We start from the raw sequence: 56,503 nt of genomic DNA on the forward strand, positions 1-56,503 counted from the left end.
CTCCGGCCGGCGCCGGCCGGAGACGCGGAGCACCGCCGATGATCGTCGCGGCGGTGCCGGCGCTGGGCGGTTTCACGGTGCTTCTGGACGGCACCGTGCTGGGGACGGCCCTGCCCACGCTCTCCATGGATCTCGGCGCGTCGTACGCGGACGCGCAGTGGGTGATCACCGCCTACCTGCTGGCCGCGACGATGATCATTCCTGTGACGGGATGGTTGGCCCAGCGGTTCGGGGCGGCGGCGGTGTGGATCACCGCGCTCGTCCTGTCGCTGGCCGGCTCGGCCCTGTGCGGGCTGGCCTGGTCGTTCGGCGCCCTCATCGCCTTCCGGGTGATGCAGGGACTCGGCGCAGGGATGGTCTTCCCGCTGAGCCGCATCCTCGTCGAGGTCGCCGGCCGGGAGCGGCGCGGCCGGGCGATGGCCCTGATCGCGGTGGCCGTACAGGCGGCCTTCATCGCCGGGCCCGTCGTCGCGGGCGTGGTCGTCGACGCGCTGTCCTGGCGGTGGATCTTCTTCCTCGCCGTCCCCCTGCTGCTGCTGACGAGCATTCTGTCCGCCGTGCTCCTGCCCTTGGCGCCCGACCCGAGGGCCGCCGGCCGGCTCGACGTGGGCGGGCTGATCTGCCTGAGCGGCGGGCTGACCGCGGTCGTCTTCGCGCTCAGCCAGGTTGGCGGGCCCGCCTCGGTCGTCACGCTCCAGGTCGCACTCCCCCTGACGGCAGGGGTGGGGCTGCTCGCGGCCTACGCCGGGTGGGCGGCCAGATCCACCAGGCCGCGGGTGGTGGACGTGCGCCTGTTCCGCGACCGCGCGTTCGCCGCCTCGGCCTCCGCGTCGTTGCTCCACCACTTCACGATCTTCGCCGCGGTGTTCCTGGTGCCGCTCTACTTCCAGACCGTCGGCGGCCTGTCGGCCTCGCAGGCCGGGTTGTTCTTCGCCGCGCAGGGGGTGGGCGCGCTCGTCGCGGTGCTCCCGGCCGGCCGGCTCGTCGACCTCTCGCGCAACGCGCGCCTGCCGGTCCTCGCCGGCCTCGCCCTGGTCGCGGCCGGTACGCTTCCCTTCGCCCTCGCCCCGGCGCCCTCGGATCTGACGCTGATGCTGGTCGCGGCCCTGTTCGTCCGGGGCGTCGGGCTCGCGTTCGTCGGCACGCCCCTGATGACGAGTCTCTATCACTCGCTGCCGGATGCGCAGGTTCCGGCGGCGACGACGGCGAACGCCATGGGCGTGCAGTCCGGCGGGGCCGCCGGGACGGCGATGACGGCGGTGGTGCTGGGATGGTTCGCCGTCTCCGGCACCTGGAGTTCGGGATATCGCCCGGCGTTCTGGATGACGCTGGCTGTCGTCGCGCTCACCGTGGTCCCCGCCCTGTTCCTGCCCGCGGGCGGGGCCCGCCGGACGGGCTCCTGACCTCGGCCCCATCCGAGAGGGTGCTGTCGAGGGGGTGCTGTGAAACAAATGTTGCATATGAGGAATACTTAGTCGTTGGGGGGGCAGGGGGGTCTTTCTTAGCGGAGGTCCCTCCGCGACAAGAGAGGTGTGCAATGACCGCGACCGCTACCGAGCGCCGCACTACTGACGGGCTTCCTCACCCATGGCCGGATGACCGCTACGAGGTCAGATGCGACAGGGAGAGCCCGTTCACCGGTAGCCGTGACCGTTACCACTACGCCAAGAACGCCGTGGAGTCGGCGAAAGCGCTGGAGAGAGCGGGGCTCGCCCGCCGCGTTGTGGTCGTCAGGCTGGCGGACGAGACCGTCATCTACGACCGGGTCGGCGACGTGAACCTGCCTCCGGAGTCGTGGTGATCCAGCGTGACATGGTGTGACATGTCCGGTCGCGTCCAGCTCGTATAACGCACGACGACGATCCCCCGGGAGTGTGTCCCGGGGGATCGTCTGTGTAGGCGTGGCCGGTTGCCGCCGCGCGGGGCGTCAGGCGGGCGTGCAGGTGATGCTGGGAGCCCTGTCGCCGCCCCCGCTGGTCATGAGGCCGAACGCGGTCGAGCCGCCCATCGGGATGTCGCCGTTGTAGCTCTCGTTGCCGAACGCGTAGATGCCCGGCAGGCCGATCACAGGAAGCGACACGGCTCCCCCTACCTGCGTGACGACGGTGCCGTCGGTGTATCGCAACGACACGCGCCAGCCTTTGATCGCCGACGACCCGCTGTTGCGCACGGTCACCTGTGCGATCGCGCCGTGGCTCTGCGAACCGCCCCACACGGTGGTGATCGTGTAGGTCGCCGTGCAGCCGATCGAGTCCGCGGCCGCCGGGACGGCCGTGATCCCCGCGGTCGCCAGGACCAGGGCTGCCGTGGCGATCGTCTTTCCGATCATGGATTTCTCCCTTTCTCGGCGCTGACGTGGATGCCCGCCTCCCCCAGAGAGGGGTCCGTCTGGGGAAGGCGGGCGACTGGGGCGAGCCCGGGAGCGCGGGCTACGCGGGGGTGCAGGTGACGGGCGAGGGGACGGTGCCCGAACCGGTGCCGGTGAAGCCGAAGCTCGTGCTGGCGCCGGGGTTCAGGCTGCCGTTCCAGGACAGGTTCTTCACCGTGACGTTCGAGCCGCTCTGGCTGACGGTGCCGCTCCACAGCTGGGAGACGGTCTGGCCGTTCGGGAACGACCAGGCCACCGTCCAGCCCGAGACGGCCGAGGTGCCGGAGTTGCTCACGGTGACGTCCGCCTGGAAGCCGCCCTGCCACGAGTTGGTGACCTTGTACGTCGCGGTGCAGGCCTTGCCCGTCACCGGCGACGGGCTGGGCGACGGCGAGGCCGACGGGCTGGGCGAAGGCGAAGGCGACGGTGACGGTGACGGGGAGGGCGAGGCCGACGGGCTGGCCGAGGGCGACGGGGACGGGGACGCGGACGGCGAGACCGAGGGGCTGGGCGAGGGGGACGGCTCGGTCCCGGGCGCGTTGCCCCAGATCTTCGTCGATCCCGAGTACAGCGTCATGTTCTGCACCGTCACGGGGGTGGACGGCGTGGTGGACACCCCGGTGTACGACCAGTCGTTCGACGGGTCCCACGACCCCGAGCTGGCGATGCGGAACTGCACCTCACGCCGCGACTCCGACTGTCCCTGCGGGGCGATGACCTGGCCGGAGCAGTCGATCGTGACGTAGTAGACCTTGCCGGAGAACTGCGTGGGCCCGGTCGGCGGCTTGCACTGGTTGTAGTTGGCCGTCAGCGTGATCTGGCTCGGCGTGGTGTCGCCGTCGAGGGTGAAGTAGTAGCGGAACGACCCGTCGGTCAGCGCGCGGGCGGGCCAGGCCGAGTGGTTGTAGACCAGCGTCTTGATCTCGGTGAAGTTCTGGCCGGTGGCGTTGAGTGCCGCCTGGAGGTAGATCTCCGGGCCGTCGGGGGTCTCCGCGACCGGGAAGTTCGCCAGCGGCGTGCCGCCGTACTCCTTGTACAGCCGCACGAGCGCGCTGGTGAAGCCGGCGTTGTAGTCGGTGGCGACCTCGTTCATCGTGTAGTCGGCACGGCTGTCGGTGTAGGCGTCGTCGGCCGACTTGGGGCCGCCGACGAGCGCGCCGTACAGGATGTGCCGGCTCTGCTCCGGCTCCCCGTTGAGGTTGTTGGTCCAGGTGCCGTGCGCGGTCCGATGGTGCGGGTTGCGCGGCGGGTTGGTCCCGAAGCCGATCTCGTACGACGACTTGCGCGGGTTGTCGCCGAGCGCGTAGTTGATCTGCCGCACGGCGAAGTCGTGGTAGCGGGCCTTGCGGGTGGCGTCGGTCAGCCCGTCGCTGTAGTAGAGCGCGACGAACGCGGTGTTGGCGGCGTAGCGGAGCGAGCCCCACGAGTCGAGCACGGCCTGGCCGCCGGGGGAGTAGTTCACCCTCTGCCCGTTCACGCCGACCGTCCACCAGTCGAGCCACCGGTTCGCGTCGTCGGCGTACTGCTGCTTACCGGTCAGCCTGGCCAGCAGCGCGTAGGAGCCGTACGACTTGTCGTCCCAGGCGATCGTCCACTTGTACGACTTGGTGGTCGACTGCGGCTCGGTGCCGAGGTTGGCGTAGTACGACTCGGCCTTGGCGAGGTAGGAGGAGTCCTGGGTGGCGCGGTAGAGCCAGATGGCGCCCCACACCAGCTCGTCGTTGTAGCCGCTCCAGGACTTGTAGAAGTTGGCCGCGTCGGTGATGCAGTCGCTGTACTTGCCCCGCACGGTGTCGGCGAACGTGTACAGCTGCTTGGCGTGGGTGAGGAGCTTGTCGGCGTACGACGGGTCGGTGGGCCGGAAGACGATCGAGGAGGCCGCCATCGCGGCCGCCGTCTCACCGGCGAGGTCGGATCCGCCGCACGAAGAGTCGATCTTGTACGAAGGCCTGCTCATCGGCAGCACCTCGGCCGCCCCCCACCAGGCGTGGTCGGCGTTGCCGCTGCCGACCTGGCCGTACAGGACGTTGGGGGAGGGGTGCGCCTTGACGAAGTAGTCGTTGACGAAGCGCAGGCTGTTGAGCAGGTAGGTGAGCTGCCCGGACGAGGCGTAGGCGTCGCGGTAGTCCACCGCGCCCCACGCGAGCATCGTCGCGCTGAACGCCATCGGCAGGCCGAACTTGACGTGGTCGCCGGCGTCGTACCAGCCGCCGGTCAGGTCCAGACCGGCGTCCTTGCCGTCGTTCAGCGCCGAGTTGCCGCGCCAGGTGACGCGGTTGGTGGACGGCAGCGTGCCGGACTGCTGGGCCTCGTAGAAGAAGAGCGACTTCTGCAACGCCTCGCCGTAGTTGAACGCCGGGGCCGCGGAAGCCGACTGGGGGACGGCGGCCGGGACGACCGCCGTGGAGATGATCAGCGCCGCCAGTGCAGGGAACGTACGCCGCATGAAGGTGTGCCTCACATAGGTGGGGGGTCGGGGGCGCGGCGGCGGGTCAGGCGCCGCCGCGCCCCGGCTTACTCGGTCGTGTCCTGCCGGGACACTTCCTGGGGGTGCGGTGAAGGGTCAGGCGACACCGCACCCCGGCTTACGGGGCGTGCTCAGCCGTTGGGGAAGAGCAGGCCGTACTGTCCGAGCGCGGTGGCCACGTCGGTCTGCGCCCAGAAGCGGTGGTAGCGGAAGACCGGCGCCGAGCCGCCGTTCAGGTACGACTGGACCTTCGGCCAGTCCGGGTCGTTCTTGTACCAGGACCGGATGGAGATGAAGGTCGAGTTGCTGTTGATCGGGTCGCCGTTCGGCATCTTGCCGCTCCAGCCGGACGGGACGTAGATCGGGTCGTCGAGGCGGTTGTAGTCGGCCTTGGTCTCGTTGACCGACACGCCCTTGGCGTCCTGGTTGTTCTTCCAGATGCCGTCGAGCAGCGCCTTGGCCGTGCTCTTGGCCTGGGCGTTGCCCGACTTGGCCGCGTAGAACATCAGCGTCTTGGCGTACGAACCGGCCACACCGATGTCGTCGGTGTAGTCGGCGATGGTCACGTGCAGGCCGGTGTTGGCCGGCGGCATGCCCGTGCCGCTGAAGCTGGCGTCCGGCTGGCCGGTCCACCGCAGCGTCGACGGGATCTGGAAGCTGCCGTCGGAGTTGACCGTGGTGCCCGCCAGCGCCCAGGCGACCCACTTGTCGAGGATGCTCTTGGCGTCGGCGTTGCCCGTCGCGTAGTAGTACTCGGCCACGCGCTCCATGGACCACGCCTGGAAGCCGAACCACTGGTTGGACGGCGGGTCGTGGTAGACCGGCTGCCAGTCGTAGGCCATGCCGAAGAACTTCGGCAGGCTCGACGGCGGGGCGGCGTAGTGGCCCTCCCAGCTGTTGGTCGCGCCGCCGGCGATGCCGCCCTCGGCCGACTGCAGCCACTTGTAGAACTGCAGCTGGCGGGTGAGGCTGGTCGACCAGTCGGTGACCGCGGTCGAGCCCTTGGGCTTCAGCGCGCTGACGTTCGACAGCGCCCAGGCCGCCATCGGGTTCTGGTAGCCCGAGTGGTTGTGGCTGGAACCGATGCGCCAGGCCCAGCCGGCCGACGTGTCGTACGCGCCGCCCCAGGCGTAGTACCAGGACAGCAGGTAGTTCGACGCGTTCTTGCCGGTGCCCGCCGGGCAGGAGGTGCTGGTGCAGTTCGGCTGCTTGAAGTACTTGTCGTACATCGAGTAGCGCAGGTAGTCACCCATCTTCGCGGCGTTGGCCACCGCGGTGGAGATCTGCGACTGCTTGCCCTGCTCGGTCGCCCAGGTCAGCGCCCAGTAGGCGGCCTGGACGGCGCGGGCGTCGGCGTCCGGCGCGTTGGTGTACTTCCACTGCTTGGCGTAGCTGCTGTCGCCGGTGAACAGGTCGAGGTACCCGTTCGGGCCGCCGAACTTGAAGGTGTCGCACGACGGCTGCGGGATGGTCTCGAAGACCGACTCCTCGGGCCCGCGCTGGTAGGTGTTGATGTACGCCGGCTTGGTGGTGCCGTCGCCGCAGCGGCCGTAGCCGTAGACGTTGTCGACGTCCAGCAGCCAGTGCATGCCGTAGATGTCGGAGGTGCCGTAGGCGGACTTCAGCTCGCCCGCGATCGGGTCGCTGCCGACGCTGACGCTGTTGTCCAGCTTCGACGGGTACTGGCTGATGTCGTTCCACTCACCCGCGTACGTCGCCGGCTTGCTGGCGTCGTACTTGTCGTTGGTGGGCTGGTCGGCGTGCGACGGGATGATGTACTTCTCCATCGTCGTCCACGCGGTGTTGAACTTCGTCCAGTCACCGGTGATCTTGCCGTACATCGCCTCCAGCCACAGGTAGTAGCTGAACGCCTCGGACGTCGTCTCGTGGCCCTGGTCGGGAGCCTCCACGAGCAGCGTCTCGACCGAGTGGTACGGCACGCCCTGGGGCGAGAAGTACCCGTTGGCCGGGTCGTGGATCTTGTTGTACATCGTCATGAAGTTGTTGATGTACTGGTTGTTCCCCGGCGAGGGGCTCGCCGACGGCGACGCGGACGGCGACACCGAGGGAGAGGCGGAGGGCGAGGCCGACGGCGACGCGGACGGCGACGCCGACGGGCTGGCCGAGGGGCTCGGGGACGGGCTCGGAGAGGGGCTGACGGTCGCCCCGCAGGTCACGCCGTTGATGGAGAACGAGGCGGGCTTGCCGTTGCTGCCCGACCACGTTCCCTGGAACCCGACGTTGGTCGTGGCGCCGGTGCCGAGATTCCCGTTCCACGACATGTTCGTGGCGGTGACGGTGGCGCCGCTCTGGCTCCAGTTCGCCGACCAGCCGTTCGACAGCTTCTGGCCGTTGGGGAAGTCGAACTTGAGGGTCCAGTTGCTGATCGGGTCGCCCAGGTTCTTGATGTCCAGGCTGGCCGTGAAGCCGCCCGATCCGGAACCCCAGGAGTTGAGCGCGTATTGGACGTCGCAGGACACGGCGGCGGACGCGGGAGTCTGCGCCAGCCCGACGAGGAGGCCGCCCGACACGGAGGCGGCCGCCAGCAGGGCGAGCCGTTTCCGCGATCGTGGGAGCGCTCCCGTACTCAGAGCTCTCGTTCGCATTTGAGGAGGGTCTCCAAAAGTGGGTTGGGGGTGGGAGCATCGGGTGAAGAAATGCCAGGTAGCGGATTTCGTGGCCGATGCGGGCAAGGGTGGATCTGAACCGATACGATGGGAGCGCTCCCACCACAGGATTGTGGATTGGGCCCCCGGTATGTCAATGACGGGTTGCCGAGACCTCACGCGGTGACGCCCTCGGGCGGTGAGCCGGGGCCCCTTGCTGGCCTTTTGCCCGCCTCTGGCGGATGTGGCACTGATTCATAACTGAAACTTTCATCTGTAACAGCCTGGCCGTTCACCCCGGCGAGGCCCGTGGTTAGGGCTCTCGGCTGCGGGTAGGCGCTTCCCAACCCTGGAAGGGAGGCAGGCCATGACCATCCAGAAGGAGTCGCCGTCCACGGGCGAACTCGTCCGCCGGCTGTCCGAGGACGTCTCCCGGCTGATCCGCGACGAACTGCGGCTGGCGCGGCTGGAAATGACTCGCAAGGGCAAACGCGCGGGCATGGGCGCGGGCCTGCTGGGCGCCGCGGGGGTCATCGCGTTCTACGGCGGAGGAGCCCTCGTGGCCACGGCGATCCTGGCGCTCGCGCTCGTGCTGCCGGCCTGGGCCAGCGCCCTGATCATAGGCGTCGCGCTGCTGGCGCTCGCCGGGCTGCTCGCCCTGGTGGGCAAGGAGCAGGTGTCCCGGGCGGCACCGCCCACTCCCGACGAGGCGATGCGCAGCCTCAAAGCAGACATCGACGTCATGAAGGAGAGTGCGCGCAGATGACCGAGACCGATCCCGGAGCGGCCCGGCCGAACGCCGGGACCGTGGGTGTGCACAGACAGGACGTGTCCGAGCCGGTCACCGAGCCGGAGTCGCTGAACGCCGTACGGCAGTCGCGGCCCGGTCCCGAGCCCGTCGCCGCGGCCCGCGACACCGAGACCAAGGGCGAGGGCGAGGAGCGGAAGGGCCACGACGAGATCGCCGAGGTCCGCCAGGAGATCGAGCGGACCCGCGACCACCTCGGCGACACGATCGAGGCTCTGGCCGCCAAGGCCGACGTGAAGGCGCGGGCGCAGGAGCGTGTGCACGCGACCACCGCGGCCGCGCGGGCCAGGGTGGCCGGCGTCACCGGGCGCGTGCGCGAGGCCACGCCGCAGCCGCTGCGCGGAGCCGCGGGCAGGGTCGGCGAGCAGGCGAAGCGCCGTCCCGGCCTGATCGCCGCCGCCGGAGCCGCGGGCACCGCGCTGCTGCTGCTGCGCCGGATCACCCGGAGTCAGGGCCGGATGGGGAGGCCCGGCGTGTCCGGCATGTTCCAGAAGACGGGGATCTCCGGCAAGACGGGCATGCCGCGGATGCGCGGCTTCCGCGGAGCCCGCACGGGCAAGGGGATGTTCGGCGCCTTCGGCAAGACCGGCATGACGCGCGGCGGATCGCGGCCGTTCGGCTCCCGGATGTTCGGCGCCAAGAGCAGGTTCGGCGGCATGGGCCCGCTCGGCGGCAAGGGCGCGTTCGGCGGGAAGGGCGCGTTCGGCGGGAAGAGGACGCCCGGCGGCATGAGCGTGTTCGGCCGGAAGAGCGGCATGTTCGGCGGGACGGGCATGCGCGGCATGCTCGGCCGGAAGAGCGGCATGTTCGGCCGGAGGAGCATGTTCGGCGGGACGGGCATGTCCGCCGGTCGCCGGTTGCTTCCGCAGTCACGCCGCACGCTCATGCGGAGGTTCGCTCACCGATGACCGACCCCGAGGACGAGCAGGGGCCGCTGGAGAGGCTGTCGCGCCGCGACTGGATCGCAGTCGTCAAGCGCACGGCCAAGGAGTTCAAGGAGGACAACGTCCCCGATTGGGCGGCCTCGCTGACGTACTACGCCGTCCTCTCGATCTTCCCCGGGCTCATCGTGCTGGTGTCGATACTCGGCCTGCTGGGGCAGGGCGCCACCGACCCGCTGCTCGGGAACATCAAGTCGCTGACGCCGGGGCCGGTCCAGCAGATGCTGCAGACCGGCCTCGCCAACGTCCAGCAGAACCAGGGCACCGCCGGGGTGTTCGCGATCACGGGTCTGCTGCTCGCGCTGTGGGCGGCCTCCGGCTACATGGGGGCGTTCATCCGGGCGACCAACGCGATCTTCGACATCCGCGAGGGCCGTCCGTTCTGGAAGGTGACCCCGCTCCGGGTCGGGCTGACGCTGCTGCTGGTGATCCTGATGGCGGTCTCCGTGCTCGCCGTCACCTTCACCGGCCGCCTCGCCGAGATCGCGGGGAACCTGCTCGGCCTCGGGCCCGCCGCGGTCACCGTCTGGGGCATCGTGAAGTGGCCGGTCCTCGTGCTGCTCGCGGCGGGCATGATCACCCTGCTCTACTACGCCGCGCCCAACGTCCGCCACCCCGGCGTGCGGTGGCTCAGCCCCGGCAGCCTGTTCGCCGTCGTGGCCTGGGTCGTGGTGTCCGCGGGCTTCGGGCTGTACGTCGCGCGGTTCGGCTCCTACAACAAGACATACGGCACGCTCGCGGCCGTGGTCGTCTTCCTCGTCTGGCTGTGGCTGTCGAACATCGTCATCCTCAGCGGCGCGGAACTCGACGCCGAGCTCCAGCGCGGCCGCAAGATCGCCGAAGGCGAGTCCCCCGCGGAGCCGTACGTCGACCCCCGTGACCCCCCGAAGAACCCCGAGCCCGAGGAAGGCCTGAGCGAGGCTCCAGAGACACGGAGTGAAGCGCGCCAGGAAGCCGACGCGCCGTGAGGCCGCACCCGGCATCGACGGACCGATAGGCATAGGGAAAGGCCCGGCCCGGCGCCGGGCCTTTCTCACGACTGTGCGGGCGGGGCGGCGCTGCGGCGGGCGCGGAGCGCGCGGACCCTGCCCCGGCTCGCGCACGCGGGGGACGGGCACCAGCGCCGGCGCCCCGGCGGGTCGACGAAGACGCCCCTGCAGTCGGGCTCGGGGCAGCTCTTCAGGGCCAGCCGGTCGGCGCCGGTCATCTGGTCCACCGCCTGGCGGGCGATCCGGGCGAGCGCGTGCGCCGTGGTCGCCGGGGGCTCGCGCCGCAGCCGGTCCTCGGCGCTCAGCCGGACGGGATCGTCGTGCTCGCCGAGGAACGCGGCCAGGTCGGCCACGGCGCCCACCGGCGGTGGCCGCTCCTCGACCGTGGCCAGCGCGAGCGTGCGCAGCGTCTCCCGCAGCGCCCACGTGCGGCGCAGGTCGTCCTGGCCGGGTGGCCGGACCGGGGACATCTCGCATCGCTCCAGCCAGTCCGCCAGGCGGCCGGGCGTGGCCAGCCGTTCCACCGGCGCCGCGCCGAACGTGCGGCCTCTGGTGGCGAGCAGGTTCAACCAGACGGCGCCGCAGTCGAAGCGGAAGGCGAGCGTGTCGTCTCTGGTCACGAAGCCAGGGTAACGCTTCAGCCGTTACATCCATTACAGTCCTCCTCGTAACGCTCGAAGCGTTACATCGCGAGGAGGAGTCACATGACGACGAGACAGGCGCCGCGGGAGCGGGAGGCCGGACGATGACGGCGGCCGTCCGGACCGTGCTCGGGGACGTGCCGCCCGAGGACCTGGGGGTCTGCGACGCCCACGACCACCTGTTCTTCGCCTCGCCGGCTTTGCCGGGTCAGGAGCTGGACGACGCCGGGGCCGCGCTCGCCGAGCTCGACGCCTTCGCCGCTCTCGGCGGGCGGGCGGTGGTGCAGTGGACCCCCTGGGGGCTGGGGGCGCGGGCGGGAGAACTGCCGGGCCTGTCCCGGCGGTCCGGCGTGCACATCGTCTCCGCCACCGGGCTGCACCAGGCCAGGCACTACGACCCGGACGAGCTGCGGCGCGTCCGCGGCGGGCTGGCCGATCTGTTCGTCCACGAGCTCACCGCCGCTCCCGTGAGGGCGGGCCTGATCAAGGTCGCCGGCGCCTTTCACCGGCTCGACGACCACGCGCGGCACGTCATGACCGCCGCCGCCGAGGCGCACCACGCCACCGGCGCGCCCATCGGCGTCCACCTGGAGGCCGGAACCGCGGCCATGGACGTACTCGACCTGCTGTGCCGTACGCACGGGGTCCCTCCGCACCGCGTGATCCTCGGGCACCTGCACCGCTTCCCGGACACGCGCATCCACCGGGAGGCCGCCGAGGCCGGTGCGTTCCTGGCGTTCGACGGGCCGTCGCGGGCGCACCACGGCGGCGACTGGCGCCTGCTCGACTGCCTGGAGGCGCTGGCCGGCGCGGGACACTCCGGCCGGATCCTGCTCGGCGGCGACACGGTCACCGCGGCGGCCCGGTCCGGCGCCGACGGTCCGGGCATGCCGTTCCTGCTCGGAGGCCTGCGCCCGCGGATCGAGCGGGAGCTCGGCCCCGGCGTCGCGTCGGCGATCTTCGTCGAGAACCCGGCCCGGGCGTTCGCGGCCCAGTGGCGGCGGCCGTGAAACCGGGAAAGGGGCGGCGGCGCAGGCCGGGCTCATCCCGCCGGGAGCTGATCCAGAATAGTCTTCTGGTGTGACGGTCCATGAAGCCCGCATCGGGCGCTACTACGAGGACTTCGTGGTCGGCGACGTCTACCAGCACCCGCTCGGCCGGACGATCAGCGAGGCCGACAACACCTGGTTCACGCTGCTGACGATGAACACCAACCAGAACCACTTCAACGCGCACTTCGCCGCTCGGGCTCCGGTCGGGAAGATCATCGTGAACTCGGGGCTCTCGGTGGCGATCGTGCTCGGGTTGTCGGTCATCGACGTCAGCCAGACGGCCATGATGAACCTCGGCTGGGACGAGATCCGGCTGACCCATCCGGTCTTCGTGGGCGACACGCTGTACGCCGAGTCGGTCGTGGTGGACAAGCGCGAGTCGAAGTCCCGGCCGTACGCCGGCATCGTCACCTGCCGCACGCGGGGCCTGAACCAGGACGGGGACGAGGTGATGTCGTGGCGGCGCGCGGTGATGGTCTACAAGCGCGACGCGCCGCACGACAAGGGGTACTTCCCACGTGCCAAGACCGGTCCGATGGAGGCGTAGTGGACTTCGAGCTGAACGAGGAGCAGCGGCTGTTCCGGCGGACGCTGCGGGAGTTCGTGGACAAGGAGATCGTCCCCGTCGCGTCCGAGTGGGAGCGCACCGGCCGCTATCCGGAGGAGATCGTCCGGCGGTTCGCGCAACTGGGACTGTTCGGCATCACCGTCCCGGAGGAGTACGGCGGGCTCGGCCTCGACCGGGTGTCGTTCGCCCTCGTCTTCGAGGAGATCGCCCGGGGCTGGATGGGCGTGGCGGGAGTGCTCGGCTCCCACTCGCTGTCGACCTGGATGATCGCGAAATACGGCACGGACGAGCAGCGCCGCCGTTACCTGCCCGACCTGGCCGTCGGCGCCCGCCGCACCGGGATCGCGCTGACCGAGCCGGGCGCGGGCACCGACCTGCAGGGCATCGCCACCCGGGCGGTCCGCGACGGCGACCACTACGTCGTCACCGGGACCAAGACGTGGATCACCAACGCGCGGCACGCCGACCCGCTGCCCGTCCTGGTGAAGACCTCGATCGAGACGCCCGCCCACCGCGGGATGTCGGTGCTGCTGGTGGACGCCGGCAGCGAGGGCCTGACCGTCAGCCGCGACCTGCCCAAGCTGGGCTACAAAGGCACCGAGACGTGCGAGGTCGTTCTCGACGGCGTGCGCGTGCCGGCGTCGCTGCTGCTCGGCGGCACGGAGGGGCGCGGCATGCAGCAGGTGCTGTCGGCGCTCGAACTCGGCCGTCTCAACATCGCCGCCCGGGCCGTCGGCGTCGCCCAGTGCGCCTACGACGCGGCCCTGGGCTACGCCCGCGAACGGCACGCGTTCGGGCAGCCGATCGCCGGCTTCCAGGCGATCCAGCTCAAGCTGGCCGACATGGCGACCGATATCCAGGCGGCCAGGCTCATGACCTACTGGGCCGCCGTGCGGTCGGAGGCGGGCCCGGTGCGCAGCGAGGCCGCGATGGCGAAGTACTTCGCCTCTGAGGTGGCGCTCAGGGCGACGCTGGAGGCGATGCGGATCCACGGCGGGTACGGCTACTCCCAGGAGTTCGTGGTCGAGCGTCTCTATCGGGACGCGCCGCTCATGGCGATCGGGGAGGGCACCAACGACGTGCAGCGGCTGATCATCGCCAAGGCCCTCGTCGAGGGCGACGCCACGCTCGGCTGGTGACCGTGGACGGCTGCGTGTTCTGCGAGATCACGGCGGGGGAGCGGCCCGCCCACGTGGTGCTGGACGACGAGGTCGCGGCGGCCTTCCTCGACACCCGGCCGGTGTTCAAGGGGCACGTGCTCGTCGTGCCGCGCGGCCACGTCGAGACCCTTCCGGACCTTCCGGCGGAGGAGGTCGGCCCCTTCTTCGCCCGGGTCCAGGCCGTCGCGCGGGCGGTCGAGGCGGGCACCGGCGCGGCCGGCACCTTCGTCGCGATGAACAACCGGATCAGCCAGAGCGTGCCCCACCTGCACGTCCACGTGGTGCCGCGCAACCGCAAGGACGGCCTGCGCGGCTTCTTCTGGCCCCGGGTCAAGTACGACGGCGACGCGGAGATCGAGGAGTACGCCGCCCGCATCCGCGCCGCGCTGAACGAACCTCCCCGCCTGTGAATCTACAACGTAAAGGCAACCGCATGGACTTCCTCCGCACCCCCGGCGAACGCTTCGCCGACCTGCCCGGCTTCCCCTATGAACCCCGCTACGCCGAGGTGACCGGTGGCGCCCGGATGGCGTACGTCGAGGCGGGCCCGGCGGACGGCCCGCCGGTGCTGCTGCTGCACGGGGAGCCGAGCTGGTCGTTCCTCTACCGGCACGTGATGGCCGTGCTGGCCGAGGCGGGCTGCCGGGCCGTCGCCCCCGACCTGGTGGGCTTCGGCCGGTCGGACAAGCCGTCCCGCCCGCAGGACCACACGTACGCCCGGCACGTGGAGTGGGTGCGGTCGCTCGCCTTCGACGCGCTCGACCTGCGCGGCGTGACGCTGGTCGGCCAGGACTGGGGCGGGCTGATCGGACTGCGGCTCGTCGCCGAGCACCCGGATCGCTTCGCCGGGGTCGTCGCCGCCAACACCGGTCTGCCGACCGGCGACATCCCGATGCCCGAGGTGTGGCACCGCTTCCGGGAGGCCGTCGAGAAGGCGCCCGTGCTCGACATCGCCCGGTTCGTCCAGTCGGGCTGCGTCACCGAGCTGCCCGAGCCCGTACGGCGGGCCTATGACGCGCCGTTCCCGTCGGAGGAGTTCAAGGCGGGACCGCGGGCGATGCCGGGCCTGGTGCCGATCACGCCGGACGACCCGGCGGCCCCCGCCAATCGGGCGGCCTGGCAGACCCTCGTCGCCCTCGACCTGCCGTTCCTCGTCGCGTTCTCCGACCGTGACCCGATCACCGGGGGCATGGCGCCGATCCTGAAGAAGTCCATGCGCGGCGCGGCCGGGCTCGACCACCCTGTCATCGCGAACGCCGGCCATTTCCTGCAGGAGGACGCGGGCCGCGCGCTGGGCGAGGCCGTCGCCGCCTTCGTCCACAAGACGGCCGCCCGGTAGGTCCTGGGACCGGAGTGCCCACCGGTCGGGAGTAGGCTGCGGCGGCGTGGAACCGGTCGTCACCGCGCTCGTCGTCGCCGTCCTCGTCGCCGTGCCGGCCGTCGTGCTGTGGCGGGTGCTGCGAGGCCGGCGCGACCTCGGCAGCAGCCCCGCCGAGCGGGCGACGTTCGAGACGCTGCACACCGCGTCGCTGGCCGCGCCGCCGCTGCGCGCCGGGCTGACCCAGGCCGGAGCGCTCAAGGCGTCGCGGCACCTGCGTGAACTGCTCGGTTCCCCGGCCATCGCCATCACCAACGGCGAGGAGCTGCTCGTCTACGACGGCGCGGGCGACCACCACGCGGCCGAGGCGTTCGAGCACGCCGGGGAGACGCTGAAGGACGGCCGCACCCAGGTGCTCGCGCTCGACTGCACACGGCCCGAGTGCCCCGTCAGGCACGCCGTCGTCGTCCCTCTGACCACCGACGACCGCGTCGTCGGCTCGCTCGCGGCGTACGGCGACCACGCCTCGGCGGGGCTCGTGCGGGCGGCGCAGGAGGTCGCGCGGTGGGTCGACTCCCAGCTGGAGCTGGCCGAGCTCGACCGCTCCCGGACGATGCTGATGGAGGCGGAGGTCCGCGCACTGCGGGCGCAGATCTCGCCCCACTTCATCTACAACTCGCTGACCACCATCGCGTCGTTTGTCCGGACCGACCCCGAGCAGGCCAGGGAACTGCTGCTGGAGTTCGCCGACTTCACCCGCTACTCCTTCCGGCGGCACGGCGACTTCACCACCCTCGCCGAGGAACTGCGCTCGATCGACCGCTACCTCACGCTCGAGCGGGCCAGGTTCGGCGACCAGCTCCAGGTCACGCTGCGGATCGCGCCGGAGGTGCTGCCCGTGGCCGTGCCGTTCCTGTGCCTGCAGCCGCTGGTGGAGAACGCCGTACGGCACGGCCTGGAGGCCAAGCCGGACGTGGGCCGCATCACGATCGTCGCCGAGGACGCGGGCGCGGAGTGCGGCATCACGGTCGAGGACGACGGCGTCGGCATGGACCCCGAACGGCTGCGGCGGGTGCTCGCCGGAGAGGACCGTTCGGGCGCGGGCGGCATCGGCGTCGCCAACGTGGACGAGCGGCTGCGCCAGGTCTACGGCGACGAGTACGGGCTCGTGGTGGAGACCGGTGAGGGCGCCGGCACCAAGGTCACCGTGCGGATCCCCAAGTATCACCCCGGAGTCCAGGCGTGAACGGCGGCATGCGCCGAGAGGACCGTCGCCTGGCCTTTCGAAAGGCTGTGCGTATCCATGTCATTACCGTTGGTGTCCGTACTGGTCAGGCCGCCCATTGCCCGGAGGATCTAAGCTGATGAGCGTGACGATCGAGTTCGACCAGCACGGGACGATGTATCCGTGGACCCGGGACGACACGCGCGACCTGCCAGAAGGATTCCGGTACGAGATCGAGGACGGGAACCTCCTGGTCATGAACTCCCCCGCACCCGAGCACCAGTACGTCGCCAACCGGCTCATGCGCATCCTCGATGACGCGGCCGAGGACGCCGGGCTGGGACCTGATCACCATCGGGCCGGTCGACGTCAACGTTCCAGGCTCGCTGCCCGGCTACCGCAGCCCCGATCCCGTCACCGTGCCGGGCAAGCTGGCCGAGGGCGGCTACGACCTGCTCAAGGGGCAGGACGTCCTGATCGTCACCGAGATCACCGGCAAGGACGCGATCACCCGTGACATGATCACCAAGCGTCAGGTCTACGCGAGCATCGGCATTCCCTTCTACTGGGTGGTCCGCCTCGATCAGCAGGAGCCGCGCCTCATCGTCTTCGAGCTCGCCGCGGGGGAATATCGCGAGCGTCACGACGTGCGGGTGGGTGCGCCGGTGACGATCGACGAGCCGTTCCGGGTGACGATCGACCCCGGGGCGCTGCTCCGCCGCCGTTCGGGCTGAGCTCGGACGACCGCCGCGATCCCAGCCGTAATCCGCTCGTGATGAGGAGGCGTTGACTTACCCGCGTTCCGGTCATCACTCTCTAGGGGATCGGTCGGTGAGAGGGGTGATCGTGAGCGGTCTGCGGGTTCTGGCGGTGGACGACGAGCAGCCCGCGCTGGAGGACGTCGCCTACCTGCTGCGCGCGGATCCCCGTATCGGCGACGTGCTCACCGCCCGCGACGGGGCCGCCGCGCTCCGGCTCCTCGACCGCGCCATCGCGGACGGCAGGCCGGTGGACGCGGTCTTCCTCGACATCCGCATGCGCGGGCTCGACGGGGTGGTGCTGGGCCGGCTGCTGACCCAGTTCAGCCGCCCGCCGAAGATCGTTTTTGTGACGGCATACGAGGACCACGCCGTGGACGCCTTCGAGCTGAAGGCCGAGGACTACCTGCTCAAGCCCGTACGGCCCGAGCGGCTCGCCGAGGCGATCCGCCGGGTGTGCGGCAGCCGGGGCGAGCCGGGGGAGGGGCCGCAGGCGGACACGATCCCCGTCGAGCTGGGCGGCGTCACCCGGTTCGTGGCGAGCACGGAGGTGCGCTACGTCGAGGCGCAGGGCGACTACGCGCGGCTGCACACGGCGACCGGCAGCCACCTGGTCCGCATCCCGCTGGCCACGCTGGAGGAGCGCTGGGCGTCGGCCGGGTTCCTGCGCGTCCACCGCAGCCACCTCGTGGCGGTCAAGCACATCGACGAGCTGCACATCGACTCGGGCAAGTGCGTGGTGCGGGTGGGCGACACCGAGATCCCGGTGAGCCGCCGCCACACCCGGGAGCTGCGCGACCTGCTCGTCCGCCGGGCCCGGCGGGGCCAGACCCGATGACCGGCAAGCCCCGCAGGGCGGGGGCGACCGGCGGGCGCGGACAGGGCGAGGGGGCCGCGCCGATCGGCAAGCCCCGCAGGGTGGTGGTGACCAGTCCGCGCACGGCGGCGGCGCGCAGGCCACGGCATCCCCTCACCCGGGAGATCGACGAGCAGACCCGCCTGGGCGAGGTCTACATGGGCTCCCTGGTGCGGACCCAGTTCCGCCTGGCGTTGTTCGTGTGCAGCCTGCTCGCCTGCGTCGTGGGCGGGCTGCCGCTGCTGTTCCTGCTGGCCCCGGAGCTGCGCGCGGCCGAGCTGCTCGGGCTGCCGCTGCCGTGGGTCGTGCTCGCGGGGCTGATCTACCCCGCGCTCGTCGTGGGCGCCTGGCTGTACGTGCGGCAGGCCGAACGCAACGAGCGCGACTTCGCCGACCTCGTGGAGCGTCGATGAGGACAGGACGCCGATGAGGACGGAGCGCCGGTGAGCCAGATCGCCGCGGTCGTCCTGGTGATGCTGGCGACCGTCCTCATCGGCGCGTTCGGCATCCGGGTGTCCCGCACCACGTCGGACTTCTACGTCGCCTCCCGCACGGTCTCGCCTCTGTGGAACGCCTCGGCCATCGGCGGGGAGTACCTGTCGGCGGCCTCGTTCCTCGGCATCGCGGGGCTGATCCTCACCTTCGGCGCGGACATGCTGTGGCTGCCGGTCGGCTGGACCGGCGGCTACCTCGTGCTGCTGGTGCTGGTGTCGGCGCCGCTGCGGCGGTCGGGGGCCTACACGCTGCCCGACTTCGCCGAGGCGCGGCTGGAGTCGATGGCGGTGCGGCGGCTGTCGAGCGTGCTCGTCGTGCTGATCGGCTGGCTGTACCTCATGCCGCAGTTCCAGAGCGCCGGGCTGGTCTTCCGTACGATCACCGGGGCGCCGCCGTGGGCGGGCAGCCTGCTGGTTGCGGTGGTGGTCGCGACCAACGTGCTGTCGGGCGGCATGCGGTCGATCACGTTCGTCCAGGCGTTCCAGTACTGGCTGAAGCTGACCGCGCTCGCGGTGCCGCTGGCGTTCATGCTGGTGGCCTGGTGGTCCGACGGAAGGCCGGGGCTCGTTCCCGGGGACGAGTGGGTGCTGCCGCTCCACGGACGCGATCACCCCGTCTACGAGACGTACTCGCTGATCCTGGCGACGTTCCTCGGGACGATGGGGCTGCCGCACGTGCTCGTCCGCTTCTACACCAACCCCGACGGCCGGGCCGCCCGCCGCACCACGCTCGTCGTGCTGACGCTGCTCGGCGCCTTCTACCTGATGCCCGCCGTGTACGGCTACCTCGGCCACGTCTACGGCATGCCGGAGAGCGACACCGTGGTCCTCGCGCTGCCGGGGCGGCTGGTCGGCGGGCCCGTGGGCGAGTTCCTGACCGCGCTGGTCACCGCGGGGGCGTTCGCGGCGTTCCTGTCCACCTCGTCGGGCCTGACGGTGTCGGTCGCCGGGGTGATCGCACAGGACATCCTGCGCGGCGGGGTGCGCTCGTTCCGCGTCGCGACCGTGCTCGCGGTGCTCGTGCCGTTCGCGCTGGCGGGTGCGGCCCGGTCGCTGCCGGTGGCGACCGTGGTGGGGCTGGCGTTCGCCGTGGCCGCCTCGTCGTTCTGCCCGCTGCTCGTGCTCGGCATCTGGTGGCGCAGGCTGACGACGGCGGGGGCGATCGCCGGGCTGCTGGCCGGGGGAGGGCTGGCCTGCGCGGCGGTCGTGATCACGATCATCGGCGGCCCGCACACCGGCTGGGCGGGCTCGCTGCTGGCGGAGCCGGCGGCCTGGACGGTGCCGGTGTCGTTCACGGTCATGGTGGTGGTGTCGCTGCTGACGCCGTCGCGGGTGCCGCACGGCGTGGCGCGCACGATGGTCCGCCTGCACACGCCGGAGACGCTGAACGTCGACCGGGGCGACTGGCGCCCGCGTTTCATGTAGTCGAAGATCTTGCTGCGTGCCGCAGTTTCACCGTGTCCGGCGTTTCATGTAACGCGATGCGCGACCGCTCGGCGCGTACAACCGACCATTCGTCGCACGGACGCGCCTTGTGAACGAGCGGGTGGTACGGCTGGGCGACTCGGCGGCCCCCGGGACTCGTCGGCGGACACGGCGCGCTCCTACGTTGAAGTGATCCAGATCACTTTCCGAGGGAGATCTTGTGACCGTCCAGCACGATCCATCGGTCTATGAGCGTATACAGGCGGGTGAGCAGTTCCAGGAGCTGCGCCGCCGCTACCGGTCCTGGGCCTTCCCCATGACCATCGCCTTCCTGGTGTGGTACCTGCTCTACGTGGTGCTGTCCGGCTTCGCCCGGGACTTCATGGGCACGAAGTTGTTCGGCAACATCAACGTCGCCCTTGTCTTCGGCGTGCTGCAGTTCGTGTCGACGTTCCTGATCGCCTGGGCGTACTCGCGGCACGCGGCGGCCAAGCTCGACCCGATCGCCGACGAGCTGCGCGGCGGGGCCGAGAGCCGTGACGAGGTCGGGGAGGGCGCCAAGTGAGCCACGAGACGCTGTCCACGATCCTCTTCCTGGTCTTCGTCGCCCTCACGCTGGCGATCACGTTCTGGGCCAGCCGCAACACCAAGAGCGCGGCGGACTTCTACGCCGGCGGCCGGTCGTTCAGCGGCCTGCAGAACGGCCTGGCGATCGGCGGCGACTACATGTCGGCCGCGTCGTTCCTCGGCATCGCCGGCATCATCGCGCTGTCGGGCTACGACGGTTTCCTCTACTCGATCGGCTTCCTCGTCGCCTGGCTCGTCGCGCTGCTGCTCGTCGCCGAACTCATGCGCAACTCCGGCAAGTACACGATGGCCGACGTGCTGGCGTTCCGGATGTCGCCGCGCCCTGTCCGTACGGCGGCGGGCGTGTCCACGATCGTCGTCAGCATCTTCTACCTGCTCGCGCAGATGGTCGGCGCGGGCGCGCTCGTCGGCCTGCTGCTCGGCGTCCACTCCGCGGCCGGCAAGATCTGGACGATCATCGCGGTCGGCCTGCTGATGATCATCTATGTGGTCTTCGGCGGCATGAAGGGCACCACCTGGGTGCAGATCGTCAAGGCCGTCATGCTGATGGTCGGCGCCGCGCTGATCACGCTGCTCGTGCTCGGCAAGTTCGGCTTCAACCTGTCCGGCCTGCTGGGCGACGCCGCCAACGCGAGCGGCAAGGGCGACGCCTTCCTCAAGCCCGGCCTCAAGTACGGCACCGCCGCCCAGGGGACCTGGGGCAAGATCGACCTGATCAGCCTGGGCCTGGCCCTGGTGCTCGGCACGGCGGGCCTGCCGCACGTCCTGATCCGCTTCTACACGGTGCCCACCGCCAGGGACGCCCGTAAGTCGGTCCTGTGGGGCATCGGCATCATCGGCGTGTTCTACCTGCTGACGCTGGTGCTCGGCTTCGGCGCCGCCGCCGTGGTCGGCTCGGGCACGATCGCCAAGGCGGACAAGGCGGGCAACACGGCGGCCCCCCTGCTCGCTCAGAAGGTGGGCCAGGACCTCTTCGGCGACGTCGGCGGCACGGTCCTGCTGGCGGTCATCGCGGCGGTCGCGTTCGCCACGATCCTCGCGGTGGTCGCGGGCCTGACCCTCGCGTCCTCCTCCAGCTTCGCCCACGACCTGTACGCCCACGTGTTCAAGCGGGGCGCCGCCACCGAGCGTCAGGAGGTCGTGGTCGCCCGCGTCGCCGCGTTCGTGATCGGCGCCGTCGCGATCGCGCTGAGCATCTTCGCCCAGTCGCTCAACGTGGCCTTCCTCGTGTCGCTGGCCTTCGCGGTGGCCGCGTCGGGCAACCTGCCGGCGATCCTCTACAGCCTGTTCTGGAAGAGGTTCAACACGGCGGGCGCGGTCTCGGCCATCTACGGCGGCCTGATCTCCGCCGTGGTGCTGGTGATCTTCTCGCCGGTCGTCTCGGGCGCGCCGACGGCGATGTTCCCCGACGCCGACTTCCACCTGATCCCGCTGTCGAACCCGGGCATCTTCTCGATCCCGATCGGCTTCCTGTGCGGCTACCTCGGCACGATCCTGAGCAAGGAGTACAACGCGTCGAAGTACGCCGAGATCGAGGTCCGCTCGCTCACCGGCCTCGGCGCCGAGGAGGCCACGAGCCACTGACGCCGGCTGCCGGCCACCCGTCGCCGGCCCCCGGCGGTGCCTCCCACCGCCGCCGGGGAGCCGGCCCTGTCCCTCGCGTCATGGTGTTGGGGCGCCCACTCTGGTTATGGTTCGGTCCGTGGACAGCCCTCTCCAGACCGCCAAGGCGTGGTCACGCTCGCGGAGAAGGAAGCAGCCGCCCGACGGCGACGCCCGCACCCGCATCCTCGACGCCGCCGAGGAACTGTTCGCCGGCGGCGGCTACGAGGCCACGCCGACCGCGCGCATCGCGGAGCTCGCCGGCGTGCCCAAGGGCCTGGTCTTCCACTACTTCCCCCGCAAGATCGACGTACTGATCTCGCTGGTGGACGAGCGGACCGTGGTGGTCGAGGAGGAGGTGGAGGCGGTCCCCGGCGACGCGGCCGGCGCGCTGTCGCGGCTCGCCCGCAGGCTGCCGCTGCGCGCGTCCCCCGCGATGCGGCGCATCCTGTTCCGGGAGGCCGACACCCACCTGTCCGTACGGGAGCGCCTGGGCCGCCTGAACACCGAGATCATCCGCCGGGCCAGGTTCGCCCTGGAGCTCGCCCTGCCGGGCGGGCGCGGTGACGCCGCCCGGCTGGAGGCCGCCGCCGCGACCTTCGCCGCGGTCCTGCTCTACCAGGAGAGCATCTGCCTGCTCACCGGCCATCACATCGACCCCGACGCGGTCGCGGAACTGATCGCCAACGCCCTGCACTGACGAAGGGCCGTGCTCCTTCCCGGCGCGATCACGGGCGGTCAGGCGGGCACCATCTCCTGCCGCTCCGCCCGCTCCTCCCGCTCCTCCCGCTCTGCCTGCTCTTCCTGGGGCCGTACGAGAGGAGCGTCGCCGTGCGGGGCCGGGGCGTCCGGGGAGTCGCCGAGCAGGGCCAGGAGCTCGTCCATCGCCTCGCGCAGGTGGCCGATCATGCTCTGGACGTCCGGCAGCCGGGCCGGGCACGCGACGACGCCGAAGTCCAGCCGCCCGTCATAGGAGGCGCAGGTGATGCTGATCCCCCCGGTGGCGTCGGTGACCACCGACAGCGGGTGGTAGGCGAGCATCCTGGCGCCGCACAGGTACAACGGCAGGCGGGGACCCGGCACGTTCGACACGATGAGGTTGACGCCCGCCCCCGCGACCCCCGCGAGGCGGAACACCACCGGCGTGGCGAGCGCCGCGAAGGCGTTCGGCACCATCGCGCACACGTCGTCCAGCCAGGTGCGGTGGGAGACGGCGAAGCGCCGCTTGGCGGTGGCCAGCGCCGAGCGGACGGCCGACAGGCGCTCCCTGGGCGAGGCGACGTCCGTCGCCAGCGGCGTGATCATCGCCGAGATCCGGTTGCCGACCCGTCCGCCCGCGGCGTCCCGGGACGACCCGCCCGCACCCGCCGATCGCAACGCCACCGGCACGGCGGCCACCAGCGGCCGGTCGGGCAGCGCGTCGTGGGCGAGCAGCCAGCGCCGCAGCGCCGAGGCGCACAGCGTCATCACCACGTCGTTCGGGCCCATGCCGAAGGCCCTGGCCACCCTCCTGACCTCCGCCAGCGGCACGGAGCCGAGGGCGACCTCCCGCTCCCCGGAGATCGGGCCGTTGAACGGCGTGCGCGGCGCGACCAGCGGCGGTGTCTCGGGCAGCGGGCGCGCGTCTCCCGCGAGCGCGCGGGCGGCCTGGGCCACGAGCCGGGCGTCGGGCAGCGCCGCCACCACCGGGATCGTGTCCAGGTCGGCGGCGGCGCGGGCGAGCGAGCACAGCGTCTCCACCGGCTGGACGATCGACCGGGTGATCGCCCCGGCGAGCATCGCGAGCAGTCCGGGCGGCTGTGACGGCGCCGGGGCGGGCGGCGCCTCCACCCGGCGCGGCTGCGGCGACGGGTCGAGCAGCGCGGTCAGGATCTCCGAACCCGACACGCCGTCGATCGCACAGTGGTGCACCTTCGTGTAGAGGGCGCAGCGGCCGCCCTCCAGGCCGTGGATGAGGTGCGCCTCCCACAGCGGCCGCCCTCGGTCGAGCCGCCGCGCGTGGACGCCCGCCACGTACGCCGCCAGTTCCCGCTCCCCGCCGGGTGCTGGGAGGGTCGCCTCGTGCACGTGCGCGCCGAGGTCCACGTCCGGGTCGTCCAGCCAGTACGGCCGGTCGAGCCCGAAGGGCACGTCGGCCAGCCGCATCCGCAGCGGCGGGGCGAGATGCAGCCGCTCGCGCAGCAGGGCGAGCAGCGCCTCCCTGTTCAGGGCGCCGGAGGGCGATGTCGACGGGTCGAGTATGGCGACGCCCGCCACGTGGGCCGCGGTCGTCGCCGACTCCACGCTCAGGAACTGCGCGTCGAGTGCCGTCAACTGGCGCATCTCGTCATCCTCCCGCTCACGCCGCCCGATCCGCCGCCGGTTCGCCACCGGCCCCGCCGCCCGCGAGCACCGCCTGGGATCATGCCCCCGGCACCCGGCGTCGTACGCCCGGTGGCCGCCCACCCGCGGCGATCCTCTGGCGCACGATAATCGCCCGCCTGCACACCGTGACCATCATCGCCACGCCGCGTTACCGCCGCATTTCTCCCACGTGCCGCCGGGGGATGTTCAGGCGCGCCCGTGACCGTCCCGAGAGGGTCGGCGGCCCGAGCCGGAGAGCGCGAAGTCACCAGAACACGCGCGAGCCAGATTTTAGTTTTCTCGTTTCCTCCAGCTCAAAGGCGCTTTTCTTCGGTAGGCGATCAAGCTTGCTCGAATTCGCCGCGAAAGCCCACGCTCTCGCACACACCCGTGTTCTCGCGCGTACGCGGGCTCACCGCGGTGCCGCTGGACGGGGTGTCGCTGGTGGTGGTCGGGTACTGCTGGCTTGGCGTGATACTCGATGTGGCGATACCCGGCCCGGCCGCTGTTCGGTCTGAGCGGCGAGTATCGCGCGTCGTGGGGTGGGCCGATGCTCGCAGGCGCCTGGGCCGTGCGCGCGCTCGCCGGCATCGCTCTCTGGCTGATCGTCCCGTGGATGCTGCGCGGCTATATGGCACTGTGGCGCCGAATCGCCGGCAGCTGATGCCTTCCTGGTGCCTCTTCACGGTCGCGCTCAGAATCGAGATTCCCTGATTGACCGGCTTATGCACGGCTGAACTCGACCGGCCATCATGCGCTCGTAGCGTTCACCGACGCGTTCGTCCGGGGCGCCGCGACGAAGGGCGGTGCGAAGTGGCGGGCGGGATGGGACGCGCGAATCCGGGTCAGGGCTTGCGGGCGACGCCGCCGAAGCAGGCCACCTCGCGGGGCTCGCCCCACGGGTTGTCCTCCGCCCGCCATCGCGACACCGAGACGATGCCGGGGTCGAGCAGCTCAAGGCCGGTGAAGTAGCCCTCGATCTGCTCAGGGCTTCGCGGCGTGTAGGGGGTGGCGCCGCTGCCCGCGTTGTAGCGGCCGAGCGCCTCGACGTACGCAGGGTCGGTGTCGGAGCCGTCGTAGAGCGCGAGATAGCTGCCCGAGGGCAGGGCCGCCAGCAGCCGGCGCACGATGTCACGCGCCTCGTCGTAGTCCGCCACCAGGCCGAGGATGCCCATCAGCATGAGCGCGGTCGGCCGCGTGAAGTCGAGCGTTCCGGCCGCCTCCCGCAGGATGCGGCCGGGGTCGCGCACGTCGGCCTCGATGTAGTCGGTCGCCCCCTCGGCGGTGCTGGTCAGCAGCGCCTGGGCGTGCACCAGCACCAGGGGATCGTTGTCGACGTAGACGATCCGGGACGCCGGGGCCAGCCGCTGGGCGACCTCGTGGGTGTTGTCGACGGTGGGCAGGCCGGTGCCGATGTCGAGGAACTGGCGGATTCCCGCCTCGCCGGCGAGGTATCCGACGGTGCGCACGAGCATCTGCCGGGACTGGCGGGCGATGTCCACCATCCCGGGGAAGACGGCGCGGATCCGCTCTCCCGCCTCTCTGTCGACGGGGTAGTGGTCCTTGCCGCCCAGGAAGTAGTTCCAGACGCGTGCCGAGTGGGGCACGCTGCTGTCGATCCTGCGGACGCCGGCGTCGCCGGCGGGAGGGGTGTCGCTCATGGGGGCCTCGGAGTGGTCGGAACGGAGAGAGGACCGCACCCGCGTCAATGATCTCCGCTCGTTGCGGGCAGATCGCGCGTCGCGCCCATCCTTTCCGATCAAGCTCCGGCACGCAACCACACCGGCCGGGCTCAAAACGACGATTACGGACGTGTTCGCCCGCGCTACGATCCGGTGACCGGAGGCGTCGGCGTACGGCCGGTGCCGGCGAGACCCGTATCGGGGAGGACAGGGATGATCTCGGCTCGGCCGGAGGCTGCGACTTCCCCGGACGCACGGCCGGTCGCGCCGCGGGGCGGGCCGACGGTGGTGCGCATGATGCTCGGCGCCCAGCTGCGCCGGCTTCGCGAGGCCAGGAACATCAGCCGCGAGCAGGCCGGGCACGCCATCCGCGCCTCCATGTCGAAGATCTGCCGGCTGGAGCTGGGCCGCACCCCCTTCAAACGGCGCGACGTGGCCGATCTGCTCACCCTGTACGGCGTCGTCGACGGCGGGGAGCGGGAGACGATGCTGGCGCTCGCCGAGCAGGCCGGCACCCCCGGCTGGTGGCACCAGTACAACGACCTGCTGCCCGGCTGGTTCGAGGTCTACGTCGGGCTGGAGGAGGCGGCGGCCACCATCCGCACCTACGAGGTCCAGTTCGTGCACAGCCTGCTGCAGACCGAGGACTACGCGCGGGCGACGATCCGGCTGCGGCACCGCGGGACGACGGAGTCCGACGTCGACCGCCGCGTCGGCCTGCGCATGCGGCGTCAGCGGCTCCTGGACCAGGCCGACGGGCCCCGGCTGTGGTCGGTGGTGGACGAGTCGGCGCTGCGCCGTCCGCTGGGCGGCCGGGCCGTGCAGCGCCGCCAGATCGAGCACCTGATCGAGGTTGCCGCGCGTCCGAGCGTCACCCTGCAGGTCCTGCCCTTCCATGCAGGGGGCCACCCCGCGGTGGGCGGCCCCTTCACCATCCTGCGGTTCGCCGAGCCCGACCTGCCCGACGTCGTCTACCTCGAACAGCTCAGCAGCGCGTTGTACCTCGACAAGCAGGAGGACGTGGACGACTACACCGCCGTGATGAACGACCTCAGCGTGCAGGCCGAGTCGGCCCGCGACACCGTGACCTTGCTGCGCGCGATGCTCAAGGAGCTGTGAGGCGCGGAGCCGTGCGGCGGGAGAGCCTCCGGGTCAGCCCCTGCCCAGGTGGGCCAGCAGGCGGTCGAGGGGCCAGGTGTTCACCACGTCGTCCGGGGTGAGCCAGGCCCGCTGCGCGATGCCCACGCCGAACCTCTGGTGGGCCAGATGCGGGACGGCGTGGGAGTCGCTGTCGATGGAGAACCTGACCCCGTGGTGACGCGCGAGCCGTACGAGGTCGGAGGGCAGGTCGGCCCGGTCGGGGTAGGAGTCGATCTCCATGATCGTGCCGGTCCTGGCGGCGGCGCGGAACACCGCGTCCCAGTCCGCGTCCACCGGCGGCCGCTTGCCGATCTTCCGGGTCGTGGGGTGGCCGATGACGTGGACGTGCGGGTTCTCGCACGCCGCGATGAAACGGCGGGTCATCTCCTCACGCGACTGAGTGAAGTGCGAGTGCACCGAGGCGACGCAGACGTCGAACCCGGACAGCACCTCGGCCGGCCAGTCCACCGAGCCGTCCGGGGCGATGTTCAGCTCGCTGCCGTGCAGCAGCCGCATGTCCGGATATCTCGCCTGCAGCTCCTTGATGCGGGCGCGCTGGGCGAGGGCCTTGTCGAGGGTCATCCGCTGCATGACCAGGTCGGGCGCGTGGTCGGTCACCGCGTAGTAGGAGTAGCCGCGCATCGCGGCGGCGGCCACCATGTCCTCCAGGGAGGCGATGCCGTCGGTGAGGTCGGTGTGGGTGTGCAGGTCGCCCCGCAGGTCGTGCAGCTCGACCAGGCGCGGCAGCTCGCCCCGCAGCGCGGCCTGAACCTCGCCGCCGTCCTCGCGCAGCGCCGGGTGCACCCACGCCATGCCGAGCGCCCGGTAGATCTCCTCCTCGGTCTCCGAGGCGATGAGCCGGTCGCCGTCGAACAGGCCGTACTCCGACAGCTTCCAGCCCTTCTTGACCGCCATCTCCCGGATGCGGACGTTGTGCTCCTTGCTGCCGGTGAAGTAGATCATGGCCGCGCCCCACGACTGCGCGGGGACGAGCCGCAGGTCGACCTGCAGGCCGCGGTCGGTCCTGACCGAGGTCTTCCGCTCGCCCTTCGCGATGATCTCCGTGACGTACGGCTGTCGCGCGAACAGCTCCATCAGGCCGGGGTCGCCGACGGCGAGGATGTCGATGTCGCCGATCGTCTCGCTCATCCGGCGCAGCGACCCGGCGAAGGCGATCCGGTCGGCGGGCAGCGAGGCGATGACCCGCTCCGCGAGATCCGTCGCGATGCCGAGGTGGACCCGGTCGCCCGACCGCTCCATGTGCTCGATGCCCTTGAGCAGGTTCTCCTCGGTCTTGGCGCCGAAGCCGCGCAGGCCCTTCAGTCGGCCGGCCCGGATCGCGTCGGCCAGCGCGGCGGGGGAGTCGATGCCGAGCTCCTGGAACAGGAACAGCGCCTTCTTCGGGCCCAGCGAGGGGATCCGGGTCAGCCTGCGCACGCCGTCGGGCACCTTGCCCCGCAGGTCGTCGAGCTGGCGGAAGCTGCCGCGCGCGAGGAACTCCTCGACCTTCTTGGCGATCGCCTCGCCCACGCCGGGGATCGACCGCACGTCGGTCTCCCCGAGGTCCTCGGGGAACCCCGCGATGGCCTTGGCCGCCTTCTGGTAGCTGCGCACCCGGAAGGCGTCCCCGCCGTTCAGCGCGAAAAGCTCGGCGTACTCCTGCAGCGCCGCGGCTGCCTCATCATTGGCCCGTCCCATGCGTCTCAGGGTAGGAGAAGCGGCAGCGCGCGTTGAAACGATCGGATCCAGTACGGCCAGGTGTGGGTGCCGTTTCCGTAGAAATCCGTCGTCACCGTCACCCCGGCCTTCTTCGCGGCCCTGGCGAAGTTCAGGTTCTGCCGCATGATCGCGGCCTCGGTGCGATCGGCCGGTCCGTCCCCGTGGTCCAGCGGGCCGGGCTCCCCGTCGCCCGCGGACGCGTAGAGGCGCACGCCCTTCAGCCTCCCGGCCAGGTCGGCGGGGTTGTGCTCCGGCCAGGCGCTCGGGTCGCCCCACAGGTCCTCGGTGTCCACGCCGTTGTCCGCCATGAACCTCCGATATCCGGAGACGTCGTCGCGGGTGTCGAGGACCCCGGAGAACGATGCCGCGGCCTCGAACACACCCGGATGCCGGGCCGCGTAGACGAACGCGCCGAGGCCGCCCATGGAGAAACCGGCGACCGCGCGGCGCGTGCCGACGCCGTACCGCGGCTCGACCAGGCGCGGCACCTCGGTCGTGTGGAACGTCTCCCAGGCGGGGCCGTCGCGCCAGTCGGCGTACCAGCCCATCGAACCGCCCTCGGGGACGATGACGACGGCGTCGAGGCGGGCGGTCAGCCGAGCCACCTCGCCCGTCCTGAGCCAGTCCCAGCCGCCGCCGGCGCAGCAGCCGTGCAGCAGATACAACGCGCGCCAGCCGGTGGAACCCGGCTTCCAGGCCGCGGGCTTCAGCACCCACACCGAGCGCCGCGCGCCCGTGGCCGGGGAGTCGATCACGAGTTTGTCCGTCCGCCCGTCCACGGCCTCCTGCGACACGATCGTGGCCGAACCCGGGGGACGGACGGGCGGCGGCGCCGCGGGCTCGGCGGCGCTCCGGCAGCCGGTCACCATGACGACGAGGACGAAGCACGTGAGGATCTTCTTCACGAGGAGCCGTATGTCATATCGGTCATCCGCCGTCAACGGTGGAGAAGGGCTTCGCGTAGACGAAAGGCCCGCGCGGCGGCGGGTCCGGATCAGCATCCGCCCAGCCTCCCGCCCGCCCGCGTGACCCGGCAAGGGATCAACGGGCCGAACCGGCCGTGGAGAGCGGATGGGAACGCGTGGAGCGGTGGTGCGCTCCCGGCGGCATCGCCAGGTGAACGTCGAGTTTTCCACACTATCGGCACCGCTATCGATGTGAATCCGCCACAAAACCCGCTATAAGCGTCAGTTCACCACTACCGAAGGCCGTATTTGGTGCCTTTTGGGGGAATTGGCGCGACATTCGAGTTCTCGGAAGTTCGGCCGGGTGCAGGCCTGGCCGCGGGCCGACCGATGATCGGCCGCGAGGCTTGACCTGAATCCCGGTGGACGAATACCGTTTCTCCGAAAATTACTACAAATACCACGAAAGTATCGGCCGCCTCGCGGACGATGAGCACCATCTCGTCGTGGTCAGCCGGCCGCCCATGTGTCCTCGTGTCGATCAGGGGACAACAGTAAGGAGCACTGATGCCAGAGCTGACGGACCCCGAGCCGGCCGCCAGGCCCGTCCCGCGGATCAACACCGCGGTTCCGCATCCGGCCCGGATATACGACTACCTGCTGGGCGGCAAGGACAACTTCGCGGCCGACCGCGAGGCGGCCGAACACCTTCTGAAAGTTTCGCCGGGCACCCGCGAGGGCGTGCGGGCCCACCGCGCCTTCCTCCGCCGGGCGGTGCACCATCTCGCCACCGAGGCGGGGATGACGCAGTTCCTCGACATCGGCACGGGCATCCCCACTCAGGGCAACACCCACGAGATCGCTCAGCAGGCCAACCCCGAGGCCCGGGTGGCGTACGTGGACAACGACCCCATCGTGCTGGTGCACGGCCGTGCGCTGCTGACCGGCAGCGCCAGGGGGATGACCTCGGTGATCGAGGCCGACATGCGCAAGCCGGAGACGATCCTGTCCCACCCTGAGGTCCGGGCCGTGATCGACTTCGACCGTCCGGTGGCCGTCATCATGGCGGGCGTCCTGCACTTCATCACCGACGAAGAGGACCCGTACGGCCTGGTCGAGACCTTCAAGGCCGCCGTGCCCTCGGGCAGCCGTCTGCTGCTGTCGCACATCACGCTCGACTTCGCCCCCGAGGTGCGCGAGGAGGACTTCACCAAGCCCTACGACAACAGCACCGCGCCGATGGTGCCGCGCACCCTCGACCAGGTGCTGCGGTTCTTCGAGGGCTGGCAGGTGATCGATCCGGGTGTGGTCGAGGTGGTGCGCTGGCGGCCGGACGAGCGCGAAGGCCGGGAGCGCATTCCCGGGGGTCACGCCTGGGCCTACGGCGCCCTCGCGGCGAAGCCCTGAACGAGAAGGACCTGACCGAGGAAATGTACGGTCCCGCGAATGGCCTCCGGTGCGGCGCGCGCACCGGAGGCCATCGCTTGCGGCTAGAGGGAACTTAAGGGGAAAGGGTCAGCAGGTGGAGCCGGTCTGGGGGAGCGGCCCCGCCGGGCTCACTGCGCGAAGGTCCACTTCTGGTTGTTGCCGCCCCAGCAGGAGTACAGCTGGATCTGGGTGCCGTTGCCGGTGCCCTGTCCGACGGCGTCCAGGCACAGGTTCGACTGGACACCGACGATGGTCCCGTCGGAGTTGAGGCGCCACTTCTGGTTGTCGCCGCCCCAGCAGGAGTAGATCTGGACCTTGGCGCCGTTGCCGGTGCCGGCCGCGTCCAGGCACTTGTTGCCGTAGACCCGCAGTTCCTGGGCGGAGGTGTAGGTCCAGGTCTGGTTGGTCTGGCCGTTGCAGTCCCACAGCTGCACCTGGGTGCCGTCCGTGGTGCTGGCGTTGGGCACGTCGAGGCAGCGGCCGGAGCCGGTATTCCTGATCGGCCCGGTGCCGTTCCCGCCACCGGGGGTGGGCGAGGTGCCGGGGCTGGGCGACGTGCCGGGGCTCGGCGAGGTGCCGGGGCTGGGCGACGTGCTCGGCGTGGCGGCGTTGAGGGCGTTCAGGACCGAGGTGTAGGCGGCCTTCTTGTTGCCGTTGCTGTCGAACAGCAGCGGGCTGGTGTTCGCGCCGAGCCAGGAGTCGCTGTCGCGCACGCCCCACACCGTGATGCCGATGCACCGCGAGACCGCCAGGCAGTCGTTGACCACGCTGGCGTAGGTCGAGGCGGAGCCGCCCTGGATGTCCAGCTCGGTGATGGCCACGTCGACGCCGAGGGCGGCGAAGTTCTGCAGGGTCTGGCGGTAATTGGAGGGGTAGGGGCTGTTGCTGTTGAAGTGGGACTGGAAGCCGACGCAGTCGATGGGCACGCCGCGGGACTTGAAGTCCTTGACCATGTTGTAGACGCCCTGCGTCTTGGCCCAGGTCCAGTTGTCGGTGTTGTAGTCGTTGTAGCACAGCTTGGCCGCGGGGTCGGCGGCGCGGGCGGTGCGGAAGGCGACCTCGATCCAGTCGTTGCCGGTGCGCTGGAGGTTGGAGTCACGCCGGCCGCCGCCGCTGTCGGCGTAGGCCTCGTTGACCACGTCCCAGTAGGGAATCTTGCCCTTGTAGTGACCCATCACGCCGTTGATGTGGTTGATCATCGCCTGGCGCAGGGCGCTCCCGGACAGGTTCTGCATCCACTGCGGCTGCTGGGAGTGCCACGCCAGCGTGTGGCCGCGCACTCGCTTGCCGTTCTGCACCGCCCAGTTGTAGATCCGGTCGGCGTTGGTGAAGTTGAACTGGTTCTGGTTGGGCTCGGTGGCGTCGATCTTCATCTCGTTCTCGGCCGTCACCATGTTGAACTCACGATTCGCGATCGTCGTGTAGTTCGAGTCGCCGAGTTTGCCGCCGGCGATGGCGGTGCCGAAGTAGCGGCCGGTCTGAGCGGCAGCCGCACCGAGCGTGCTCGCCGCGGCGTCGGCGGGGACCGTCACCGTCACCACTGCCGTGGCCGCGGTGAGCACGCCGAGAGCGCCGGCGACCAGAGCCCGGCGCAGCCGGGATCCGGGCGGGGGCATGACGTTTGCGCCCATGTCTGAGCCTCCATAACTGAATCACCGAGGGGAACGTGGAGGTTCCCGTGAGATCGACGCCGCGCATCCTCGCTTGAGGGCGCACACCACCCGGGCGTCGTGATCGGCGGCCCCCTGCCGTGCACCACCACTTGGGGCGGGGGACCGCCTCGGAGGATCAGTGTGGAAACCTCCCCGAAACTTGTCAAGCCTTCAACGGAAACTTTCGGCTATATGGTCGAGGTTGGCGTGGAAAATCGGTTAAGCAAAGGCCATCTGCGGTCCCGAAACTTTCGGCGATCGGTTGCCGGGCCGGAAAGGGTGGATGAAAGTTTCAGGACAGGGCTCTCGCCGGGTTTCGGGCCAGTGGGATAACGCCCAGTTAAGCCACGCTCGGACCCCGAGCGGCGACGCGAAGACCTGACCGGACCATTGACAGCGGCCGTCCGCCTCGTATTGGCTCCGCCCCACACCACCTCCACGCACCCCGATGGAGAGGAGAGCCGATCAGCAGACGCTTTGTGAACGCTAACAGCCTCGACAACGGTCGCTTACCACCGTCGCCCCGCCCGTCCGGCGGGCGCGCAAGATGCTCGGCCGGTGTTCCGCCACCTCGATCACCGAGCGGCGGTCGGGGGAGGAGCGCGGTGGCACTACCCTGCCAGGGTGAGCGTGGAAGTGTCCGTGGTGGTCCGCTATCGCAAGGCCGTGACGTACGGCGTGAACGCGCTGCTCGGCGCGCTCGAGACCGCGAAGGCCGAGTGCGATCTGCGGCTCGGGACCACCCCCGAGGAGACCGCGGAGCACATCGCGGCCAGCCCCGCGGACCGTGTCCTGGTCCTCTGGTCCTTCTACTCGCCGGACGCCGAGGCGATGGCCGCCGAGCTGGCCACCGTACGGGCCCTCGCCGACGACCCCCGCGTCCTGCACATCGCCGGCGGGGTGCACGCCACCGCCGAGCCGCAGCAGGTCATCGACGCCGGCTGGGACCTCGCCGCGATCGGCGAGGGGGAGCCCACCATCGTCGCCCTGGTCGAGGCGCTGCGCGCGGACCGGCCGCTCACCACCGTGCCCGGGCTGGCGCTGCGCGACGGCGACGGCACGGCGCTGCGCACGCCACCGGCCCCGCAGCTGCCGCTGGACGCCTTTCCGTCCTTCCCCGACCGGCGCCGCCACTTCGGGCCCATCGAGATCACGAGGGGCTGCGCCTACACGTGCCGCTTCTGCCAGACGCCCTTCATGTTCGGCGGCAGGTTCCGGCATCGCAGCGTGGACAGCGTGCGCGAGCACGTCCGCCGCATGGCCGCCCACGGCCTGCGCGACGTCCGTTTCATCACCCCCACCTCCCTCTCGTACGGCACGCAGGGGCCGGAGCCGGCGCTGGACGCCGTGGAGGAACTGCTGGCGGGCGTGAAAGAGGAACTTCCCGCGAACGGGCGGGTGTTCTTCGGCAGCTTCCCCTCGGAGATCCGTCCCGAGCACGTGACGCCGGAGGCGATGCGGCTGCTCAAGCGATACGTGGCGAACGACAACGTCATCATCGGCGCGCAGTCGGGCTCCGACCGCGTGCTGGCCGCGGCCGGCCGCGGCCACGGCAGCGCGCCGGTGCGCGACGCCGTGCGGATCGCCGTGGAACACGGCTTCCGCCCGAACGTCGACTTCATCTTCGGACTGCCCGGCGAGTCGTCCGAGGACCAGGACGCGTCCCTGCGGCTCGCCGCGGACCTCGCCGATCTCGGGGCGCGCATCCACACCCACACGTTCATGCCGCTGCCCGGCACGCCGTGGCGGGACGCCGAGCCCGCGTTCATCCCGCTGGACACGATGCGGGAGCTGGACCGGCTCGCGCAGCGCGGCGACGCCTACGGGCACTGGCGCAAGCAGGCCGAGCACGCGGCGCGGCTGGCCGAGACGGCCAAGGCCTACCCGCGCCGCGCGCGGCGCCGCCGCACCACCGACCGCTGACGTCCCCGCCCTCAGCCTCCGCCTTCAGTTTCCGCCGTCAGTCCCCGCCCTCGCCGGGCCCGTCCCGGGCCCGGCGAGGGCGGGCCTCGCGATCAGAACTGCTGCGGCCGGGCCTGGTACGGCTCCTCCAGGAAGGCGATCTCCTCGTCGGTGAGCTTCAGCTCGACCGCGGCGAGCGCGTCGTCCACGTGGTGGCCCTTGGTCGCGCCGACGATCGGAGCGGTCACGGCCGGGCGGCTGAGCAACCACGCGAGGGAGAGGGTCGCGGGGGAGACGCCCCGCTCCCCGGCGGTGCGCGCCACCCGCTCCAGGATCGCCTCGTCGGCGGGCCCGCCGTACAGCTGCTCCTGCCTCGCGCCGTCGCCGACCTGCCGTACGGTGTCGGCCGGCTTGCCCGCGCGGGCGAGCAGGCCGCGCGCGAGCGGGCTCCACGGGATGAGCCCCACTCCCTGGTCGAGGCACTGCGGGATCATCTCCCGCTCCTCCTCGCGGTGCAGCAGGTTGTAGTGGTTCTGCATCGAGACGAACCGGGCCCAGCCGTTCCTGTCCGCGGCGTGCTGGGCCTTGGCGAACTGCCACGCCCACATGCTGGAGGCGCCGATGTAGCGGGCCTTGCCGGCCCTGACGATGTCGTCGAGCGCCTCCATGGTCTCCTCGATCGGCGTCTCGTCGTCCCACCGGTGGATCTGGTAGAGGTCGACGTAGTCGGTGCCGAGGCGGGCGAGGGAGGCGTCGATGGCCGACATGACGTGCTTGCGGGACAGGCCGTAGTCGTTCCTGCCCTCGCCCATCGGGAAATAGACCTTGGTGGCCAGCACGTAGTCGTCGCGCCGGGGGAAGATCTTGCGCAGCAGCCGCCCGGTGACCTCCTCGCTGACGCCTCCCGAGTAGACGTCCGCGGTGTCGAAGAAGGTCACGCCGCCCTCGGCCGCCTTGCGCACGATGGGCTCGGCCTGCTCCTCGTCCAGGACCCAGCCGCCCCACTTGGCCGGTTCGCCGTAGCTCATCATGCCCAGGCAGATCCTGCTGACCTTCATGCCGGTGGTGCCAAGTCGTCGATACTCCATGGCAGCACCCTATTTGCCCCATCACTTCGCCGGGCGGGACGGGTGTCCGTCCGGGGTCGCACCGGCCGCAGGGCCCCGGCCGGGGATCTGCGGCGATCCACGCGGGCGCAACCCGCACGCGGCCGGGGGTGCGGCGAGTCACCAGCGCAGCGCGGTGAAGTCGACCGGCCGGGGGGAGAGCCGCCCCGTGCGGCCGGCCAGGTCGTGCATCCGGCGGGCGAACTCGTCGGCGGGCAGCCGCTTGCGGTCGCCGTGGCCGGGCAGCAGCCATTCGAAGCGCACCCGCGGTGCCGTACGGGCCAGCGACGCGGCCAGTTCCTTGACGGAGTACCAGGTGACCGACTCGGCGACGGCGATGTCCCCGTCGGTGCGGGACCAGTAGAAGCTGTCACCGCTGAAGCAGTAGGTCTCGTCGGCGAGGTACAGCACGCTGCCCCTGGTGTGTCCGGGCAGCGGATGCGCTGTCACGCCGCCGGCGATCTCGACCGGCTCGGTGCCCCGGAGGACGGCGTCGGCGTCCGGCGCGGCGGCCAGGTCTCCTTCGTGGATCCACAGGCGGGCGCCGAACCGGTCGGCGTATTCGCGGCCGTGCGCGGCGTGGTCGCGATGGGTGAGCAGCACGTCCGTGATCGGGCCGAGGGCGGCGTATCTGGTGGCCAGCGTGGAACTCCAGCGCGGCGTGTCGATCATCATCAGGTTTCCGTCAGGACGGCGCAGCAGATAGGAATTCGCGCCGGCGGTGTGCCGCGAGTTGTGGCCGCACAGGTGCACGTGCTCGGAAAGGCGGAGGGGGAAGGGATCGAAATCCGGGTCCGGCCCGCGCGCTCCGCGCCGGATCGACCGGGTGTGACAGGCGAAAGCCGCGGCGTACAACGCCTTTTCCTCCGCGTCCGTGCGTGGCTGGCGGACGACCGAGGAGCGGCCGTCGACCTCGGCGACCAGTCCCGGTGCGAGCTGCCGGGCGACGTCGCAGTTGGTGCAGCGACGATCGACGTGCCAGACGGCGTCGGCCGAGTGCTCGTTCATGACGTGGTCCCTCCGCGCGCGGCGCAGACTGGTGAAATCGGCGGCCAATTGAATATCACGAGCCACGTAACAGAACAAATCAACGAATGCTGTTGACTTTTCCGGAGACGGTCGCTCTCGGAGGCCTCTTCTATGTGCGGTTGACAATTCCGAAAATAGTGCTCTGCTTGCCGCTTTCGGGTAAGGGCATTGTCATGATGCGCTCAACGACCGTGGCAGGCTTCCCCGTCCGGGCTCAGCGGCGGGGACTGGGGGTCGTCCTGACACGCCGGCAGCCCGCGGGGTCGTGACGTTCGCTAGCGTGCGGGGCTGTGGTGGAGAACGTGTACGTGGGGAACGCTCATCTGGACGGGGTCGCCGACCGCGGGTGGCTGCTGGGACATTTCAAGCCCGCCGGCGATGTGCGGCACAGCGAGGACGTCGAGATCAAGTGGTACGTGCATCCTCGTGGTGACCGCCGCGCGAAATGGGTCACCGGCGAGAAGCGCACCGCGCTCCTCGTGCTGATCAGTGGCCGTTTTCGCGTCGAGTTTCCTGAGCGGAGCGTGCTGCTGGCGAATCAGGGCGATTACGTGGTGTGGGGCCGCGGGGTCGATCACTCCTGGTACGCCGAGGAGGAGTCGGTGGTGCTCGCCGTCCGGTGGCCGTCGATTCCGGGGTATGCGGTCGACGGCACGGCTTCTGCGTAGCGGTCCGAGCGGGCCGGGCCGGCGGTGATCCGCGAGCGTCGGTGCGCACATCGGCCGAAGGGAGCCGCGAGCCGCCTCTAGAATCTTGTTCCATGGCGATGTACGTCCCCCTCGGCCAGGGCCGATACCAGGCCACGGAGCACACCCAGGGGCCGTGGGACCCACGGCATCAGCACATGGGACCTGTCACCGCGCTGCTGGTGCACGAGCTCGCCCGCGTTCCCGGCCTGCCTCTGGCCCGGCTGGCGGTGGACGTGTTCGCCCCCGTCCCGGTCGCGGAGGTGGACGTGCGCACCGAGATGATCAGGGACGGCAGGCGCGTGCAGTGCCTCGGAGCGTCCGTCACCTCCGGCGGGCGCGAGCTGGTCAGGGCGACCGCATGGCGCATCAGGGAGGCCGGCAGCCCGGCGAGCGAGGCCGCGCCGCCGCCCGCGCCGGTCCCGCCGCCGGCCCCGCAGGACACGCAGTCGTGGATCGCGCAGGGCTTCGGGTATGGCAAGGCCACGGACTGGCGGTTCGTCAAGGGCTCTCCGGACGAGGCGGGGCCCGCCGTCGCATGGGGCAGAGCGCGGGTGCCGCTCGTCGAAGGCGAGGAGATCACGCCGCTGGAACGGCTCGCGATGTTCGCCGACAGCGGCAACGGCATCAGCGGCGTCCTGGACTTCGACGCCTACCTGTTCGCCAACGTGGACCTCACCATCTCTCTGTTCCGCGCCCCCGAGGGGGAGTGGATCTGCCTGGACGCGGCCACGACGATCGGTCCCCGGGGACGCGGGCTCACCCGCACCACGCTGTTCGACCAGTCCGGCGAGGTCGGCACGGCCACCCAGACACTGTTCGTCGGGCTGCGCTGATCCAGGCGGGCGTCACGACGCCGTGCAGGTGACGGGCGACGGCGTGCCGTTGGCACCGCCGGACCAACTGCCGGTGAAGCCGGCCGTCGTCGACGCGCCCGGCGCCAGGGCGCCGTTCCAGGACTCGTTGGTGACGGTCACCGTGGATCCCGACTGGCTGTAGCGGCCGCCCCACAGTTGGGTGATGGTCTGGCCGTTGGGGAAGGTGAAGGTGACGGTCCAGGAGGAGATGGCCGCCTTTCCCGAATTGCGCACCGTCAGCCCGCCCTGGAAGCCGCCCGGCCACTGATTGGAGATCTGGTAGGCGGCGGAGCACGCGCCGGGACCGGCCGACGGTGAGGCGCTGGGGGAGACCGTGGGGCGGGCGGAGGGCGACACGCTCGGCGACACCGAAGGGCTGGACGACACGGACGGGCTGGGCGACGCCGAGGGGCTGGGCGACGACCCGCCCGCGGGCGGGACGCGGATGATGCGGTCGTCGTCGGCGGCCGGGGTCCCTCTGCCGTCGCGGTTGCTCGTCGCCACCCAGAGCCAGCCGTCCGGGCCGACGGCTGCCGCCCGCAGGCGTCCGTACGTCCCCTGGAACTCGGCCACCGGGCTGCCGGTCCTGCTGCCGGCGCTGACCGGTACGGTCCACAGCCGCTTACCCGCCAGGGCGGCGGCGAAGAGCGTGCTGTTGGCGTACGCGAGACCGCTCGGAGAGGCCTCGGAAGTGCTCCAGGTCTGGATGGGGTTGGTGAAGCGCGAGTCGTTGCACACGCCCTCGCAGGTCGGCCAGCCGTAGTTGCGGCCCGGCTGGATGTAGTTGATCTCATCCCAGGTGTTCTGGCCGAACTCCGTGGCGTACAACCGGCCGCTCTCGTCCCAGGCGATCCCCTGGACGTTGCGGTGACCGTAGCTGTAAACGCGCGAACCGGAGAAGGGGTTGTCCGGAGGGACCGTGCCGTCGGGCCGCATCCGCAGGATCTTGCCGCCGGGACTGTTCAGGTCCTGGGCGTTGGCGGAGGTCCCGGCGTCTCCCGTGGTCACGTACAGCATGCCGTCCGGGCCGAAGGCGATGCGTCCGCCGTTGTGGAACTGGGCGCGGGGAATGCCGGAGAGGATCACCTGCTGGGTCTGGGGGGCGCTGAGCCGGAACCGGACCACCCGGTTGTCGGACGCGGAGCTGAAGTACGCGTAGACCCACTGGTCCTGGGCGTAGGTGGGGGAGACCGCGATGCCGAGCAGGCCGCCCTCGCCCTGCGGTGACACGTTCGGGACGGTGGCCACCCGCGCCGGCGCCGATCCGGGACGCACCTGCGCGATGGCGGCGGTGTCGCGTTCGGAGACGAGGGCGCTGCCGTCCGGAAGGAAGGCGATGCCCCAGGGGGCCTGCAGCCCCGTGGTGGCGACCTGCGCGCGCGTGAAGTCGAACCCGCCGGTGGCCGCGCTCGTGGGGAGCGGCCGGCTCACGACGAGCGCGGCGGCGGCGGTCACGGCGCTGAGGGTGGTCGCGAGTGCCGTGGCGAGACGCTTGGGCATCGGAGGCTCCAGGTCGGGACGTCGGGTTCCGGCTCGTGACCCATCGAACGCGTCCGCCGCGCCCCGTGCAATCACCCGTGCAATGCACTAGACGATCGTTCGCGTGCCAGGCTCTCGCCGTCTCCCGCTGACCAGCGCGTTGGGCCTGCGCCGCCGACCGGGACGGCGGTCAGGGCCGGGAAAATTTCATCGACCGCCGGGAGTTCTCCGAAGGCTTCTGCCGCCGAGGTGACCGTGCGCGCGCATGCGGACCCGCCCGGGCCCGCATGCGCGTTTCCCGCCGACGCGGACGGGACGGACAGGTGTCAGGCGGCCGTGCAGGTGGCCACCGGCACCTCGACCGGGCCGCCGCCAGACCAGCCGACCGCGAACTCCTGCGTCACCGACGCGCCCGGCGGCAGCGCGCCGTTCCAGGGTTGGTTGGTGACGGTCACCGTGGCTCCCGGCGGGGTGTAGCCGCCGTTCCACATCTGCACGTAGTTCAGACCGCTGGGGACCGTGAAGGTGACGATCCACGAGGAGATGGGCAGCGTCCCCGTGTTCCGCACCGTCAGTTCGCCGCGGGAGGCCGCCGTCCAGCTGAGGATGAACCGGATGGTCGCTTCACACGAGCGTGTCCCCGTGGCCGGCGAGGGGCTGGGCGACGGTGAAGGGCTGGGTGACGGCGACGGGCTGGGCGATGGGGAGGGGCACGGCGAGGCACTGGGCGACGGCGAGGGGCTGGGCGACGGCGAGGCGCTGGCCGATGGCGACGGGCTGGGTGACGGCGAGGGTGAAGGGCTGAGCGGGGAGGAGGCGCTGGGCGACGGCGAGGGGCTGAGCGACGGTGAAGGGCTGGGTGACGGCGAAGGTGAAGGGCTGAGCGACGGGGAGGGACACGGCGAGGTGCCGCCGGACGGGGAGGGCGACGGTGACAGCGACGAACCGGCTGACGGTGAGGGCGACGGGCCGGATGGCGGCCAGCCGTCGACGGGCGGGATCCGGATGATGCGGTCGTCGCCGAGGACAGGTGTCCCGCCGCTGTCGTGGTTGCTCGTCGTCACCCAGAGCCAGCCGTCCGGGCCGACGGCCACGGCGCGCAACCGTCCGTACTTCCCCTGAAGCTCGGCCACCGGAGTGCCCGCTGTGCCGCCCGCGACCGGCACCGCCCACAGCCGCGTCCCCCGCAGGGCCGCGGCGAAGAGCGTCCCGTTGGCGTACGCGAGGCCGCTGGGCGACGCCTCGGCCGGGCGCCAGGTCAGGATCGGGTCGCGCCAGCGCGTGTCGCCGCACACGCCCTGGCAGGCGGGCCAGCCGTAGTTGCCGCCGGGGACGATGGCGTTGAGCTCGTCCCAGGCGTCCTCGCCGAACTCCGTGGCGTACAGCCGGCCGCCGGTGTCCCACGCGAGGCCTTGCACGTTGCGGTGGCCGTAGCTGTAGACCGGCGAGCCGGCGAACGGGTTGTCCGGAGGGACCGAGCCGTCGGGTCTCACGCGCAGGATCTTGCCGCCCAGGGTGCCGTTCTGCGCGTTGCCGGGGTTCCCGGCGTCGCCGGTGGAGACGTACAACATGCCGTCGGGGCCGAACGCGATCCGCCCGCCGTTGCGGGCCTGGCCGCGGGGAATGCCGGAGAGGATCACCTGCTGGGTCTGGGGAGCGCTGAGCCGGAACCTGACCACGCGGTTGTCGGAGGCGCCGGTGAAGTAGACGTAGACCAGCTGGTCCTGGGTGAAGGTGGGGGACACGGCGATGCCGAGCAGGCCGCCGTCGCCCGTCGTGTACACGTTCCGGATGGTGGTCACCAATGCGGGCGTGTATCCCGGATACACCCGCCAGATGTTCGCCGTGGCGCGTTCTGTCACGAGGGCGCTGCGGTCCGGCAGGAAGGCCATCCCCCAGGGTGTCAGCAGCCCCGTGACGGCGACCTGCGCCCTGGTGAAGTCGAACCCGCCGGTGGCCGCTCCCGCGGGGGCCGGCCGGGTCACGACGAGCGCCACGGCGGCGGTCACGGCGCAGAGGACAGCCGCGAGGGCCGTGGACAGGCGCTTGGGCATCACGTGCTCCCGGGGAGGGGGCGGAGGCCGCATACCGGCTCGTCACCCATCGAAAGCGCCCGCCACGCGCGAGGCAACGGACCCGCGCAGGCCCAACCACCGGCCTGCGCGTTCGTCCGCCGCCGGGTCGCGGGGCCGGAAACTTTCAGATCGCCGCGGTGACGGCGACGGTCAGCGGGCCGCGGGCGGGACGCGGATGATCCGGTCGTCGTCGGCGGCCGGGGTCCCTCGGCCGTCGCGGTTGCTCGTCGCGACCCACAGCGAACAGTCGGGCCCGACGGCCACGGTGCGCAGCCGCCCGTACGCGCCCTGGAACTCGGCCACGGGAGTGCCGGCCATGCCGCCCCTGATCGGCACCGTCCACAGCCGCATCCCGCGCAGGGCCGCGGCGAAGAGCGTGCCCTTGGCGTACGCGAGGCCGCTGGGCGACGCCTCGGCGGGGCTCCAGGTCACGAGGGGGTTGGTGAAGCGGGGGTCGGAGCACGTGCCCTCGCAGGTCGGCCAGCCGTAGTTGCGGCCGGGCAGGATGCGGTTGAGCTCGTCCCGGGTGTTCTGGCCGAACTCCGTGGCGTACAGCCGGCCGCCGGTGTCCCATGCGAGGCCCTGCACGTTGCGGTGGCCGTAGCTGTAGACCGGCGAGCCGGCGAACGGGTTGTCCGCGGGCACCGAGCCGTCGGGCCGGATCCGCAGGATCTTGCCGCCCAGGCTGTTCAGGTTCTGGGCGTTGGCCGAGTTCCCGGCGTCGCCGGTGCCCACGTACAGCCTGCCGTCCGGGCCGAACGCGATCCGCCCGCCGTTGTGGGTCTGGGCACGGGGGATGCCTGTGAGGATCGGGTGCTGAGTCTGGGGTGAGCTCAGCCGGAACCGGACCACCCGGTTGTCGGAGGCGCTCGTGTAATACGCGTAGACCCACCGGTCCAGGGCGTAGGCCGGGGAGACCGCGATGCCGAGCAGGCCGCCCTCGCCCCTGGGCGACACGTTCGGGACGGTGGCCGCCTTCTCGGGCGCGGATCCGGGGCGCACCCGCATGATGTCCGCCGTGTCGCGCTGGGAGACGAGGGCGCTGCCGTCGGGGAGGAAGGCCATCCCCCAGGGCGCCCGCAGCCCCGTGGCGACGACCTGCGGGTGGGCGAAATCGAACCCGCCGGTGGCCGCGTTCGCGGGGAGCGGCTGGGTCACGACGAGCGTGGCGGCGGCGGTCGCCGCGCTGAGCGCGGTCGCGAGCGCCACGACGAGACGCTTGGGCATCACATGCTCCGGGGTGGGACGACGGCTTCCGACGGATGAACGTACAGTGCGTCACCCGTGGGGTACGCGCGCCGCGCCGGTGCCGCCACCAGGGAAAACGTCTTTGACCGATCCCCGTGATCTGGGTGTTCGCACGTACGCGGCCCGCTCGCAGGAAGGCCCGCGACCGTGTTGCGAGCCGGTCAGCGGGGGCGGCGGGTCACCGCGTACACGATGAGGGCGAGGCCCGCGAGGATCTGGCCGCCCAGGATGAGGCGGTTGAGATCGAAAGCCGGCCGCCAGCGCACGTCGCCGTCCTTGAGGACGAACATCCCGACCGGCCTGTTGACGACGCCGCCGCCTCCTCCGGGGACCTCGCCGCCCTGCTTCGGGCTGCGGCCGAAACCGCCTCCCGCGCGTACCGACGCCACGGGGATGAAGGTCACCCCGTCCTTCTCGTACGGCTCGCCGAAAACGCGCTGGCCGGTCAGCTTCTTGAGCAGTGGTTCCATGTCGCCAATTCTCCGGCAAGCCGCCCACAAGTCACGGTGCATACAAACGGTGGCGTGAACGATTACGACATCCGGCGGCCGGCGCCCGCCGACGCGGCGGCCATCCACGAGCTGGTCGCCGAGCACGACATCGAGGTGACCGGCAAGCCCGACTGGACGCTCGACGATATCGCCGACACCCTCGGCGAGCTGGACCTGGAGCACGACAGCTGGGTGGTCCGCTCGGGCGGGCGGCTCCTCGGCTGGGGCTACGCCAGGCGCAAGGGCACGAGCGACAACGTGGACGTCGACGTGCAGGCACGAGAGCCCGGCGCGGCCGCCCTGCTGTGGGACCTGGCGCTCGGCCGGGCCGGCGACCTCGCCCGCGAGGCCGGGCACGATCACGCGGTCGCCGACGTCAGCGTCTACGAGCAGGACACGGTCATGCGCGAGGCCGCCAAGGAGCGCGGCTTCGCGCCCGCGACCAGCTTCCACCGCATGCGGACCGACCATGCCGGCGTACGGCCCGTCTTCCTGCCCGGGGTCACGGTCGAGACCGGCGCGCCCGAGGGCGAGGAGGTGCTGCGCGCGGCGCACGCCGTGCAGCAGGAGGCGTTCGCCGAGCACTTCGGGTTCGTGCCGAAGACGTTCGGCGAGTGGGCCGACGAGATGGAGGCGTCCAGCGCGAACGACTGGCGGCAGCTGCTGCTGGCCCGGGTCCACGGCGAGCCCGCCGCCATGCTGCTCGGCACCAACCACTTCGTGCCCGACGAGAACTGCGGTTACGTCCGCACGCTGGCGGTGCGGCCCGCCTTCCGCGGGCGCGGTCTCGGCCGGCTGCTGCTCACGCGGGCCTTCGAGGCCGACGAGCGGCGCGGGCGGGTGGGCACGATCCTGCACGTGGACGGCAACAACACCACTCCCGCCCTCGGCCTCTACCGGTCGGTCGGCATGCGCCCGGTGCTCGTGATCGACGTCTGGCGGGCCCTCGTACGTCCCGCCCGCTGAAACGTGGTTGCTCACAACCCGGATACCTCTACTGTGAAATAGGGAGAAATCAGACAGTGAGGGAGTGGTTGATGCTGCACGAGAGGCTCGAGGCCGTCTACGACAACGTCCTGCGCCGCAACCCCGGTGAGATCGAGTTTCACCAGGCGGTACGCGAGGTGCTGGAGAGCATCGGCCCGGTGCTCGGCAAGCATCCCGAGTACGCGGAGCAGAAGATCATCGAGCGGATCTTCGAACCGGAGCGGCAGATCATCTTCCGGGTGCCCTGGGAGGACGACCGGGGCGAGGTGCACATCAACCGCGGCTTCCGGGTCGAGTTCAACAGCGCGCTCGGGCCGTACAAGGGCGGGCTGCGCTTCCACCCCTCCGTCTACCTCGGCATCGTCAAGTTCCTGGCGGTCGAGCAGATCTTCAAGAACAGCCTGACCGGCCTGCCGATCGGCGCGGGCAAGGGCGGCGCGGACTTCGACCCGAAGGGCCGCTCCAACCGGGAGATCATGCGCTTCTGCCAGAGCTTCATGACCGAGCTCTACCGGCACCTGGGCGAGAACACCGACGTGCCCGCCGGGGACATCGGCGTCGGCCAGCGGGAGATCGGCTACCTGTTCGGCCAGTACAAGCGCATCACCAACCGGTACGAGTCCGGCGTCATCACCGGCAAGGGGCTGGCCTACGGCGGCGCCCAGGTCCGCACCGAGGCCACCGGCTACGGCTGCGCCTTCTTCGTCGAGGAGATGCTCAAGGCGCGGGGCACGTCGTTCGACGGCAGGCGCGTGGTCGTCTCGGGCGCGGGCAACGTCGCCGTCTACGCCATAGAAAAGGTGCGCGAGCTGGGCGGCGTCGTCGTGGCCTGCTCCGACTCCTCCGGCTATGTCGTGGATGAGAAGGGCATCGACCTCGACCTCCTCAAGCAGGTCAAGGGGGTCGAGCGGCGCCGCCTCAGCGCCTACGCCGAGCGCCGCGGCGCCGAGGCGACGTACGTCGCCGGGCGCAGCGTGTGGGAGGTGCCCTGCGAGGTGGCGCTGCCGTCGGCCACGCAGAACGAGATCACCGGCAAGGACGCCGAGGCGCTGGTGCGGGGCGGGTGCATCGCGGTCGGCGAGGGCGCCAACATGCCGACCATGCCCGAGGGCATCCGGGTGTTCCGCGAGGCCGGGGTGGCCTTCGGACCCGGCAAGGCCGCCAACGCCGGCGGCGTGGCCACCAGCGCCCTGGAGATGCAGCAGAACGCCAGCCGCGACTCGTGGACGTTCGAGTTCTCCGAGCGGCGGCTCCAGGAGATCATGAGCGACATCCACGCCCGCTGCCTGGAGACCGCCGACGCGTACGGCATGCCGGGTGACTACGTGGCCGGCGCGAACATCGACGGATTCAGGAGAGTCGCGGACGCGATGCTCGCCCTCGGCCTCATCTGAGCGCCCGCCGGAGTGCCCATAGAAGTGCCCGTCTGAGTGCTCATCTGCGTGCCTGTTCGGAGGTCCAGCGGGTGCGCAGCAGGGGCAGCGCGCACCCGCCCGCGGCCAGCGAGACCGCGGCCAGCCACAGCGACGTCACCGTGGCGGCGTGCGCGGACGGCGCGAGGCTGAGGAACAGCGTGCCGAAGACGGCCACGCCGACGACCTGGCCGAGCTGGAGCATCATCGCCAGCAGGCCGCTGGCGTCGGCCGCGTCGGCGGGCGCGACCCGGGCCAGCGCCACCGCCATGAGCGGGCTGAACGTGCCCGCCATGCCGGCCCCGATGACCGCGAAGCTGATCTCCAGCAGCGGCTCGCCGTGGCCGCCGCCGGACAGCGCCGCCGCCAGCGCCAGCTCGCCCGCGGCGGTGACGACGGCGGACGCGACCATCGTCGGCCGGTGCAGGCGGGCCGGCAACCGCTTCCAGTTGAGGCTGGTCAGCCCGAAGGCACCGGCCGCGGGGATGAACAGGCAGCCCGCGCGCAGGGCGCTGTCGCCGAGGCCGCCCTGCAGGTGGAGGGCCATGGCGAACAGCCACCCGCCGTACGCCGCCATGACGAGGAAGATGCCGGACGCGGCGGCGGCCACCCCGGGGGCGCGCAGCAGGCGGCCGGGGACGAGCGGATGCGCGGCCCGCCGCTCCACGAGCAGGAACGCGCAGAACGCGAGAACCGACAGGCCCATCGCGACCCACCCCCACAGCGGCCAGTCCTCCTCGTGCCCGAGCACGAGCGGCACGACGAGCAGGCACACGGCGAGCGACAGGGCGACCAGGCCGGGCACGTCGAGCCCCTGCTCACGCCGCACGTGTACGGCGGGCAGGGTCCGGGCGCCGACGGCCAGCAGCGCGAGCCCGATCGGCACGTTGACCAGGAAGACCGGCCGCCAGGCCGTGCCGAACAGGTCGGCGGTCACCAGCAGCCCGCCGAGCACCTGGCCGACGACCGCGCCGACCGAGATGACCGTGGCGTAGACGCCGAGCGCCCGCCCCCGCGAGGCGCCGTCGAAGGTGACCTGGATCAGGCTGAGCACCTGGGGCACCATCAGGGCGGCTCCCGCGCCCTGCACCAGCCGGAAGGCGATCAGCACGCCGGTCGACGGGGCGAGCCCGCACATCAGCGACGCGGCCGTGAACACCGCGAGCCCGATGAGGAACAGCCTCCGGTAGCCGAGCAGCCCTCCGAGGCGTGCCCCGGTGATCAGCAGCATCGCGTACGCCACGGTGTAGCCGGAGATGACGAGTTGCAGGCCGGAGCCGGTGGCTCCGAGGTCGGTGCGCATCGTCGGCGCGGCGACGTTGACGATGCTGACGTCGAGGACGGCCATGAACTGCCCCGCCAGGATGACGGTGAGCAGCAGAGCCGACGAGGTTCGCCGCGCGGCCGGCGCGCGGGTGGTGACACTGGTCATGACGGCAACGATGCGGCCGCCGCGATACCGGTAACGAGAGCCTGCCGATACTGGTACTGACACCACCTGGCACCGCGGTCGCGCACCCGCCACGATGGGGAGGTGACGATGGGGATTCGCACCAGGAACACCAGGCGTGAGGAGCTCGCGGCCTTCCTTCGCAGCAGGCGCGAGCGGATCCGGCCCGAGGACGTCGGGCTGCCGCCCGGCCTGCGCCGCCGCACGCCGGGCCTGCGGCGGGAGGAGGTCGCACAGCTCGCGGGCGTGGGCGTGACCTGGTACACCTGGCTGGAGCAGGGCCGTCCCATCAACGCGTCGGTGCAGGTGCTCGACGCCATCGCCCGTACGCTGCGGCTGGACGCGGCCGAGCGGGAGCACCTCTACCGGCTGGCGGACATGCCGGAGATCGCCGATCCGGCGGGCGACGGGGACGGCCTCGACGCCGAGGTGCACGCGATCCTGCGTCAGCTCGATCCCCTGCCCGCGTGCGTCTACAACGGGCGCTACGACCTGCTCGCCTGGAACGCCGCGTACGGCACGATCTTCGCGTCCGTGGTCGCCCAGCCGAGGCTCGAGCGCAACGTCCTGTGGCGGGTGTTCACCATGCCGGACTGCTGCTGCCCGCTCGTGAACAAGGACGAGGAGCTTCCCCAGATGGTCGCCACGCTGCGGGCGGCCTTCGGCAGGCATGTGGGGGAGCCGGCGTGGACGGGCTTCGTCACCCGGTTGTCGGCGGTCAGCCCGGAGTTCGCCCGCATGTGGGCGATGCACGAGGTGGCCAGGCCGGGCGTCCGGATGAAGCTGTTCAAGCACTCGTCGGTGGGCCTGATCCGCATGACGTCCACCAGCATGGCGCTTGCGGCGCCGCCGGAGACCCGCGTCGTGGTCTACACGCCGATGGACGACGAGAGCCGGCAGCGGATCGAATGGCTGGCGGACCATCCGGAGGCCGCCCACTGCCCGCTGCATGGGGAGCCCGTCCGCGGGTAAAGCCGCAGTCATGGCCTGTCGTATCAGTGAACTCGTCGTCGACTGCCACGATCCCGAGCGGCTCGCCGCCTTCTGGTGCGGGGTGCTGGGTTTCGAGGTGATCGAGCGCAAGGACGGCTGGGTGGAGATCGGTCCGCCGGGCGTGGGCTTCGGCGGTCTCCAGCCGACGCTCATCTTCGAGCCGGTGCCCGAGCCCAAGCGGGGCAAGCTGCGCCTGCACATCGACGTCAACCCCACCGACCGCGACCAGGAGGCCGAGCTGGAGCGCCTGCTGAAGCTCGGCGCCGTACCGGCCGACGTGGGCCAGACCGGCGAGGAGGACTGGCACGTGCTCGCCGACCCGGAGGGCAACGAGTTCTGCCTGCTGCGCCGCCGCCTGTGAGCCTCGGCAGGGCCGATGCGGTAGCGTCCGGAGGGTGGCGAGGATCTTCACGGTCGACGAGGCCAGGTCGCTGATGCCGGCGGTGCTGGAGCACGCCCGCGCGTTCGTCGCCGTACGCGCCGATCTGGCCGAGCTCACCCACGACCTGCGGCACGCGGGCGGCTCACCCCTCGGAGGCCTCCCGGAGGCCAAGGGGCTTGAGGCGCGCATGGACGAGATCCTGAGCTGGTTCGACGCCGAGGACATCGAGATCAAGGGCGTCGCCCCGCTGCTCGTCGACTTCCCCGCCGTGCTCGGCGAGGTGTCCGTACGGCTGTGCTGGCTGGAGGGGGAGACCGCGCTCGGCTGGTATCACCGCAGCGACCTCGGCTTCCCCGGCCGCCGCCCTCTGCCCTGACCTCGCGGGTCCGGCAGACCGGCGCTCATATCGGTCTTCCCGTCGAGCGCCGGCCGCCTGCGCCCTTCACTCGGACAGGTCGTCGAAGCCGTCGAAACCGCCGAAGGCGGCGCCGTACCGCACGCACACCATCCGGGCCACGGACTCGTGCGCGCCGAGGGGCTCGGCGCACCCGGCGCCGATCGAGTCGGCGGCCGTCGTGATCCGCTCGCGGTCGGTCTCGGGGCCGATGACGTACGGCACCATGGCCAGCCGGTTGGCGCCGATGTTGCGCAGGCGCTCGGCGGCGTCGCGCACACTCGGCTGGCCGTCCAGCGCGGCGGGGACCACGGGGAGCGTCAGGCGGGCGGCCAGCAGGACGGCCGTCGCGTCGGCGCCGCGGGCGGCCTCGTCGCCGCCGGCGGTCGCGACGATGATCCCGTCGACCGGTGAGGAGACGTTGAACAGGCGCATCCGGTCGGCGCGGGCCAGACCCGCCTCGGCCAGGCGCACGTGCAGGGCCTCGGCCAGCAGAGGATGCGGGCCGAGCGGCTCCGTGATCCGCACCGCGGCCTCGCTCTGCGTCACGGCGTCCCGTACGGCGCGCAGCACGCGCGGATGGGGCCCGGTGACGAGCGGGACGACCACCGCGGCCGGTCCGTCGGCGGGCCGCTGGGCGGCGATGGACGCGAACTCCTTGGTGAGGTCGGCGCCGCCGTCGGCCAGCGAGACGATGCGAAGGTCGATCTGGGGGTTGTCGAGCCTGACGATGGAGGCGACCTCCATGGCCACGTCACCGCTCGGGCCCACCGGGTCTCCGGCCTTGCCCGGCACCGCCAGGACCAGGGCGGGCGCGTCGGGCGGCAGGTCGGCGGGGAGCGGCCGTCGGTGGCGGCCGGTCCCGGGCCGAGGAGAGCGCTCTCTGGTGGGGAGCTTCGGCGGGTCCTCGTGACCTTCGTTCACATCGGCGGATTCTAGGGCGAATCTGGTCGAAGAGCAGAACCAACGCGCGGCTTGTTGCGGCTTGGTGATCTAGGCGGTTTACGTGTTCGTTACTTGACGCTCCCCATGGGACCCGGTTTGATATGGACTCATCCGGCCGTAAACGTTTACAGAGCGCTGTGCGTTACCGGCTGGTAAACGATTACAGGACACTCTCTTCCAAGTGAGGTGCCGTTGACCGAGGGTCCCACGATCACCACGATCGCGCAACGCGCCGGTGTGTCGATCGCCTCGGTGTCACGGGTGCTCAACGGGCTGCCGACGCGCGAGGACACCGTGCGGCGCGTCATGCGCGCGGCCGACGAACTCGGCTACGTCCCCAACTCCGTCGCCCGCTCGCTCCGTAACCGCCGCACCGACCAGATCGCCTTCGCGATGGCCGACATCGGCAACCCCGTCTACGTGGCGATGGTGCGCGAGATCCAGCCGCTGCTGAAGGAGGCCGGCTACCGGCTCCTGATCCACTCCACCGACGGCGACGCCGAGGACGAGCTGGGCGTGCTGCGCGGGCTGCGCGAGCGCTACGTGGACGGTCTCATCATCAGCCCGCTGCGCGGCGTCACCGAGGAGCACATCGAGGCCATCGTCGCCGCGCGGGCCCCCGTCGTCGTCATCGGCGCGCTGCCGGAGGACATGCCGGAGGGCGCGCTGGTGGACAACGTGCGGACCGACTCCAGGACCGGCGTCCGCCTCGCGCTCGACCACCTGCACGTCATCGGCAGGCGGCGCATCGGCTTCCTCAACGGCCCGCTCGACACCGTCCCCGGCGCCGCCCGCGCCGCCGCCTACCGGGAGGCCCTTGAGGCGCTGGGCCTGCCGTACGACGAGGACCTCGTCGAGGTGGGCGACTTCTACCGCGACAGCGGCGCGCGCGCCGCGCGGGCGCTGCTGGCGCGCGTGCCCGGCGTGGACGCGCTGATGTGCGCCAACGACCTCATCGCGCTCGGCGCGCTCGACGTGCTCCGCGAGCAGGGCAGGGACGTCCCCGGCGACGTCGCGGTGGTCGGCATGGACGACACCGACCTCGCGTCGGTGACCTGGCCGACGCTGACCAGCGTCTCGCTCGGGTCGGCCGAGCGTGGCCGCGCGGCGGCCGGGCTGCTGCTCGACCGGCTGCAGAACGGCCCGCGCGAGCCGCGGGTGGTGGTCGTGCGGCCGAGCCTCACGATCCGCGGCTCCACCACTCGTCCGGGGACATCGCCTCGTGCGGGGACGTCGCCGGGAGGTGCCCGGTGACCGCGCTCGCCGAGCGGCCGTACGGCCGCGCCGGAGGCGGGCGGCGGCGCGGGCCGCGGTCCGGGAGCGGGCTCGCGCTGCTGCTCCCCGCGCTCGTGCCGGTGCTGGTCTTCAGCGTGGGCCCGCTGGTCTACGGCATCCTGCTGGCCTTCACCGACGCGCGGTCCGGCCGCAACACCGAGACCTCCTTCGTGGGCCTGGAGAACTTCGCCGAGCTGCTGTCGGACGGCGACTTCTGGGAGTCGTTCCGGATCGGCCTGGTCTGGGGCCTGTCGGTGACCGTGCTGCAGTTCCTCGCCTCGCTGGGGCTCGCGCTGCTGCTCAACCAGGACCTGCGCCTGCGCGGCGTCGCCCGGGTGCTCGCGGTCGTCCCGTGGGCCATGCCGCCCGTGGTGGTCGGCCTGATGTGGCGGCTGGTCTACCACCCGGACGCGGGCCTGCTCAACGGCCTGTTCGGCGCGGACGTCGACTGGCTGCACGACTTCTCCCTCGCGCTGCCCGCGGTCATCGTCGTGGGGGTCTGGACCGGCATGCCGCAGACCACGGTCGTGCTGCTCGCCGGCCTGCAGAACGTGCCGAGGGAGCTGTATGAGGCGGTCAGCGTGGACGGCGCGGGCCCCTGGCGGCGGTTCTGGAACGTCACGCTGCCGCAGCTGCGGCCGGTGATCGTGGCCATCACCTCGCTCGACTTCGTGTGGAACATCAACCAGTTCAGCCTGGTCTACGTGCTCACCCAGGGCGGGCCGGGCGGCCGGACGAGGCTGCCCATGCTGTTCGCGTACGAGGAGGCGTTCCGATACGGCTTCTTCGGATACGCGGCCACGCTCGGCGTGGCGATCACGATCGTCGTGCTGGTCGTGCTGGGCCTGTACCTGTGGCGGCAGGCGCGGGAGGGAGACTGACATGACCCGCGCGCTGAAGTACCTCGCCCTGCTGGGATACGTCGTGTTCCTGGCGTTCCCGCTGCTGTGGCTGCTGTCCACGGCGCTGAAGACGCCGCAGGAGATGGCCGCCCTCGACCCCACGTGGATCCCGCGCAGACCCACGCTGGCCAACTTCGCCGACGCCTTCGCGGAGCAGGACCTGGTCGGCGCCGGGCTGCGCAGCCTCGTCGTCGCGGTCGCCACCGCCCTGATCACGGTGGCGCTCGCGCTGCCCGCGGCGTACGCGCTGGCCCGCTTCCGCGGCGTGGCCGGGAAGATCGCGATCGGCTGGGTGCTGGTCAGCCAGGTCTTCCCGGTCGTCCTGATCATCATCCCGCTGTTCATGGTGCTGCGGCGGCTGGAATTGGTGAACACCCTCGCGGGGCTCACGGTCGTGCACGTCACGTTCGTCCTGCCGTTCGCGCTGTGGATGCTGCGCGGATACGTGCGGGCGGTGCCGCGCGAGCTGGAGGAGGCGGCGGCCGTGGACGGCGCGGGGCGGCTGCGCGCGCTGGCCGCCGTCGTCGCCCCGCTGCTCGCGCCCGGCGTGGTCGCGACGCTGCTGTTCAGCTTCATCTCGTCCTGGAACGAGTTCATGTTCGCCCTCGTGATCCTCAAGGATCCCGAGGTGGAGACCCTCCCGCTGACGCTGGTGCGCTTCGTCGGCCCGGAGGGGGTCGCCCGGCTCGGCCCTCTGGCGGCGGCGTCGCTGCTCGCGACCGTGCCGAGCCTCGTCTTCTTCGCGATCATCCAGCGGCGCCTGCGGTCCGGCCTCATGGCCGGGGCCGTCAAGGGCTGATCCGCATGGCGACCTTTGTTAGGAGGTCTCAATGAAGAGATTGAGTGCCGCGCTGGCTGTGGCGGCGGTCGCGCTCGCCGCGGGATGCGGGAGCGGCGACGGCGGCGGCGGTGGTGCCGCGTCCGGGCAGAACGGGGAGGCGGTGAAGCTGCGCTTCCTCAGCCTGGCCTGGCAGAAGGAGTCGATCGAGGCCAACAAGCAGATCGTCGCCGACTGGAACAAGGCCAACCCGAAGATCCAGGTCGAGTACGTCCAGGGGAGCTGGGACAACGTCAACGACCAGCTCGTGACGTCGTTCGAGGCGGGCGACCCGCCGGACGTCATCCACGACGACTCTCCGGCGCTGTCGAGCTTCGCCTCCCGGGGCTTCCTGCTCGACCTCACCGGCAAGGTCCCCGCCGAGCTCAAGGGCGACATCCCGCAGGCCGCGTGGGACACGGTCACCTTCTCCGACGGCAAGAGCGGCCAGGGCGTGTACGGCGTGCCGTTCCTGCAGGAGTCGCAGGTGCTCATCGCCAACAAGAAGCTGCTCGACGACGCCGGCGTCCGCGTGCCCACCCCGGACTCCCCCTGGACGTGGGACGAGTTCGCCGACGTGGCGAAGAAGCTCACCAAGAAGGGCGCGTACGGCGTGGCCTGGCCGATGAAGTCGCCGGTCAACAAGGTGCTGAACCTGGCGCTCAACTTCGGCGGCACCTTCTTCGACACGCAGAACGGCAAGACGACGGTGAAGGTCGGGCCGCAGGAGCGCGAGGTGCTCCAGCGCATCCACGACCAGCTCTACACCGACAAGTCGGCCGACCCGTCCGCGCTCGGCATGGGCACCGCCGACCCGCTGCCGGGCTTCTTCGCCGGCAAGTACGCGATCGTTCCGGCCGGGGTTTACCTGCGCCAGCAGGTCGCCGAGCAGGCGCCGAGCGGATTCGACTGGGTCACGCTGCCCCCGTTGAAGGGACAGACCTCCCAGCAGGGCGCGGTCTCCCAGACGCTGTCGGTCGCGGCCGACAGCAAGCACCCCGACGAGGCACTGAAGTTCATCGCCTACTTCCTGAACGGCCCGAACCAGGCGAAACTGGCCAAGGGTGACTGGCTGCTGCCCACCAGCACGACCGCCGCGAAGGACCCCGCGCTCACCACGAAGGAGAACGGGTGGGACGTCGCCACCGCCTCGGCGAAGGACCTCGTCGTCGCGCCGTTCCTCAAGGTGAACGGGTTCGACGAGTGGAAGAGCAAGGTGGCCACGCCGGCGATGCAGGAGTACTTCGCCGACAAGATCAGCCTGGACGAGCTGGCCAAGCGGCTCGTCGAGGAGGGGAACAAGGTGCTGGAGCGGTACACCCGTTGATCTCCGTACGCGACCGCGCCCGGGGCTGCCTGCTCGGCCTCGCCGCCGGCGACGCCCTGGGCGCCCCCGCGGAGAACCTCACCCCTGAGGAGATCGCCGCCCGGTGGGGCGTGCTCACCGAGATCGAGCGCGGCGGCACCGACGACACCGAGTACACGATCTTCGCCGCCACCGTGCTCCTGCGCCACGGCCACGCGCTCACCTCGGAGGACGTGGCGCGGGCCTGGCGCGAGGAGATTGTGGCGCGGCTCGACGGGCCGATGCGCGGTGCCGGGTTCTCCGAGCTCGGCACCGTCGAGGCCCTGCGCCGCGGCCTGGAGCCGCCGCTGACCGGCCGATGGCACGCCCACGGCTGGTCCGACGGCCTGGCCATGCGGGCAGCGCCGTACGGGATCTTCGCGGCGGGCGACCCGGACGAGGCGGCGCGGCTGGCGGAGGCGGACGGGCGGGTGAGCCACACCGGCGAGGGGATACTCGGCGGCCGGGCGGTGGCCGCGGCGGTCGCGGTCGCGATGACCGGCGCCCCGCCCGGCGAGGTGGCGGGGGCGGCCCTGCGGGCGGTCCCGGAGGACTCCTGGACGGCCCGCAACCTGCGCGCCGCGCTCGACGTCGCCGCCCGCACGCCCCGTCCCCACCTGGGGCGTGCGCTCCACGACACGGTCGTGGTCAAGCACTACCCGTGGACGGACCTGGCGCCTGAGGCGGTCGCCCTCGCGTTCGCCGCCTACATGGCGGGCGGCGGGGAGGTCGAGGCGTCGGTCGTCACGGCGGCCAACCTCGGCAGGGACGCCGACACCACCGCCGCCGTCGCCGGGGCTCTCGCGGGGGCGGGCCGGGGCGAGGCGGCGGTGCCCGCGCGCTGGGCCGAGCGCGTCGGCCCGGTGGCGGGCCGGTGCCTGCCGGTGGTCGCCGGACGGGACGTCCGCGACGTCGCCGACGAGATCGTGAAAGGAATGTAGGACCACATGCCATCGGGGGACAGGCGGGACGGGCACGACAGGCGAGACCGCGTGCGGGGGGCCTTCACCGGTCTCGCCGCGGGCGACGCCGCCGGGTGGCCTGCGGCCCGGCACCGGTCCACGCTGCTGGCGGGCTGGAGCAGGCGGCTGCACCGGGAACTCGACGCGTTCGCCGAGGAGCACCAGGTCACCACGCTGCCGGTGCCGTTCGCGCTGAACCAGCCGGTGGCGCCGCTGGCGGCCGGCCCGTCCGACGACGCCGAGTGGCTGGCCTGGACGGCTCTGACCATCCGGGAGGACCGGGCGGAGGCGTTCGGCCGCCTCGCGGGCCGCGACGACGTCCGGGCGCGCATCTCGGTGTGGGCGGCGCTCGACAACCTGGCGGCGGGCAGGCGCCCGCCCGCCAGCGGGCACGACAACCCCCACCACTTCGACGACGCCGCGGCCGTGCGGGCCGTCGCCTTCGGCGCGGCCGGGCTCGACCCGCTGGAGGACGCGTGCGTCACCAACGCGGAGGACGGCGTGCTCGGCGCGGTCGCGATGGCCCGTGCGGTGGCGGCGCTGACGGACGGCGCCGCGATGGCCGACGCGGTGGAGGCGGCGCTCGGCGCGCTGCCGCCGGACACGGCCATCGGGCACGCGGCGCGCGAGGCGCTCACGGCGGCGCGCGCGGCCGGATCGCCCTTCGCCGCCGTGCCGGCGCTGGACGCCGCCGTGCTCGACCACGTCTACAGCTACGGTGTGGCCGCCGCGCAGACGGTGCCGATCGCGCTGGCCCTCGCGGACGCCGCCGTCTCCTCCACCGGAGGGACGCCCGGTGGGGAGGAGTTCGGCGCGGGCGTCTCGGCGGCCGCGTGCCTCGCGCCGGTCGCCGACTCCGCGCCCGCGCTCACGGGCGCGCTGCTCGGCTGCGCCGCGGGGCACGACGCGCTGCCCGCCGCCTGGCGCGAACGGGTCCGCACCCTGGCCGGTTGCTGCCTGCCCGAGCTCGCGGGAACCGACCTGCTGGACATCGCCGGGCGACTCGCGTGAGAGCCGTCGCATCAGGCGTG

General features: G+C 71.4%; 53 protein-coding genes (1 of these 53 cut by a window edge). 36 read left to right on the top strand and 17 right to left on the bottom strand.

Annotated features, from left to right (window positions below; translation table 11 throughout):
- Positions 1-1,403, top strand: a 1,403-nt coding sequence (locus ABZ860_RS34000) for a DHA2 family efflux MFS transporter permease subunit (RefSeq protein ID WP_357228224.1), incomplete at its 5' end; no start/stop codon positions are given.
- Between the two features lie 134 nt (positions 1,404-1,537).
- Positions 1,538-1,801, top strand: a complete 264-nt coding sequence (locus ABZ860_RS34005; RefSeq protein WP_357228227.1) for a hypothetical protein — start codon at positions 1,538-1,540, stop codon at positions 1,799-1,801.
- A 126-nt stretch (positions 1,802-1,927) separates the two neighbouring features.
- Here ABZ860_RS34005 and ABZ860_RS34010 read toward each other — a convergent pair whose 3' ends face one another.
- The 3 genes from ABZ860_RS34010 to ABZ860_RS34020 all read right to left on the bottom strand — a co-directional run bounded on the left by ABZ860_RS34010 (position 1,928) and on the right by ABZ860_RS34020 (position 7,441).
- Positions 1,928-2,329, bottom strand: a complete 402-nt coding sequence (locus ABZ860_RS34010) for a cellulose binding domain-containing protein (protein ID WP_357228230.1) — start codon at positions 2,327-2,329, stop codon at positions 1,928-1,930.
- 100 nt (positions 2,330-2,429) lie between these two features.
- Positions 2,430-4,814 carry a glycoside hydrolase family 9 protein gene (locus tag ABZ860_RS34015; RefSeq protein WP_357228233.1) on the bottom strand — a complete coding sequence of 795 codons (2,385 nt, stop codon included), beginning with the start codon at positions 4,812-4,814 and terminating at the stop codon, positions 2,430-2,432.
- Between the two features lie 152 nt (positions 4,815-4,966).
- Positions 4,967-7,441 (bottom strand): glycoside hydrolase family 48 protein, encoded by a 2,475-nt coding sequence (locus tag ABZ860_RS34020; RefSeq protein ID WP_357228235.1) that lies wholly within the window; start codon positions 7,439-7,441, stop codon positions 4,967-4,969.
- 367 nt (positions 7,442-7,808) lie between these two features.
- On the opposite strand from ABZ860_RS34020, the gene ABZ860_RS34025 reads away from it, so the two are divergent.
- From ABZ860_RS34025 to ABZ860_RS34035, 3 genes are read left to right on the top strand one after another with little or no spacing between them, the layout of a single operon-like run.
- Positions 7,809-8,207 carry a phage holin family protein gene (locus tag ABZ860_RS34025; RefSeq protein ID WP_357228238.1) on the top strand — a complete coding sequence of 133 codons (399 nt, stop codon included), beginning with the start codon at positions 7,809-7,811 and terminating at the stop codon, positions 8,205-8,207.
- The gene (locus ABZ860_RS34030; RefSeq protein ID WP_357228241.1) at positions 8,204-9,157 is read left to right on the top strand and encodes a DUF3618 domain-containing protein; all 954 of its coding nucleotides are present in this window, start codon (positions 8,204-8,206) and stop codon (positions 9,155-9,157) included. Before ABZ860_RS34025 ends, ABZ860_RS34030 begins: the two co-directional genes overlap by 4 nt.
- The gene (locus ABZ860_RS34035; protein WP_357228244.1) at positions 9,154-10,158 is read left to right on the top strand and encodes a YihY/virulence factor BrkB family protein; all 1,005 of its coding nucleotides are present in this window, start codon (positions 9,154-9,156) and stop codon (positions 10,156-10,158) included. The genes ABZ860_RS34030 and ABZ860_RS34035 overlap by 4 nt, the downstream gene beginning before the upstream one ends.
- Before the next feature lie 65 nt (positions 10,159-10,223).
- Here ABZ860_RS34035 and ABZ860_RS34040 read toward each other — a convergent pair whose 3' ends face one another.
- A complete protein-coding gene (locus ABZ860_RS34040; RefSeq protein WP_357228247.1) occupies positions 10,224-10,799 on the bottom strand; it encodes a CGNR zinc finger domain-containing protein in 576 nt (191 codons plus the stop codon).
- A 125-nt stretch (positions 10,800-10,924) separates the two neighbouring features.
- Between ABZ860_RS34040 and ABZ860_RS34045 the strand changes: the two genes are divergently transcribed.
- The 13 genes from ABZ860_RS34045 to ABZ860_RS34105 all read left to right on the top strand — a co-directional run bounded on the left by ABZ860_RS34045 (position 10,925) and on the right by ABZ860_RS34105 (position 22,566).
- Entirely contained in the window at positions 10,925-11,830 is a 906-nt protein-coding gene (locus tag ABZ860_RS34045; protein WP_357228249.1) for a hypothetical protein, read from the top strand.
- 70 nt (positions 11,831-11,900) lie between these two features.
- A complete protein-coding gene (locus ABZ860_RS34050; RefSeq protein WP_357228252.1) occupies positions 11,901-12,419 on the top strand; it encodes a MaoC family dehydratase in 519 nt (172 codons plus the stop codon).
- Positions 12,419-13,579 carry an acyl-CoA dehydrogenase family protein gene (locus ABZ860_RS34055; protein ID WP_357228254.1) on the top strand — a complete coding sequence of 387 codons (1,161 nt, stop codon included), beginning with the start codon at positions 12,419-12,421 and terminating at the stop codon, positions 13,577-13,579. Before ABZ860_RS34050 ends, ABZ860_RS34055 begins: the two co-directional genes overlap by 1 nt.
- Positions 13,576-14,010: an HIT family protein gene (locus ABZ860_RS34060; protein WP_357228257.1), complete on the top strand. Its 435-nt coding sequence runs from the start codon at positions 13,576-13,578 to the stop codon at positions 14,008-14,010. Before ABZ860_RS34055 ends, ABZ860_RS34060 begins: the two co-directional genes overlap by 4 nt.
- Before the next feature lie 23 nt (positions 14,011-14,033).
- Positions 14,034-14,939: a haloalkane dehalogenase gene (locus tag ABZ860_RS34065; protein WP_357228259.1), complete on the top strand. Its 906-nt coding sequence runs from the start codon at positions 14,034-14,036 to the stop codon at positions 14,937-14,939.
- 46 nt (positions 14,940-14,985) lie between these two features.
- On the top strand, positions 14,986-16,164 hold the full coding sequence (locus ABZ860_RS34070) for a histidine kinase (protein ID WP_357228262.1): 1,179 nt from the start codon (positions 14,986-14,988) through the stop codon (positions 16,162-16,164).
- A gap of 293 nt (positions 16,165-16,457) precedes the next feature.
- Positions 16,458-16,877: a Uma2 family endonuclease gene (locus ABZ860_RS34075; RefSeq protein WP_357228264.1), complete on the top strand. Its 420-nt coding sequence runs from the start codon at positions 16,458-16,460 to the stop codon at positions 16,875-16,877.
- Positions 16,878-16,989: 112 nt separating this feature from the next.
- The gene (locus ABZ860_RS34080; protein ID WP_357228446.1) at positions 16,990-17,739 is read left to right on the top strand and encodes a LytTR family DNA-binding domain-containing protein; all 750 of its coding nucleotides are present in this window, start codon (positions 16,990-16,992) and stop codon (positions 17,737-17,739) included.
- A complete protein-coding gene (locus ABZ860_RS34085; protein WP_357228267.1) occupies positions 17,736-18,170 on the top strand; it encodes a hypothetical protein in 435 nt (144 codons plus the stop codon). The genes ABZ860_RS34080 and ABZ860_RS34085 overlap by 4 nt, the downstream gene beginning before the upstream one ends.
- 30 nt (positions 18,171-18,200) lie before the next feature.
- Positions 18,201-19,676, top strand: a complete 1,476-nt coding sequence (locus ABZ860_RS34090) for a cation acetate symporter (protein WP_357228269.1) — start codon at positions 18,201-18,203, stop codon at positions 19,674-19,676.
- A gap of 220 nt (positions 19,677-19,896) precedes the next feature.
- Positions 19,897-20,241: a DUF485 domain-containing protein gene (locus ABZ860_RS34095; protein ID WP_357045504.1), complete on the top strand. Its 345-nt coding sequence runs from the start codon at positions 19,897-19,899 to the stop codon at positions 20,239-20,241.
- Positions 20,238-21,848: a cation acetate symporter gene (locus tag ABZ860_RS34100; protein WP_357228272.1), complete on the top strand. Its 1,611-nt coding sequence runs from the start codon at positions 20,238-20,240 to the stop codon at positions 21,846-21,848. The genes ABZ860_RS34095 and ABZ860_RS34100 overlap by 4 nt, the downstream gene beginning before the upstream one ends.
- Positions 21,849-21,966: 118 nt before the next feature.
- The gene (locus ABZ860_RS34105; RefSeq protein WP_357228274.1) at positions 21,967-22,566 is read left to right on the top strand and encodes a helix-turn-helix domain-containing protein; all 600 of its coding nucleotides are present in this window, start codon (positions 21,967-21,969) and stop codon (positions 22,564-22,566) included.
- A 38-nt stretch (positions 22,567-22,604) separates the two neighbouring features.
- On the opposite strand, the gene ABZ860_RS34110 is transcribed toward ABZ860_RS34105, so the two are convergent.
- A complete protein-coding gene (locus tag ABZ860_RS34110) occupies positions 22,605-24,188 on the bottom strand; it encodes a wax ester/triacylglycerol synthase family O-acyltransferase (protein ID WP_357228277.1) in 1,584 nt (527 codons plus the stop codon).
- A gap of 502 nt (positions 24,189-24,690) precedes the next feature.
- On the opposite strand from ABZ860_RS34110, the gene ABZ860_RS34115 reads away from it, so the two are divergent.
- Positions 24,691-24,873: a hypothetical protein gene (locus ABZ860_RS34115; protein WP_357228280.1), complete on the top strand. Its 183-nt coding sequence runs from the start codon at positions 24,691-24,693 to the stop codon at positions 24,871-24,873.
- Between the two features lie 181 nt (positions 24,874-25,054).
- On the opposite strand, the gene ABZ860_RS34120 is transcribed toward ABZ860_RS34115, so the two are convergent.
- Complete coding sequence (locus tag ABZ860_RS34120) at positions 25,055-25,870, bottom strand: SAM-dependent methyltransferase (RefSeq protein ID WP_357228283.1); 816 nt, start codon at positions 25,868-25,870, stop codon at positions 25,055-25,057.
- A 234-nt stretch (positions 25,871-26,104) separates the two neighbouring features.
- Here ABZ860_RS34120 and ABZ860_RS34125 point away from each other — a divergent pair, with 234 nt between their 5' ends.
- Entirely contained in the window at positions 26,105-27,010 is a 906-nt protein-coding gene (locus ABZ860_RS34125; protein WP_357228286.1) for a helix-turn-helix transcriptional regulator, read from the top strand.
- Positions 27,011-27,043: 33 nt separating this feature from the next.
- Here the strand turns inward: ABZ860_RS34125 and polX are convergent, their stop codons facing one another.
- Positions 27,044-28,729, bottom strand: a complete 1,686-nt coding sequence (gene polX / locus ABZ860_RS34130) for a DNA polymerase/3'-5' exonuclease PolX (RefSeq protein ID WP_357228288.1) — start codon at positions 28,727-28,729, stop codon at positions 27,044-27,046.
- Positions 28,730-28,734: 5 nt separating this feature from the next.
- On the bottom strand, positions 28,735-29,655 hold the full coding sequence (locus ABZ860_RS34135) for an alpha/beta hydrolase family protein (RefSeq protein ID WP_357228292.1): 921 nt from the start codon (positions 29,653-29,655) through the stop codon (positions 28,735-28,737).
- Between the two features lie 567 nt (positions 29,656-30,222).
- Between ABZ860_RS34135 and ABZ860_RS34140 the strand changes: the two genes are divergently transcribed.
- Positions 30,223-31,062 carry an SAM-dependent methyltransferase gene (locus tag ABZ860_RS34140; RefSeq protein ID WP_357228294.1) on the top strand — a complete coding sequence of 280 codons (840 nt, stop codon included), beginning with the start codon at positions 30,223-30,225 and terminating at the stop codon, positions 31,060-31,062.
- Positions 31,063-31,211: 149 nt separating this feature from the next.
- Here ABZ860_RS34140 and ABZ860_RS34145 read toward each other — a convergent pair whose 3' ends face one another.
- The gene (locus ABZ860_RS34145) at positions 31,212-32,714 is read right to left on the bottom strand and encodes an endo-1,4-beta-xylanase (protein WP_357228297.1); all 1,503 of its coding nucleotides are present in this window, start codon (positions 32,712-32,714) and stop codon (positions 31,212-31,214) included.
- A gap of 645 nt (positions 32,715-33,359) precedes the next feature.
- On the opposite strand from ABZ860_RS34145, the gene ABZ860_RS34150 reads away from it, so the two are divergent.
- Positions 33,360-34,658 (top strand): TIGR04013 family B12-binding domain/radical SAM domain-containing protein, encoded by a 1,299-nt coding sequence (locus tag ABZ860_RS34150; RefSeq protein WP_357228300.1) that lies wholly within the window; start codon positions 33,360-33,362, stop codon positions 34,656-34,658.
- 92 nt (positions 34,659-34,750) lie between these two features.
- On the opposite strand, the gene ABZ860_RS34155 is transcribed toward ABZ860_RS34150, so the two are convergent.
- Together ABZ860_RS34155 and ABZ860_RS34160 are read right to left on the bottom strand one after the other, a co-directional pair.
- Positions 34,751-35,725 carry an aldo/keto reductase gene (locus ABZ860_RS34155; RefSeq protein WP_357228303.1) on the bottom strand — a complete coding sequence of 325 codons (975 nt, stop codon included), beginning with the start codon at positions 35,723-35,725 and terminating at the stop codon, positions 34,751-34,753.
- Between the two features lie 138 nt (positions 35,726-35,863).
- On the bottom strand, positions 35,864-36,751 hold the full coding sequence (locus ABZ860_RS34160) for an MBL fold metallo-hydrolase (protein WP_357228306.1): 888 nt from the start codon (positions 36,749-36,751) through the stop codon (positions 35,864-35,866).
- Between the two features lie 311 nt (positions 36,752-37,062).
- Here ABZ860_RS34160 and ABZ860_RS34165 point away from each other — a divergent pair, with 311 nt between their 5' ends.
- Together ABZ860_RS34165 and ABZ860_RS34170 are read left to right on the top strand one after the other, a co-directional pair.
- Complete coding sequence (locus ABZ860_RS34165) at positions 37,063-37,440, top strand: signal peptidase I (RefSeq protein ID WP_357228309.1); 378 nt, start codon at positions 37,063-37,065, stop codon at positions 37,438-37,440.
- Between the two features lie 92 nt (positions 37,441-37,532).
- Complete coding sequence (locus ABZ860_RS34170) at positions 37,533-38,294, top strand: thioesterase family protein (protein ID WP_357228312.1); 762 nt, start codon at positions 37,533-37,535, stop codon at positions 38,292-38,294.
- A gap of 12 nt (positions 38,295-38,306) precedes the next feature.
- Here the strand turns inward: ABZ860_RS34170 and ABZ860_RS34175 are convergent, their stop codons facing one another.
- The 4 genes from ABZ860_RS34175 to ABZ860_RS34190 form a co-directional block, all read right to left on the bottom strand.
- Entirely contained in the window at positions 38,307-39,815 is a 1,509-nt protein-coding gene (locus ABZ860_RS34175; protein ID WP_357228315.1) for a PQQ-dependent sugar dehydrogenase, read from the bottom strand.
- A 305-nt stretch (positions 39,816-40,120) separates the two neighbouring features.
- Positions 40,121-41,848 carry a PQQ-dependent sugar dehydrogenase gene (locus tag ABZ860_RS34180; protein ID WP_357228318.1) on the bottom strand — a complete coding sequence of 576 codons (1,728 nt, stop codon included), beginning with the start codon at positions 41,846-41,848 and terminating at the stop codon, positions 40,121-40,123.
- Positions 41,849-42,019: 171 nt separating this feature from the next.
- Complete coding sequence (locus ABZ860_RS34185) at positions 42,020-43,096, bottom strand: PQQ-dependent sugar dehydrogenase (RefSeq protein ID WP_357228321.1); 1,077 nt, start codon at positions 43,094-43,096, stop codon at positions 42,020-42,022.
- 182 nt (positions 43,097-43,278) lie between these two features.
- Complete coding sequence (locus ABZ860_RS34190) at positions 43,279-43,587, bottom strand: spore germination protein GerW family protein (protein ID WP_357228324.1); 309 nt, start codon at positions 43,585-43,587, stop codon at positions 43,279-43,281.
- A gap of 54 nt (positions 43,588-43,641) precedes the next feature.
- Between ABZ860_RS34190 and ABZ860_RS34195 the strand changes: the two genes are divergently transcribed.
- Positions 43,642-44,574 carry a GNAT family N-acetyltransferase gene (locus ABZ860_RS34195; RefSeq protein ID WP_357228327.1) on the top strand — a complete coding sequence of 311 codons (933 nt, stop codon included), beginning with the start codon at positions 43,642-43,644 and terminating at the stop codon, positions 44,572-44,574.
- A 71-nt stretch (positions 44,575-44,645) separates the two neighbouring features.
- Entirely contained in the window at positions 44,646-45,989 is a 1,344-nt protein-coding gene (gdhA, locus tag ABZ860_RS34200) for an NADP-specific glutamate dehydrogenase (RefSeq protein WP_357228330.1), read from the top strand.
- Positions 45,990-46,029: 40 nt separating this feature from the next.
- Here the strand turns inward: gdhA and ABZ860_RS34205 are convergent, their stop codons facing one another.
- Positions 46,030-47,439, bottom strand: coding sequence for an MFS transporter (locus ABZ860_RS34205; protein ID WP_357228333.1), 1,410 nt, complete (start codon positions 47,437-47,439; stop codon positions 46,030-46,032).
- A gap of 108 nt (positions 47,440-47,547) precedes the next feature.
- On the opposite strand from ABZ860_RS34205, the gene ABZ860_RS34210 reads away from it, so the two are divergent.
- From ABZ860_RS34210 to ABZ860_RS34220, 3 genes are read left to right on the top strand one after another with little or no spacing between them, the layout of a single operon-like run.
- Positions 47,548-48,429 carry a helix-turn-helix transcriptional regulator gene (locus ABZ860_RS34210; RefSeq protein ID WP_357228336.1) on the top strand — a complete coding sequence of 294 codons (882 nt, stop codon included), beginning with the start codon at positions 47,548-47,550 and terminating at the stop codon, positions 48,427-48,429.
- A 10-nt stretch (positions 48,430-48,439) separates the two neighbouring features.
- Positions 48,440-48,811: a VOC family protein gene (locus ABZ860_RS34215; RefSeq protein ID WP_357228339.1), complete on the top strand. Its 372-nt coding sequence runs from the start codon at positions 48,440-48,442 to the stop codon at positions 48,809-48,811.
- Positions 48,812-48,845: 34 nt separating this feature from the next.
- Complete coding sequence (locus ABZ860_RS34220; protein ID WP_357228342.1) at positions 48,846-49,208, top strand: DUF2203 domain-containing protein; 363 nt, start codon at positions 48,846-48,848, stop codon at positions 49,206-49,208.
- A 66-nt stretch (positions 49,209-49,274) separates the two neighbouring features.
- Here ABZ860_RS34220 and ABZ860_RS34225 read toward each other — a convergent pair whose 3' ends face one another.
- A complete protein-coding gene (locus ABZ860_RS34225) occupies positions 49,275-50,150 on the bottom strand; it encodes a hypothetical protein (RefSeq protein ID WP_357228345.1) in 876 nt (291 codons plus the stop codon).
- 213 nt (positions 50,151-50,363) lie between these two features.
- Between ABZ860_RS34225 and ABZ860_RS34230 the strand changes: the two genes are divergently transcribed.
- The 7 genes in view from ABZ860_RS34230 to ABZ860_RS34260 are tightly spaced (at most 31 nt apart) and all read left to right on the top strand, a layout consistent with a single transcriptional unit that may run on beyond the window.
- The gene (locus ABZ860_RS34230) at positions 50,364-51,425 is read left to right on the top strand and encodes a LacI family DNA-binding transcriptional regulator (protein WP_357228348.1); all 1,062 of its coding nucleotides are present in this window, start codon (positions 50,364-50,366) and stop codon (positions 51,423-51,425) included.
- Positions 51,422-52,327: a sugar ABC transporter permease gene (locus tag ABZ860_RS34235; protein ID WP_357228351.1), complete on the top strand. Its 906-nt coding sequence runs from the start codon at positions 51,422-51,424 to the stop codon at positions 52,325-52,327. Before ABZ860_RS34230 ends, ABZ860_RS34235 begins: the two co-directional genes overlap by 4 nt.
- A gap of 1 nt (position 52,328) precedes the next feature.
- Complete coding sequence (locus ABZ860_RS34240; RefSeq protein ID WP_357228353.1) at positions 52,329-53,147, top strand: carbohydrate ABC transporter permease; 819 nt, start codon at positions 52,329-52,331, stop codon at positions 53,145-53,147.
- Positions 53,148-53,178: 31 nt separating this feature from the next.
- Positions 53,179-54,492 carry a sugar ABC transporter substrate-binding protein gene (locus tag ABZ860_RS34245; protein ID WP_357228354.1) on the top strand — a complete coding sequence of 438 codons (1,314 nt, stop codon included), beginning with the start codon at positions 53,179-53,181 and terminating at the stop codon, positions 54,490-54,492.
- A complete protein-coding gene (locus tag ABZ860_RS34250; protein WP_357228357.1) occupies positions 54,489-55,451 on the top strand; it encodes an ADP-ribosylglycohydrolase family protein in 963 nt (320 codons plus the stop codon). Before ABZ860_RS34245 ends, ABZ860_RS34250 begins: the two co-directional genes overlap by 4 nt.
- Before the next feature lie 6 nt (positions 55,452-55,457).
- The gene (locus ABZ860_RS34255) at positions 55,458-56,483 is read left to right on the top strand and encodes an ADP-ribosylglycohydrolase family protein (protein ID WP_357228360.1); all 1,026 of its coding nucleotides are present in this window, start codon (positions 55,458-55,460) and stop codon (positions 56,481-56,483) included.
- Positions 56,480-56,503, top strand: the 5' end (the start) of a protein-coding gene (locus tag ABZ860_RS34260) for an ADP-ribosylglycohydrolase family protein (RefSeq protein WP_357228363.1). Its footprint extends 1,224 nt past the window's final position; 24 of the gene's 1,248 nt are visible here — the first part of the coding sequence; its start codon is at positions 56,480-56,482; its stop codon lies beyond the right edge, outside the window. Before ABZ860_RS34255 ends, ABZ860_RS34260 begins: the two co-directional genes overlap by 4 nt.

The organism is Microbispora sp. NPDC046973 (genome assembly GCF_040644495.1).
Taxonomy (GTDB): Bacteria; Actinomycetota; Actinomycetes; order Streptosporangiales; family Streptosporangiaceae; genus Microbispora.

Coding starts and splice junctions, on each gene's coding strand:
- ABZ860_RS34140 (WP_357228294.1), top strand. CDS start 30,223: ATGCCAGAGCTGACGGACCCCGAGCCGGCCGCCAGGCCCGTCCCGCGG.
- ABZ860_RS34025 (WP_357228238.1), top strand. CDS start 7,809: ATGACCATCCAGAAGGAGTCGCCGTCCACGGGCGAACTCGTCCGCCGG.
- ABZ860_RS34255 (WP_357228360.1), top strand. CDS start 55,458: ATGCCATCGGGGGACAGGCGGGACGGGCACGACAGGCGAGACCGCGTG.
- ABZ860_RS34085 (WP_357228267.1), top strand. CDS start 17,736: ATGACCGGCAAGCCCCGCAGGGCGGGGGCGACCGGCGGGCGCGGACAG.
- ABZ860_RS34145 (WP_357228297.1), bottom strand. CDS start 32,714: ATGGGCGCAAACGTCATGCCCCCGCCCGGATCCCGGCTGCGCCGGGCT.
- ABZ860_RS34035 (WP_357228244.1), top strand. CDS start 9,154: ATGACCGACCCCGAGGACGAGCAGGGGCCGCTGGAGAGGCTGTCGCGC.
- ABZ860_RS34005 (WP_357228227.1), top strand. CDS start 1,538: ATGACCGCGACCGCTACCGAGCGCCGCACTACTGACGGGCTTCCTCAC.
- ABZ860_RS34010 (WP_357228230.1), bottom strand. CDS start 2,329: ATGATCGGAAAGACGATCGCCACGGCAGCCCTGGTCCTGGCGACCGCG.
- ABZ860_RS34045 (WP_357228249.1), top strand. CDS start 10,925: ATGACGGCGGCCGTCCGGACCGTGCTCGGGGACGTGCCGCCCGAGGAC.
- ABZ860_RS34215 (WP_357228339.1), top strand. CDS start 48,440: ATGGCCTGTCGTATCAGTGAACTCGTCGTCGACTGCCACGATCCCGAG.
- polX (WP_357228288.1), bottom strand. CDS start 28,729: ATGGGACGGGCCAATGATGAGGCAGCCGCGGCGCTGCAGGAGTACGCC.
- ABZ860_RS34190 (WP_357228324.1), bottom strand. CDS start 43,587: ATGGAACCACTGCTCAAGAAGCTGACCGGCCAGCGCGTTTTCGGCGAG.
- ABZ860_RS34120 (WP_357228283.1), bottom strand. CDS start 25,870: ATGAGCGACACCCCTCCCGCCGGCGACGCCGGCGTCCGCAGGATCGAC.
- ABZ860_RS34175 (WP_357228315.1), bottom strand. CDS start 39,815: ATGCCCAAGCGTCTCGCCACGGCACTCGCGACCACCCTCAGCGCCGTG.
- ABZ860_RS34240 (WP_357228353.1), top strand. CDS start 52,329: ATGACCCGCGCGCTGAAGTACCTCGCCCTGCTGGGATACGTCGTGTTC.
- ABZ860_RS34015 (WP_357228233.1), bottom strand. CDS start 4,814: ATGCGGCGTACGTTCCCTGCACTGGCGGCGCTGATCATCTCCACGGCG.
- ABZ860_RS34115 (WP_357228280.1), top strand. CDS start 24,691: ATGTGGCGATACCCGGCCCGGCCGCTGTTCGGTCTGAGCGGCGAGTAT.
- ABZ860_RS34180 (WP_357228318.1), bottom strand. CDS start 41,848: ATGCCCAAGCGCCTGTCCACGGCCCTCGCGGCTGTCCTCTGCGCCGTG.
- ABZ860_RS34245 (WP_357228354.1), top strand. CDS start 53,179: ATGAAGAGATTGAGTGCCGCGCTGGCTGTGGCGGCGGTCGCGCTCGCC.
- ABZ860_RS34210 (WP_357228336.1), top strand. CDS start 47,548: ATGGGGATTCGCACCAGGAACACCAGGCGTGAGGAGCTCGCGGCCTTC.
- ABZ860_RS34020 (WP_357228235.1), bottom strand. CDS start 7,441: ATGCGAACGAGAGCTCTGAGTACGGGAGCGCTCCCACGATCGCGGAAA.
- ABZ860_RS34110 (WP_357228277.1), bottom strand. CDS start 24,188: ATGCGCCAGTTGACGGCACTCGACGCGCAGTTCCTGAGCGTGGAGTCG.
- gdhA (WP_357228330.1), top strand. CDS start 44,646: ATGCTGCACGAGAGGCTCGAGGCCGTCTACGACAACGTCCTGCGCCGC.
- ABZ860_RS34125 (WP_357228286.1), top strand. CDS start 26,105: ATGATCTCGGCTCGGCCGGAGGCTGCGACTTCCCCGGACGCACGGCCG.
- ABZ860_RS34030 (WP_357228241.1), top strand. CDS start 8,204: ATGACCGAGACCGATCCCGGAGCGGCCCGGCCGAACGCCGGGACCGTG.
- ABZ860_RS34185 (WP_357228321.1), bottom strand. CDS start 43,096: ATGCCCAAGCGTCTCGTCGTGGCGCTCGCGACCGCGCTCAGCGCGGCG.
- ABZ860_RS34205 (WP_357228333.1), bottom strand. CDS start 47,439: ATGACCAGTGTCACCACCCGCGCGCCGGCCGCGCGGCGAACCTCGTCG.
- ABZ860_RS34065 (WP_357228259.1), top strand. CDS start 14,034: ATGGACTTCCTCCGCACCCCCGGCGAACGCTTCGCCGACCTGCCCGGC.
- ABZ860_RS34160 (WP_357228306.1), bottom strand. CDS start 36,751: ATGAACGAGCACTCGGCCGACGCCGTCTGGCACGTCGATCGTCGCTGC.
- ABZ860_RS34170 (WP_357228312.1), top strand. CDS start 37,533: ATGGCGATGTACGTCCCCCTCGGCCAGGGCCGATACCAGGCCACGGAG.
- ABZ860_RS34155 (WP_357228303.1), bottom strand. CDS start 35,725: ATGGAGTATCGACGACTTGGCACCACCGGCATGAAGGTCAGCAGGATC.
- ABZ860_RS34075 (WP_357228264.1), top strand. CDS start 16,458: ATGACGCGGCCGAGGACGCCGGGCTGGGACCTGATCACCATCGGGCCG.